Origin of the sequence: Orlajensenia flava (assembly GCF_004801905.1) — a bacterium.
Lineage (GTDB): Bacteria > Actinomycetota > Actinomycetes > Actinomycetales > Microbacteriaceae > Orlajensenia > Orlajensenia flava.
On the sequence record NZ_SSSN01000015.1, the window covers coordinates 1 to 56,235 of the forward strand.

Annotated in this window: 56 protein-coding genes and 1 tRNA gene (1 of these 57 only partly in view); 24 read left to right on the plus strand and 33 right to left on the minus strand. The window is 68.0% G+C overall.

Features of this window, described 5'->3' with window-relative positions; genetic code table 11:
* From E6C70_RS15545 to E6C70_RS15570, 6 genes are all read right to left on the minus strand, one after another.
* The coding region (locus E6C70_RS15545; protein WP_168770986.1) for a LamG-like jellyroll fold domain-containing protein at positions 1-2,656 on the minus strand (2,656 nt) is incomplete at its 3' end.
* A gap of 49 nt (positions 2,657-2,705) precedes the next feature.
* Positions 2,706-3,092 (minus strand): DUF4352 domain-containing protein, encoded by a 387-nt coding sequence (locus E6C70_RS16780; protein WP_168770987.1) that lies wholly within the window; start codon positions 3,090-3,092, stop codon positions 2,706-2,708.
* Positions 3,093-3,527: 435 nt separating this feature from the next.
* Complete coding sequence (locus E6C70_RS15555) at positions 3,528-4,409, minus strand: glycosyltransferase family 2 protein (protein ID WP_168770988.1); 882 nt, start codon at positions 4,407-4,409, stop codon at positions 3,528-3,530.
* A 74-nt stretch (positions 4,410-4,483) separates the two neighbouring features.
* Positions 4,484-5,362 carry a KPN_02809 family neutral zinc metallopeptidase gene (gene ypfJ, locus E6C70_RS15560; protein ID WP_136425427.1) on the minus strand — a complete coding sequence of 293 codons (879 nt, stop codon included), beginning with the start codon at positions 5,360-5,362 and terminating at the stop codon, positions 4,484-4,486.
* Positions 5,363-5,411: 49 nt separating this feature from the next.
* Complete coding sequence (gene pip / locus E6C70_RS15565; RefSeq protein WP_136425428.1) at positions 5,412-6,368, minus strand: prolyl aminopeptidase; 957 nt, start codon at positions 6,366-6,368, stop codon at positions 5,412-5,414.
* A gap of 39 nt (positions 6,369-6,407) precedes the next feature.
* Positions 6,408-7,103: a hypothetical protein gene (locus E6C70_RS15570; protein WP_136425429.1), complete on the minus strand. Its 696-nt coding sequence runs from the start codon at positions 7,101-7,103 to the stop codon at positions 6,408-6,410.
* A gap of 69 nt (positions 7,104-7,172) precedes the next feature.
* Here E6C70_RS15570 and E6C70_RS15575 point away from each other — a divergent pair, with 69 nt between their 5' ends.
* Both E6C70_RS15575 and E6C70_RS15580 read left to right on the plus strand, forming a co-directional pair.
* Positions 7,173-8,180 carry a malate dehydrogenase gene (locus tag E6C70_RS15575; RefSeq protein WP_136425430.1) on the plus strand — a complete coding sequence of 336 codons (1,008 nt, stop codon included), beginning with the start codon at positions 7,173-7,175 and terminating at the stop codon, positions 8,178-8,180.
* Between the two features lie 10 nt (positions 8,181-8,190).
* Positions 8,191-8,364, plus strand: coding sequence for an HPP family protein (locus E6C70_RS15580; RefSeq protein WP_136425431.1), 174 nt, complete (start codon positions 8,191-8,193; stop codon positions 8,362-8,364).
* Between the two features lie 40 nt (positions 8,365-8,404).
* Here the strand turns inward: E6C70_RS15580 and E6C70_RS15585 are convergent, their stop codons facing one another.
* The 5 genes from E6C70_RS15585 to E6C70_RS15605 form a co-directional block, all read right to left on the minus strand.
* Positions 8,405-9,067: a GTP pyrophosphokinase gene (locus E6C70_RS15585; protein ID WP_136425562.1), complete on the minus strand. Its 663-nt coding sequence runs from the start codon at positions 9,065-9,067 to the stop codon at positions 8,405-8,407.
* Between the two features lie 303 nt (positions 9,068-9,370).
* The gene (locus E6C70_RS15590; RefSeq protein ID WP_136425432.1) at positions 9,371-11,491 is read right to left on the minus strand and encodes an acyl-CoA dehydrogenase family protein; all 2,121 of its coding nucleotides are present in this window, start codon (positions 11,489-11,491) and stop codon (positions 9,371-9,373) included.
* A 224-nt stretch (positions 11,492-11,715) separates the two neighbouring features.
* Positions 11,716-12,111 carry a DUF7144 family membrane protein gene (locus E6C70_RS15595; protein WP_136425433.1) on the minus strand — a complete coding sequence of 132 codons (396 nt, stop codon included), beginning with the start codon at positions 12,109-12,111 and terminating at the stop codon, positions 11,716-11,718.
* Positions 12,112-12,238: 127 nt separating this feature from the next.
* Entirely contained in the window at positions 12,239-13,168 is a 930-nt protein-coding gene (locus E6C70_RS15600; protein ID WP_136425434.1) for a permease prefix domain 1-containing protein, read from the minus strand.
* Positions 13,161-13,538, minus strand: a complete 378-nt coding sequence (locus E6C70_RS15605; RefSeq protein WP_136425563.1) for a PadR family transcriptional regulator — start codon at positions 13,536-13,538, stop codon at positions 13,161-13,163. The genes E6C70_RS15600 and E6C70_RS15605 overlap by 8 nt, the downstream gene beginning before the upstream one ends.
* Before the next feature lie 97 nt (positions 13,539-13,635).
* Between E6C70_RS15605 and E6C70_RS15610 the strand changes: the two genes are divergently transcribed.
* The gene (locus tag E6C70_RS15610) at positions 13,636-14,505 is read left to right on the plus strand and encodes an LLM class flavin-dependent oxidoreductase (protein WP_136425435.1); all 870 of its coding nucleotides are present in this window, start codon (positions 13,636-13,638) and stop codon (positions 14,503-14,505) included.
* On the opposite strand, the gene E6C70_RS15615 is transcribed toward E6C70_RS15610, so the two are convergent.
* From E6C70_RS15615 to E6C70_RS15625, 3 genes are read right to left on the minus strand one after another with little or no spacing between them, the layout of a single operon-like run.
* The gene (locus E6C70_RS15615; protein WP_136425436.1) at positions 14,502-15,386 is read right to left on the minus strand and encodes a carbohydrate ABC transporter permease; all 885 of its coding nucleotides are present in this window, start codon (positions 15,384-15,386) and stop codon (positions 14,502-14,504) included. The genes E6C70_RS15610 and E6C70_RS15615 overlap by 4 nt on opposite strands.
* A 7-nt stretch (positions 15,387-15,393) precedes the next feature.
* Positions 15,394-16,356, minus strand: a complete 963-nt coding sequence (locus E6C70_RS15620) for a carbohydrate ABC transporter permease (RefSeq protein ID WP_235833583.1) — start codon at positions 16,354-16,356, stop codon at positions 15,394-15,396.
* Positions 16,353-17,654, minus strand: coding sequence for an ABC transporter substrate-binding protein (locus E6C70_RS15625; protein WP_136425437.1), 1,302 nt, complete (start codon positions 17,652-17,654; stop codon positions 16,353-16,355). The genes E6C70_RS15620 and E6C70_RS15625 overlap by 4 nt, the downstream gene beginning before the upstream one ends.
* Before the next feature lie 89 nt (positions 17,655-17,743).
* Here E6C70_RS15625 and E6C70_RS15630 point away from each other — a divergent pair, with 89 nt between their 5' ends.
* Positions 17,744-18,463, plus strand: coding sequence for a TetR/AcrR family transcriptional regulator (locus E6C70_RS15630; RefSeq protein WP_136425438.1), 720 nt, complete (start codon positions 17,744-17,746; stop codon positions 18,461-18,463).
* A gap of 1 nt (position 18,464) precedes the next feature.
* Here E6C70_RS15630 and E6C70_RS15635 read toward each other — a convergent pair whose 3' ends face one another.
* Genes E6C70_RS15635 through E6C70_RS15650 form a run of 4 tightly spaced genes read right to left on the minus strand, consistent with a single transcriptional unit; the run spans position 18,465 to position 21,390 of the window.
* Positions 18,465-19,250, minus strand: coding sequence for an anti-sigma factor (locus tag E6C70_RS15635; RefSeq protein ID WP_136425439.1), 786 nt, complete (start codon positions 19,248-19,250; stop codon positions 18,465-18,467).
* Positions 19,234-19,890: a sigma-70 family RNA polymerase sigma factor gene (locus E6C70_RS15640; RefSeq protein ID WP_136425440.1), complete on the minus strand. Its 657-nt coding sequence runs from the start codon at positions 19,888-19,890 to the stop codon at positions 19,234-19,236. Before E6C70_RS15640 ends, E6C70_RS15635 begins: the two co-directional genes overlap by 17 nt.
* A 10-nt stretch (positions 19,891-19,900) precedes the next feature.
* Positions 19,901-20,527 carry a class F sortase gene (locus E6C70_RS15645; protein WP_136425441.1) on the minus strand — a complete coding sequence of 209 codons (627 nt, stop codon included), beginning with the start codon at positions 20,525-20,527 and terminating at the stop codon, positions 19,901-19,903.
* Positions 20,528-20,559: 32 nt separating this feature from the next.
* Positions 20,560-21,390, minus strand: a complete 831-nt coding sequence (locus tag E6C70_RS15650) for a DUF4397 domain-containing protein (RefSeq protein ID WP_136425442.1) — start codon at positions 21,388-21,390, stop codon at positions 20,560-20,562.
* Positions 21,391-21,614: 224 nt separating this feature from the next.
* Between E6C70_RS15650 and E6C70_RS15655 the strand changes: the two genes are divergently transcribed.
* Positions 21,615-22,217: a fasciclin domain-containing protein gene (locus tag E6C70_RS15655; protein ID WP_136425443.1), complete on the plus strand. Its 603-nt coding sequence runs from the start codon at positions 21,615-21,617 to the stop codon at positions 22,215-22,217.
* 78 nt (positions 22,218-22,295) lie between these two features.
* Here the strand turns inward: E6C70_RS15655 and E6C70_RS15660 are convergent, their stop codons facing one another.
* The 4 genes from E6C70_RS15660 to aceA form a co-directional block, all read right to left on the minus strand.
* Entirely contained in the window at positions 22,296-22,715 is a 420-nt protein-coding gene (locus E6C70_RS15660; protein ID WP_136425444.1) for a hypothetical protein, read from the minus strand.
* The gene (recQ, locus tag E6C70_RS15665) at positions 22,712-24,700 is read right to left on the minus strand and encodes a DNA helicase RecQ (RefSeq protein ID WP_136425445.1); all 1,989 of its coding nucleotides are present in this window, start codon (positions 24,698-24,700) and stop codon (positions 22,712-22,714) included. The genes E6C70_RS15660 and recQ overlap by 4 nt, the downstream gene beginning before the upstream one ends.
* 283 nt (positions 24,701-24,983) lie before the next feature.
* Positions 24,984-26,660 carry a malate synthase A gene (aceB, locus tag E6C70_RS15670; protein WP_136425446.1) on the minus strand — a complete coding sequence of 559 codons (1,677 nt, stop codon included), beginning with the start codon at positions 26,658-26,660 and terminating at the stop codon, positions 24,984-24,986.
* A 127-nt stretch (positions 26,661-26,787) separates the two neighbouring features.
* Entirely contained in the window at positions 26,788-28,122 is a 1,335-nt protein-coding gene (aceA, locus tag E6C70_RS15675) for an isocitrate lyase (protein ID WP_407921046.1), read from the minus strand.
* 190 nt (positions 28,123-28,312) lie between these two features.
* Here aceA and E6C70_RS15680 point away from each other — a divergent pair, with 190 nt between their 5' ends.
* The gene (locus E6C70_RS15680) at positions 28,313-28,801 is read left to right on the plus strand and encodes an SRPBCC family protein (protein ID WP_136425448.1); all 489 of its coding nucleotides are present in this window, start codon (positions 28,313-28,315) and stop codon (positions 28,799-28,801) included.
* Between the two features lie 27 nt (positions 28,802-28,828).
* Here the strand turns inward: E6C70_RS15680 and E6C70_RS15685 are convergent, their stop codons facing one another.
* The 3 genes from E6C70_RS15685 to E6C70_RS16785 all read right to left on the minus strand — a co-directional run bounded on the left by E6C70_RS15685 (position 28,829) and on the right by E6C70_RS16785 (position 31,694).
* Positions 28,829-29,329, minus strand: a complete 501-nt coding sequence (locus E6C70_RS15685) for a hypothetical protein (RefSeq protein WP_136425449.1) — start codon at positions 29,327-29,329, stop codon at positions 28,829-28,831.
* 110 nt (positions 29,330-29,439) lie between these two features.
* Positions 29,440-31,101 carry an amidohydrolase gene (locus tag E6C70_RS15690; RefSeq protein WP_136425450.1) on the minus strand — a complete coding sequence of 554 codons (1,662 nt, stop codon included), beginning with the start codon at positions 31,099-31,101 and terminating at the stop codon, positions 29,440-29,442.
* Between the two features lie 11 nt (positions 31,102-31,112).
* Positions 31,113-31,694 (minus strand): hypothetical protein, encoded by a 582-nt coding sequence (locus E6C70_RS16785; RefSeq protein WP_168770989.1) that lies wholly within the window; start codon positions 31,692-31,694, stop codon positions 31,113-31,115.
* 167 nt (positions 31,695-31,861) lie between these two features.
* Between E6C70_RS16785 and E6C70_RS15700 the strand changes: the two genes are divergently transcribed.
* From E6C70_RS15700 to E6C70_RS15740, 9 genes are all read left to right on the plus strand, one after another.
* On the plus strand, positions 31,862-33,355 hold the full coding sequence (locus E6C70_RS15700) for a helix-turn-helix transcriptional regulator (protein ID WP_136425451.1): 1,494 nt from the start codon (positions 31,862-31,864) through the stop codon (positions 33,353-33,355).
* Between the two features lie 932 nt (positions 33,356-34,287).
* Positions 34,288-35,721, plus strand: a complete 1,434-nt coding sequence (locus tag E6C70_RS15705; protein ID WP_136425452.1) for an NAD(P)/FAD-dependent oxidoreductase — start codon at positions 34,288-34,290, stop codon at positions 35,719-35,721.
* A gap of 51 nt (positions 35,722-35,772) precedes the next feature.
* On the plus strand, positions 35,773-36,867 hold the full coding sequence (locus E6C70_RS15710) for an ABC transporter ATP-binding protein (RefSeq protein ID WP_136425453.1): 1,095 nt from the start codon (positions 35,773-35,775) through the stop codon (positions 36,865-36,867).
* Positions 36,867-38,030: a polyamine ABC transporter substrate-binding protein gene (locus tag E6C70_RS15715; protein WP_136425454.1), complete on the plus strand. Its 1,164-nt coding sequence runs from the start codon at positions 36,867-36,869 to the stop codon at positions 38,028-38,030. The genes E6C70_RS15710 and E6C70_RS15715 overlap by 1 nt, the downstream gene beginning before the upstream one ends.
* On the plus strand, positions 38,030-38,929 hold the full coding sequence (locus E6C70_RS15720; RefSeq protein WP_136425455.1) for an ABC transporter permease: 900 nt from the start codon (positions 38,030-38,032) through the stop codon (positions 38,927-38,929). Before E6C70_RS15715 ends, E6C70_RS15720 begins: the two co-directional genes overlap by 1 nt.
* Positions 38,926-39,846 (plus strand): ABC transporter permease, encoded by a 921-nt coding sequence (locus tag E6C70_RS15725; protein WP_136425456.1) that lies wholly within the window; start codon positions 38,926-38,928, stop codon positions 39,844-39,846. Before E6C70_RS15720 ends, E6C70_RS15725 begins: the two co-directional genes overlap by 4 nt.
* Positions 39,843-40,181, plus strand: a complete 339-nt coding sequence (locus E6C70_RS15730) for a cupin domain-containing protein (protein WP_136425457.1) — start codon at positions 39,843-39,845, stop codon at positions 40,179-40,181. The genes E6C70_RS15725 and E6C70_RS15730 overlap by 4 nt, the downstream gene beginning before the upstream one ends.
* Positions 40,182-40,257: 76 nt before the next feature.
* Entirely contained in the window at positions 40,258-40,653 is a 396-nt protein-coding gene (locus E6C70_RS15735) for a TetR/AcrR family transcriptional regulator (protein ID WP_136425458.1), read from the plus strand.
* On the plus strand, positions 40,650-41,003 hold the full coding sequence (locus tag E6C70_RS15740) for a PH domain-containing protein (protein ID WP_207670160.1): 354 nt from the start codon (positions 40,650-40,652) through the stop codon (positions 41,001-41,003). Before E6C70_RS15735 ends, E6C70_RS15740 begins: the two co-directional genes overlap by 4 nt.
* 62 nt (positions 41,004-41,065) lie before the next feature.
* Here the strand turns inward: E6C70_RS15740 and E6C70_RS15745 are convergent, their stop codons facing one another.
* Complete coding sequence (locus E6C70_RS15745; protein WP_235833590.1) at positions 41,066-42,559, minus strand: PucR family transcriptional regulator; 1,494 nt, start codon at positions 42,557-42,559, stop codon at positions 41,066-41,068.
* 223 nt (positions 42,560-42,782) lie between these two features.
* On the opposite strand from E6C70_RS15745, the gene E6C70_RS15750 reads away from it, so the two are divergent.
* From E6C70_RS15750 to E6C70_RS15760, 3 genes are all read left to right on the plus strand, one after another.
* Entirely contained in the window at positions 42,783-44,267 is a 1,485-nt protein-coding gene (locus E6C70_RS15750) for a CoA-acylating methylmalonate-semialdehyde dehydrogenase (RefSeq protein WP_136425461.1), read from the plus strand.
* 15 nt (positions 44,268-44,282) lie between these two features.
* On the plus strand, positions 44,283-45,692 hold the full coding sequence (locus E6C70_RS15755; RefSeq protein WP_136425462.1) for an aspartate aminotransferase family protein: 1,410 nt from the start codon (positions 44,283-44,285) through the stop codon (positions 45,690-45,692).
* Between the two features lie 265 nt (positions 45,693-45,957).
* Positions 45,958-46,281, plus strand: a complete 324-nt coding sequence (locus E6C70_RS15760) for a hypothetical protein (RefSeq protein WP_136425463.1) — start codon at positions 45,958-45,960, stop codon at positions 46,279-46,281.
* 63 nt (positions 46,282-46,344) lie between these two features.
* Here E6C70_RS15760 and E6C70_RS15765 read toward each other — a convergent pair whose 3' ends face one another.
* Positions 46,345-47,511: an acyl-CoA dehydrogenase family protein gene (locus tag E6C70_RS15765; protein WP_136425464.1), complete on the minus strand. Its 1,167-nt coding sequence runs from the start codon at positions 47,509-47,511 to the stop codon at positions 46,345-46,347.
* Positions 47,512-47,772: 261 nt separating this feature from the next.
* On the opposite strand from E6C70_RS15765, the gene E6C70_RS15770 reads away from it, so the two are divergent.
* Together E6C70_RS15770 and E6C70_RS16790 are read left to right on the plus strand one after the other, a co-directional pair.
* Positions 47,773-49,140, plus strand: a complete 1,368-nt coding sequence (locus E6C70_RS15770; RefSeq protein ID WP_136425465.1) for an NAD-dependent succinate-semialdehyde dehydrogenase — start codon at positions 47,773-47,775, stop codon at positions 49,138-49,140.
* 214 nt (positions 49,141-49,354) lie between these two features.
* Positions 49,355-49,522, plus strand: coding sequence for a hypothetical protein (locus E6C70_RS16790; protein WP_168770990.1), 168 nt, complete (start codon positions 49,355-49,357; stop codon positions 49,520-49,522).
* Positions 49,523-49,722: 200 nt separating this feature from the next.
* Here E6C70_RS16790 and E6C70_RS15775 read toward each other — a convergent pair whose 3' ends face one another.
* The 6 genes from E6C70_RS15775 to E6C70_RS15800 all read right to left on the minus strand — a co-directional run bounded on the left by E6C70_RS15775 (position 49,723) and on the right by E6C70_RS15800 (position 53,007).
* The gene (locus tag E6C70_RS15775) at positions 49,723-50,076 is read right to left on the minus strand and encodes an iron chaperone (RefSeq protein WP_136425466.1); all 354 of its coding nucleotides are present in this window, start codon (positions 50,074-50,076) and stop codon (positions 49,723-49,725) included.
* A gap of 217 nt (positions 50,077-50,293) precedes the next feature.
* Entirely contained in the window at positions 50,294-50,983 is a 690-nt protein-coding gene (gene rplA, locus E6C70_RS15780) for a 50S ribosomal protein L1 (RefSeq protein ID WP_136425467.1), read from the minus strand.
* A gap of 74 nt (positions 50,984-51,057) precedes the next feature.
* Positions 51,058-51,486 (minus strand): 50S ribosomal protein L11, encoded by a 429-nt coding sequence (gene rplK / locus E6C70_RS15785; RefSeq protein ID WP_136425468.1) that lies wholly within the window; start codon positions 51,484-51,486, stop codon positions 51,058-51,060.
* 129 nt (positions 51,487-51,615) lie between these two features.
* Entirely contained in the window at positions 51,616-52,581 is a 966-nt protein-coding gene (nusG, locus tag E6C70_RS15790) for a transcription termination/antitermination protein NusG (RefSeq protein WP_136425469.1), read from the minus strand.
* A gap of 34 nt (positions 52,582-52,615) precedes the next feature.
* Positions 52,616-52,891, minus strand: a complete 276-nt coding sequence (secE, locus tag E6C70_RS15795) for a preprotein translocase subunit SecE (protein WP_136425470.1) — start codon at positions 52,889-52,891, stop codon at positions 52,616-52,618.
* A 43-nt stretch (positions 52,892-52,934) separates the two neighbouring features.
* Positions 52,935-53,007 (minus strand) — tRNA-Trp (locus E6C70_RS15800).
* Between the two features lie 249 nt (positions 53,008-53,256).
* On the opposite strand from E6C70_RS15800, the gene E6C70_RS15805 reads away from it, so the two are divergent.
* From E6C70_RS15805 to E6C70_RS15820, 4 genes are all read left to right on the plus strand, one after another.
* On the plus strand, positions 53,257-54,456 hold the full coding sequence (locus E6C70_RS15805) for a pyridoxal phosphate-dependent aminotransferase (RefSeq protein ID WP_136425471.1): 1,200 nt from the start codon (positions 53,257-53,259) through the stop codon (positions 54,454-54,456).
* A gap of 152 nt (positions 54,457-54,608) precedes the next feature.
* Positions 54,609-54,977 (plus strand): YciI family protein, encoded by a 369-nt coding sequence (locus E6C70_RS15810; RefSeq protein WP_328590869.1) that lies wholly within the window; start codon positions 54,609-54,611, stop codon positions 54,975-54,977.
* Between the two features lies 1 nt (position 54,978).
* A complete protein-coding gene (locus E6C70_RS15815) occupies positions 54,979-55,332 on the plus strand; it encodes a YciI family protein (protein ID WP_136425472.1) in 354 nt (117 codons plus the stop codon).
* A 6-nt stretch (positions 55,333-55,338) separates the two neighbouring features.
* On the plus strand, positions 55,339-56,235 hold the 5' portion of the coding sequence (locus tag E6C70_RS15820) for an RNA polymerase sigma factor (protein WP_136425473.1). It continues 330 nt past the right edge of the window; only the first 897 of its 1,227 coding nucleotides appear in the window; it begins with the start codon at positions 55,339-55,341; its stop codon lies off the right edge, out of view.

The following is a 56,235-nucleotide window of genomic DNA, read 5'->3' on the forward strand; positions in this document are numbered from 1 at the left end:
AAGACACCGACAAACCCGAAGCCGCACTACCAATCACCGCAACCGGAACAGCATGCGGAGCGGTCACGCTGACCTGGGTCGAGGAAGTGGCAACGAGACCGCCGCTGTCCTTCACCGTCAGGGTCGTCGTGTACGAGCCCGTCGACCCGTAGACATGAGATTGGGTCCTGCCGAGAACGGCCGGCGACCCGTCTCCGAAGTTCCAACTGTAGGACGAGATCGTCTGTCCACTCGACGGCGTGGACGCGCTGGCGTCGAATGACGCTGTGAGGCCATTTGCCGTCGATGTGAACGAGGCGGTTGGCACGCCCAGTCCCAGCCCGGCCGCGTAGTGGCTGGAAACCTGACCGGCCGTGAGCGCGTAGTCGTATACGGCGAACTCATCCATCGCGCCTGTGAAATTCTCGTTGGATCCTGCGTATGGCCATCCGTTCAGGTTGTCGCCGCCAAGCCTCCAGTAGCCCGAGTATGGCTGCGCGCTCGTGACAGATGCGTCCGAACCGACGAGGCTTCCGTCCACATAGAGCTTCATTCCGTCGGACCCTTGGGCTGCAACGACCTGATGCCAAGCGCCATCGTTGTATGAGGCAGTGGACCGCACGGTCTTGACGGAGTTCGGGTAGGTGCCGAAGGTGAGCCTGCCGTCGTTGTCGAGATAGACGTGGCGATCGTAATTGCTGGAATCCCCGCTCGAGCTGGAGCCGTAGCCGATGAGCTTGCCGCCACTCGTGCTCGTGGTCTTGAACCACGCCTCGGTAGAGAAGTTGCCTGGAGCGCTAGTTGTCGAGGTCGTGGAGACGAGACCGTTCGACGTTCCGTCAAAAGTGGACGCGGCTCCGCTCTCACCCACGATCGACCCGCCGTTCACGGTACCGACCCCCGTGCCGACCACGCCGTTATTCGATCCAGCCCAGTCGGTGGCGGCCGTTGCACCCGAGCCGCCAAGGCGCCAGAACAAGCTGGGGTTGTCATTGAGCACAACCTGCGCGTAGGCCGAAGCGGAAGCCGTGCTCACCGTGACCGTCACCGGTGCGCTCGTCGCCGAGTTTCCATCACCATCGACGGCAACCACCCGATACGTTTGAGTGGAACCGGCCGGCAACGAGCCGTCGTTCATCACAACCGTCGGCGTATTCCAGTAGGTCGACTTCATGGCAACCGTCTGCACTGGGTCGGCCTTACCCGTTCGCATGAGCTTGTATGTCAGGTTCAGGTCGTCCCTATCCCAGTTAGCCGGTATGGATACCCGCACCGACCCGCTGGCAACCGATCGTGCAGTTGGCACCCACGAGTCAGAAGAGAGGCGCGGGCCCTGCTTCGCGCCGCCGGCAGGCGTGACAGCAAATCGGACCAGTCCCTGCTGGCGTTGATTATTGACTCCGATGAATTCCCCACCGACCGCGAGGTACGCTCCGTTGCCGACCATCGACCAGCCGGCCTGGCCCATCCCCGACGCCGTGCCCGTGATCCAGTCGGGATACCAGTCAATCGCTGCCGGTGCCGGAAATCCGGTCCAGTCGGCGTAGATGGAGCTGAGCCAAGGACTCGTACCGAGTGTCCCCTTCACGGCAGCTGTCACCGCGCTCGCGTTGCGCATGTGCGAAGGCTGGTCTTGGGTCATCCCGCCGATGGTTTCGCACGCGTGCTCGTGGCTGGTTGTGTACACGTTGGTTCCATCGGAATAGACGGCGTAATGATCCCCGTGGCAATCGGCTATCCACCTGATGGCGCCGCTTCCCGGTTCAGCCGAGAAGGTACCCTCCAGATTTCCGATGCTCGCGTTGGAGAACACCCACCCGGTTCCGTACACAGCGTTCTGGTCGGTAGTCAGCCCCCAGATCCCGGCGCGACCGGCGCCGTCACCCGTTCCCCAACCGTTCTTGACAGTATTAGGCGCATCCCAGGGCAAAAGTGCGCCGGAGGTCAGGTCAAGAGCACCCAAGCCACGTTGCGTGACATCGTTCACCGTGGAAAATCGACCACCGACGATCAGCTTGTCTTTTGCCGGCGTCAGAGTGAAAGCATCGACTTGAAGATCTGTGGTGGGTGCCCAGCCGAGCAGAGCACCCGAAGTGTTGAACGCAGCGAGGTTCTTGCGAGGGACACCGTTGGCCGCGCCGATCAATCCACCCACGTACACAGCAGTATCCGTGGCCGCGATTGCGTTGACGTAGGAGCCACCCGCCGACGCAGTGAATCCCGGAATCAAAGCCCCGGTCGTCGTATCCAATGCCGCGAAATTGAATCTCGTCTGCCCGTTGACCGAGTTGAACGTGCCGCCGACGTAAAGTCGCGTTCCGTCCGGCGATGCCTTCATCGACTTCACCGTCCCGCTGATGGTCGGAGCCCACGACGAAATCAGCTGTCCCGTGCGGATGTCGTACGCGAGGATGTTGGCCCTAGGCGTGAGATTCGTGCCGGGGGCCGCACCGGCGGGCCGTGTGTTCGTGAAAGAACCGCCCGCGAAAACTGTATTGCCGACGATGTCCTGAGCCCAGACGATGCCGGAGTCGAGCTGCACCGTCGGCAAGCCGTCCGCGGTGACGGTCGAGCTGTTGCGTTGTTCGATAGGTGCGGGTCCGGGCTCCGCGGCATTCGCGGGAGCGGAGAAGGCGAGCGCGGATGTACCGAGCGCGAGGACGAATACGGTGGTCATCGCCAGACGACGAGTTGCCATGGAAAGACGGGTTCTCATTATGACCTCGCTAGATGGTGCCGCTGAAAAGTGCCGTGGGCTGGCCAGCGGCATACGTTACGGAGAGTTTGAAGGGCCCAGCATCCGACCTGGGGACGAGGAACACGAGCACAGCGGCTGCGGATTTGCCTGGTGCAACAGAGCCTGTGAATGGCTTGAACGGCGAAGACGTGGTGGGCTGACCTAAGACGCCAGCCTGATCAGTCAGCGTGACAATCGGTGAGCCGACATCGATCGATCCTTGAGATTTGTTGGTCAATTCAACCGTGAGTGCGACGGCCGGCCCGCTCGTCTCGCCAGGCGTCTCTGCCTTCACTTCGAGCCTTTTTGAGTCGGCGATCGTCGCCTGAACCCCGTTACCCAAATCAGCGACCTGACCCCACGTGGCCTCGACCACAGGTCCTGCATCGGCTGACTGTATGACGTCGGCAGTCGTACCACCGCCGGCGACCGGAACCGAAGTGGAGCGGCCTGCGGATGGCGAGGGCGTGACGACGGGGCGGGTATCCCTGGTCGCCTCGGGTCGCTCGAACGATGAGCAGCCGCTCAATACGAGGCTCGTGAAAACGAGAGCCGTTACCGTGAGGCTGATCGGCCTGAACCGGCGGGACGGTCGTTGACCGCCTGCTGGGTTTGACTCGAAGGGCACTGCGGTCTCCGATACGACCGCCCAATAGAGTACATAAAAGTAGGGTCAAACCTGCCGTCAGTCGGAGCGCTGTCGGGCGATCATCGGGTTGATCCAGTGCAGACTAAAGCAGGATCAAGTCTGCGACGTTCTCGTTCGACCGCACAATGCCCCAGTTGAGGGGGAGCGTGAGCATCCGACGCGTCACCGACCTCGCGCAGATCGAACATAGGAGAACCCGTCCTTGATTCCGCGGAGATAGGCGCGCACCAGTCTCCAAGGTCGCAGAAATTGGCGTCTTCCACCACCGCGCACGATCTCATAAGACACGCGAGCGGTTTGCCACTTCCAGGACGTCAGACGCCGGTCGTCCAAATGCTTGGCGGCGTAGACGAGCCGATTGCGGATGTTGAAGTAGTAGTAGAGGCTGGATCTCCCGTGAACGTCGGGGCGCGATGGATGGGTTCCTCCCTCGTCGTGCACAGCCGACGCTCTTTCGAGCACCGAGAGCTTTCCGCCGATGTCGAGCACCCTATGAGAGAGGTCCACATCTTCCCAATAGAGGAAGTAGTCGGAGTCGAATCCGCCGACTCTCTCCCAGAGGTGAGCCGAAATCGCAAAGCATGCCCCGCTCAGCCACGGACGCCGTGATCCAGACGGAGGTCTGGATCGGCGCTTACTTGCCATGCGTCCGGAGTCGAGGAACAGATCGATTCCATCGAACCAGACTGCACCATCACTCCTCCGAATGACAGGCGAGACCATGAGTTCGTGGTCGGCTACCACCTCGTCTACGAGTGCGTCGATGTCCGAGGACCTGAGGTGCGCATCGGGGTTGACTACGACAATACTCTGCGCCCCCTCGCGAACAGCTCTCGCGGCTCCGGCGTTGACTCCCGCTCCGAACCCGACATTGGTGGGCATTAGCTCAACGAACCATCCGAACAGATTCGCAAGGTCGACCACCCGGCCTTGCTCATCGGTCGAACTGAAGTTGTCCACGATGATTACGAGGCGATCGGAGGTGCCCTTGGTATGAGAGTGATTGCGCAGCAGCAGCCCGCTGGATCCGTAGTTGACGATCACCACAGCATGTTTCGGCCGCGAAGTTCCTTCGACACTCATCGCCAGCGATCCATCTCATGCGCCTCGTCGGTCGTTTACAGCGCCGACCCGCTCGCGCTGAAGGTGTCGCACGCGGTCGGGCCTCCGTTGAAGCCGGCCTCGAACCACTTCTGGCGGGAGGCGGACGAACCGTGGGTCCAGGACTCCGGGTTGACGCCCTGGCCGGCGGACTGCTGGATGCGGTCGTCGCCGACGGCTGCGGCGGCGCTCAGCGCATCCGTGATCTGCTCCTTCGTCACCGGCTGGAGAAGGGGAACGCCCGAGGCGTCCTTCGCGGTCGAGGCGTTGGCCACCCAGGCTCCCGCGAAGCAGTCGGCCTGCAGCTCGGTGCGCACGCTGGCGGACGTCGGGCCGGTGTCGCCATCCTGCGACTTCGAGAGGGTGCCGGCCAGGTTCTGGATGTGGTGACCCCACTCGTGCGCCACGACGTACATCTGGGCGAGCGGGCCGCCGGACGAGCCGAAGCGGTCGCGCAGTTCGTCGTAGAAGGCGGTGTCGAGGTAGATGCGCTCGTCGGGCGGGCAGTAGAACGGGCCGACCGCGCTGGTCGCGTTGCCGCATCCGGTCTGCGTGGAGTCGGTGAACAACGAGAACGCCGGCGAGTGGTAGCTCACGCCGAGCGCCGCGCTTCCGTCGCCGGCCCAGTAGGCGTCGAGGGATTCGGCAGCGCCCTCCATGCGGCATTCGACATTGGTGTTGGCATCCTTGCCGGTCTCGCAGCCCTGGATCTGCTCGTCGCTGGACGAACTGCTTCCGCCCCCACCGACGAGTCCAGAGAGGTCGACGCCGAGGAACTGGCCGATCAGCACGACGGCGATCACGCCGAGGCCGCCGACGCCGGCACCGATGCCCACGTTGCGGCCGCGCTTGGAGACCTTTCCGCCCTCGAGCTTGGCGTTGTCGTTGAAACTCATGCGCTCAAGCTACCTTGTGCGGACACGGTCCAACGCCACGCGGCATCCGTCACTGCGCGAAACGGTCCGTGGCCTCGATGAGCGCGTCGAGGATGCCCGGCTCGTCGAAGGCGTGGCCGGCATCCGGAATCATCCGGAACTCGGCCTGCGGCCAGGCCCGGTGCAGTGCCCAGGCCGTCATCGGCGGCGTGCAGACGTCGTAGCGGCCCTGGACGATGACCCCCGGGATGTCGGCGAGTCGATCGGCGTCCCGGATGAGCTGGCCCTCCTCCCACCACCCGCCGTTGCGGAAGTAGTGGTTCTCGATGCGCGCGAACGCCACGGCGTAACGCGGCTCGGTGAAGTGCGCGATGGTGTCGGGCTGCTGGAGCAGGGTGATGGTCGAGGACTCCCACCGCGACCACGCGATGGCTGCGGGCTCGTGGATGGCCGGATCGGGGTCGGCAAGCAGGCGGCCGTACGCCTCGATGAGATTGCCGCGCTCGTCGACGGGCACGGGGGCGACGAATTCCTCCCACAGGTCGGGGAAGAGGGCGGATGCGCCGCCTTCGTAGAACCAGTCGAGCTCGTCGCGGCGGAGGGTGAAGATGCCGCGGACGATGAGCTCGGTGACGCGCTCCGGGTGCTTCTCGGCGTAGGCCAGGGCGAGCGCGCTCCCCCAGGAGCCGCCGAGCACCTGCCATCGCTCGATGCCGAGGTGCTCGCGGAGTCGCTCGATGTCGGCGACGAGATGCCACGTGGTGTTGACGGAGAGGTCGGCGTCCGGCTCACTGACGTGCGGTGTCGAACGCCCGCAGCCGCGCTGATCGAACACGACGATGCGGTAGCGCTCGGGGTCGAACAGGCGGCGATGTTTGGGCCCCGTCGCACCCCCTGGTCCGCCGTGCAGGAAGACGACGGGTTTGCCATCCGGATTGCCGGACACCTCCCAGTAGACCTCCTGGCCGTCGCCGACGTCGAGCATGCCGGTGTCGTACGGCTGGATCTCGGGGTAGAACTCGCGCATGCGGCCACCCTAGCGACCGCCGACGATACGGCCGGGCCCTCAGATGAGGTTGATCGTGACCTCGTCGATCCAGAGCACACTGGCGATGAGGACGGCGAGACCGCCGGTCGCGGCCAGGAGTCCCGGATGCGCGAGGCCGACGATGATGCCGTGGCTGCGTGGTGACGTCTCCAGGAAGTCGTCGGGCAGCCGGGTGGAGACCGGGCTGCTGCGCCAGCCCCGCAGCCTCGACAGGTACCAGGCATAACGGAGGATGAGCATCAGCCAGAGGAACAGCACGACGATGGGGACCGATCCCACGATGTATCCCACGCCGACGTCGAGGGTGTCGCCGGTGTTGTCCTTACCGGCGATCTGCAGCTGCGTGGCGATGGTGGCACTCAGCACGACGGATGCCGTCCACGCCACGAAGGCGAACGCGTAGCCGGCGAACCGTGAGAGGAAGTGGCCGAGCACCGACTCGCTGCGGTTCAAGCGCTCGTGCGGGGTCTGGCTCAGTACGATCACCGTCGCGCTGAAGGTGGGGAAGACGGCGAGCACGACGAAGGCCACCCAGAGCGCGGCGTGCAGGTCGAAGTGGTCGGCCGCCACCAGCATCAGCACCCAGAAGGCCGCCCAGATCCATCCCGCAGTCAGGGCGTGCTGCACCAGCCAGTCGGGGTGCCGCGTCTCGTAGCGCTCGGCCAACCGGCGCACGGGAGTGCGCGTCATCCGTCTCTCGATCGGTTCGCTCATTCGCCCTCCTCCCTCGATCTTGGCCCGACCGCCGCCCGCGTGTCGATGGCCCGGCGTAGGCTCGCCCCCATGGCGAACACCGTTGCGACCGTCACGATCACCGGGGCCGGCGGCCAGATCGGCTACAATCTCCTGTTCCGCATCGCCGCTGGCGAGATGCTCGGACCCGACACGGCCGTGCGGCTGAAACTCCTCGAGATTCCGCAGGGTATGCGCGGAGCCGAGGGTGCAGCACTGGAACTGCAGGACTCCGCCTTCCCGCTGCTCCAGGCCGTCGACGTGACGGACGACCCGCGGCGAGCCTTCGACGGCGTCAACGTCGCACTCCTGGTCGGCTCTCGGCCGCGCGGGCCGGGCATGGAACGGGGCGACCTCCTCGCCGCCAATGGCGGCATCTTCGGGCCGCAGGGCGAGGCGATCAACGCGGGCGCGGCATCCGACGTCCGGGTGGTCGTAGTCGGCAACCCGGCCAACACCAACGCGCTCATCGCGAGCGCCCACGCGCCGGATGTCCCTGCCTCACGCTTCACCGCACTCACCCGGCTCGACCACAATCGGGCGCTCGGCCAGCTCGCCGCCGCGCTCACCGTTCCCGTGACGCAGCTGCGCGACGTGACCATCTGGGGCAATCACTCAGCCACCCAGTTCCCCGACGTCGCCCACGCGACTGCGGCCGGACGCGACGTCGCCGAGCGGCTGAGCGAGGAGATGGGGGCGGATGCGGCCCAGCGCTGGCTCGCGGAGGAGTTCATCCCCCGGGTCGCGCGGCGCGGGGCGGAGATCATCGAGGTGCGCGGGTCGTCATCCGTCGCCTCGGCAGCGACAGCCGCCATCGACCACGTGCGCGACTGGGTGCACGGTACGACAGATGGCTGGACCTCGGCCGCCATCGTCTCCGACGGCTCCTACGGTGTGCCCGATGGCCTGGTGTCGTCGTTCCCGGTGACGTCGGAGGGTGGCGAATGGGCGATCGTTTCCGGGCTCTCCATCGACGCCTTCGCGCAGGAGCGCATCGACCGTTCCGTGGCCGAGCTCGTCGAGGAGCGGGAGGCGGTCAGCGCCTTGGGGCTCATCTAGGCTCGTTTGCATGGCCCAGCAACCCTCGCCTCCGACGCGCCGCTCCCAACTGATCCTCGGCATCGTCATGGGACTGGTCATCGGCCTCGTCATCAGCCTGTTCACGGGCTTCTGGCTGTGGCTCGCCGCCGGCGCCGCCGTGGGCCTCGCGACCGGCGCCATCATCAAGCCGCCAGCGCGCTGAGGCCGATCGACTCGCCCATGCGGGTACGAGTAGCGAGCTGTTAAATGGCGCGGACGGATGCCGTGGGCACGCCGTAGGAACGCACCTCGCGGTGCAGTCGCTCCATCGTGGCGTCGAGTTCGGCTGCCGTCTCGGCGGCTCCCGTGAGGCCGTCGATGAGGTGTTGGGGCACCTGGGTGTCGAACTTGTAGTAGGTCTTGTGCTCCAGGCTCGCCCAGAAGTCCATCGCTATCGTGCGGAACTGCACCTCGACCCGCACCGGCTCCGCCCCACCGGACAGGAACACCGGCACGTCGAGGATCACGTGCAGGCTGCGGTATCCGTTGCTCTTGGGTGCTGCGATGTAGTCCTTGACCTCGACCACCGTCACGTCCTGCTGCGTCGTGAGCAGGTCGACGATGCGGTAGACATCGCTGACGAAGCTGCACGTCACGCGCACGCCGGCGATGTCGCTCAGCGTTCCGCGGATCGCCTCGAAGGACGGCTCGACGCCCTTGCGCGCCATCTTCTCGAGCACGCCGTCCATGGTCTTGAGCCGGCAGGCGATGTTCTCGATGGGGTTGTAGCCGTCGGTCGAGCTGAACTCCTCGCGGAGGATGGACAGCTTGGTGACGATCTCGTCCATGCCGAACTTGTAGCGCATGAGGAACCGCGCGAACTCGTCGCGGAGGGAAGCGACCTCGGCGATGGTGTCGGTGTCCATCAACCGGAACAGCTCGGCCGCCTTGGGCGTGAGCAGAGGGCGGACGGCGGAGGGATAAGGGTCGTCGTCGAGAGCGGTCACGTGCTCGACGCTATCGAGCGAGCCTTGGCGGATCGTGTGAAGGGTGTGTGGATCGTGGGCGTACACGGGCGTACACGGGCCTCGATACGCCTGCTCCTCCGTCGCGGGCTACTCGACCGGCGTTGTGCACGAGCCTTGTATACGCCTGATTCTCCGTCGCGGGCTAATCGACCATCGGGTCTCGATACGCCTGCTCCTCCGTCGCGGGCTACTCGACCAGCGTCAGCGGGACTTCTTGATGAGCGTCTTCTCGTCGATCGGTGCGGTACCCGATGCGCGTTGCTCGGCGAAGTAGGCGCGGGCCTCGTCCTGCCGCATCTGCTCCGCGCCGCTGGCGATCGACGCACGGATGTGCTCGGGCTTGTAGCCGAACGCGTCGACGAGGTCGAGGGCGTGCGGACGCAGCCGCGCGATCAGGCGGTCGATGTAGGCCGTGACGGCCTGAGCACGCTTGGGCGAGAGACGGCCGTTGATGAGGTACCAGGCCAGGTGCTTCTCGATGAGGCCGAGACCGAACAGGTCCCGGAGCCACGTGAGCACCTGGTGCGTTCCGGCATCCGTCGTCTTGTCGAGAGCCTTGGTGAACGACTCCCACTGCAACAGCTCGCCGTGGGCGCGGGCCGCCTCGATGAGCTCGTTCTGCTGCGAGTTGAACAGGGCCGCTGCGTCCTTCTTCGACAGCTTGCGGCTGTCGCGGAGGCGCGCACCGACCTCGGCGATCATCGTCTCGACCCGGTCGGTCAGCAGTTCACGCTGCGTGTTCGGGTTGCGCAACTCCGAGACCGAGCGGCGGGTCGAGCCGAAATCGGAGATGGTCTGCCCGAGCCCCCGGAGTCCGGTGCCGTGGTAGGCGCGGTCTGCCGCCTGCGCGACGACGTAGCGGGCGAGCGCGCCGGCATCCGCCTTCGCGAACTGCTTGGAGTAGTCGGTGAGCAGTCGCTTGGATACCAGCTGCAGCAGCACGTTGTTGTCGCCCTCGAACGTCGCGTAGACGTCAAGGTCCTGGTGCAGGCCGACGAAGCGGTTCTCGGCGAGGAAACCGGCACCGCCGCACGCCTCGCGGGCCTCTTGGATGGTGTCGAGAGCGTTCCACGTCGACAGCGGCTTGAGGGCGGCCGCGAGGGTCTCGAGGTCCTGCCGGTCGTCATCGGTGTCGGCCTTCCCGCTGAACACGGCGTCGAACTTCACGAGGAAGTCGTCGTGAGCGAAGGTCTGGGCGTAGACGGTGGCGATGCGCGGGATGAGGCGGCGCTGGTGGCGCTGGTAGTCGAGCAGCACCTCCTCGTCGGTGTCGCTCGCGGCGGTGAACTGGCGGCGCTGGGTGGCGTACGTGACGGCGATCTTGAGGGCGACCGCGGCGGCCTGGGTGGCGGCTCCGTCGAGCGAGACGCGGCCCTGCACGAGGGTGCCGAGCATGGTGAAGAATCGGCGACCCGGGCTCGCGATGGGGCTCGTGTATGTGCCGTCCTCGGCCACGTCGCCGTAGCGGTTGAGGAGGTTGGCGCGGGGCACGCGCACGTCGGTGAAGTGCAGTCGCCCGTTGTCGATGCCGTTGAGACCGCCCTTCAGACCGTCGTCCTCCCCGCCGATGCCCTTGAGGAATCCGCCCTTGGCATTGCGGATGGGCACGTAGAACGCGTGCACGCCGTGGTTGATCCCCTGCGTGACGAGCTGGGCGAAGACGACGGCCGCGGTGCCGTGCTTGGCGGCGTTACCGAGGTAGTCCTTCCACGCCCCGCGGAACGGGGTGCTGATGACGAACTGCTGCTTCTTCTCGTCGTAGGTCGCGGTCGTTGCGATGGACGCGACATCCGACCCGTGCCCGGTCTCGGTCATCGCGAACGCGCCCGGAACCTTGAGGCTCATCGTGTCGGGCAGGAACGTCTCGTGGTGGTAGTCGGTGCCGAGGTGCAGGATGGCGGCGGCGAACAGGCCCCACTGCACGCCCGACTTGATCTGCAGGCTGGGGTCGGCCGTGACCATCTCCTCGAACGCGGCGATGTTGCCGCCGTGGTCCTCGAGGCCGCCGAGCCTCTTAGGGAAGGCACGGAGCACCTGCCCGTTGTCGACGAGCAGCTTGAGCTGGCCGAAGACGCGCTCGCGCTGCTCATCCATCGACTGGCCCTCGATGCGCTGCATCTCGGGGCGCGCGGTCAGCTCGCGGGAGGCCAGGCGCACGTCGGCCCAGGTTCCCAACAGTTGGCGACCGAGCTTCTCGAGGTCGACCCGGGGCGCCCCCGGCTGGCCGGGAACGGTGATGGGGCCGGTGTCGGCCTTCGCGACCGATTCGGCGGCCTTCGTGACGGATGCGGGTGCCTTCGGGCGTGCGGCGGTGTCGACCATGGATTATCCCCTCGGTGGATCAGATCTTCTTCAACCGTACGAGCGCTCGCGTCGGCATCGAAGTGATGCGTGCAGCGCCTACAAAAGGGCGCCGGATGCGGCCGAGTCGCGTTGTGGCATCCGACAATCCGCGCCCGCGCCCGTGAGAGAGGTGGCACAACGCGGGTCGGGCATCCGTCATCTGTCCGTACCTCGGCGTCGGCCGTCGCCGGGCCGCAGTGACGTCAGTGCCGGAAGAACGTCGCAGCGCGGCCGGTCCAGAGCAGGAGGATCACCACGAGGGCGACGGCTCCGGTGACGATCGCGCTCAGTGCCTGCGGGGGCGAGGCGATCAGCAGGAACACGGCTCCTGCGAGCGTGATGACTTCGACCACGGTGACGACGAGCCTTGCACCACGACTGCCGCGCAGGAGTCCGCGTGCGACGAGGATGATGATGACGCCGATGAGGATGTAGAGGATGGCCGTCGTGACGAGTCCACCTCGACCGCCGAAGGAATCCGCCGCGCCGGCAACGTTCTGGCCGACCAGCAGCAGGATGCCGGCGAGGATGTCGAGCGCCCCCTGGATCCAGACGAGCACGGCGATGAAGGTGACGCCTCCCGGACGGGTTCCTGCCACGGTCTGCTCCCTCGTCGGTGGTGCGGCACCGCAGCCCGATCGAGCCGCGGTGCCGCGAGCCTAGCGGCTCACGCGCTGCGCTGGTAGGTGCTGCGCGCGGGCCCGACCCGCGCTTCGTTCCCGGCGGTCATCGCTGCTCCGCCGACGCGCCGAACAGCATCCGGGCGAGCACGAGCATCATCACGACGAAGCCGCCGAGCACGGGAATCCACGACCAGATCCATCCGACCGTCAACCCGACGACGACGACGCCCGCGATCGCGACGATCCAGATGACCGCGGTGTAGATGCCGAAGCGGGCGGCGGCGGCCGGATCCCTCTCGAAGCGATCGCCGATGTCGGCGTGCTCGCGCTGGGCGGCACGCAACCAGGCCTTGTGCCGGTTCGTCTGGGTGGCGGCGAGGAAGGCGAACAGCACGACGCCGCCGGCCAGGCCGATCGCAACGATCGCAAGGCTCCACACCGGCAGGGCTCCGACCGCCACGAGCGCTGTGCATCCCGCCCCGAGAAGGGTGAGCAGGGAGGCCCAGAAGTAGCCGCCGGCTCGCTCGCGGGGCATCGGGTGATTCGTCGTGGTCTCCTGCACGAGGGAGTCGCCGACGATCCAGGCGAGGGCGGTCGCAGCGATTCCGATCAGGGCGATGCACGGTCCGACCGGGATGGGCAGCAGACCGGTCAGCGCCAGGACGGCGAGGGTGATGGCCACCGACGCGATGATCGAGGCGAGCACCGCTCGCACGACATAGGCCGGCCGGGGCCGCACCCGAGCGCGTTGATACGCGGCGCTGTGCGAGGCCGCGCTCGGACCTGCAGCCGACTCCGGCGGCGAGTCGCCGACGAGTTCGCGGATGTCTCCGAGCTCGTCGATCGCCGATTGCGCGGCGTCCGTCGGGCTCGCGCCCGCCGCCTCGAGGTCGGCCACTCGGGCGACCAGATTCGCGCGCACCTCTTCTTTCAGGTCCTGCGTCTCGGGCGTCATGTCGACGCCGGTGAAGGCCTCGTCGAGAAGCCGATGGATGTCTCCGCCGCGAGGGCGGGGCGTGCTGGTGTCAGCCATTGCGGGGCTCCTTGACGTCGAGCAGCGAGTCGATGATGCGCCGCGTGGCAACCCACGCGGTCACGTTTCCGCTGAACACCGCGCGGCCGGCGTCGGTGATGCGGTAGTACTTGCGGCGACCGCCCTGCGTCTCGTCTCCCCAGTAGGACTCGACGAGCCCGTCGCGCTCCAGGCGGCGATAGGTGGCGTACAGGGTCGCCTCCTTGATCTCGTGACCGCCGCCGGTCGCATCGCGGATCGCTTTGTAGATCTCGAAGCCGTAGCGCTCCCCCGCACGCAGCACACCGAGCACGATGGTGTCGGTGTGGCCGCGCAGCAGGTCGGCCGCGAAGGCGTCGTCCTGCTTGGGTGGCCCGGTGGGTATGTTCATCACGACAATTACTATATCACATCAAGTACTTGCTGTGATGGCCTTCTGGTTATCGCCGCCGCGACCGATGTCGGCCGGTCGCGCTAGCGTTCGTGCCATGAAGCACGGGTTCATCTACACGGGCTCCGATCCCGCCGTGGCCGTCGATCTGGCGGCGCTCGCCGAGGAGAACGGATGGGACGGATTCTTCGTCTGGGAGGGCATCTGGGCGACGGACCCGTGGTCGACCCTCGCGGCCGCAGCGGTGCGGACGGACCGCATCCGGCTCGGGACGATGCTGACGCCGGTACCGCGCCGACGGCCACGGGAGCTCGCCGGGCAGACCATGACCGTCGACCGTCTCTCGGGCGGCCGGGTGATCCTCTCCGCTGGCCTCGGCGTGCCCGACTCGGAGCCGCGGTTCTGGATCTTCGAGGATGATCCCGGCAGGCGCGTGCGCGCCGAGCTGCTCGATGAGAGCCTCGACCTGCTGCAGCTGCTGTGGCGCGGCGAGCCGTTCGAATACTCCGGCGAGCACTATCACGCAGATCGCAGCGACCAGATGCTGCCACCGGCGATCATCCAGGAGCCCCGCATCCCGATCTGGGTGGTCGGCGCCTGGCCCCGCCCGCTGTCGATGCGCCGGGTGGCGCGGTTTGACGGGTGGATTCCCAATTACGCGCCGATCGGCTCCGGGGTATCCGGTCCCGAGGAGCAGCAGCGCACGTACACGCCCGAGATCGCGGCACAGGCCATCGCGTGGCTCATGGCGGAGCGTCAGCGCCTCGGCGTCGCCGATCGTCGGTTCGACATCGTGCAGGAGGGAACGACCACGGGTGACGGCTCGGCTGCCGATGCCGCCGTGGTCAGGACATGGGCGGATGCCGGCGCGACCTGGTGGCTCGAGTCGAACTGGCAGGTGGCGGACGACGAGGTCGAGCAGTACGCGCGTCGCCGCGTCAGCGCCGGTCCGCCCCGTGCGGACTAGCGGATGCCGCTGCGCGCGAACCCCTGAACGAAGTAGCGCTGGAAGACGAGGAAGAGAATCACCATCGGCGTCACGTTGAGGAGCGCGAACGCCATGGTCGCGCCGTAGTCGGAGCCGAACTGGCCCTGCAGGTAGAGCAGCCCGATCGGAAGGGTGAACAGCGAGTTGTCCTTCAGGGCGATCAGCGGCCACGCGAAGTCGTTCCAGCTCTGCAGGAGGCTCATGAAGAACAGCACGGCGATGAGCGGCTTCGACAGCGGCAGCACGATGCGCGTGAAGACGCGTAGATGGCCCGCCCCGTCCATCCGGGCCGCCTCGATGAGGTCGCGCGGGATGGCGAGCATGAACTGGCGCGCCAGGAACACCCCGAACGCGGATGCCGCCGTCGGGAGGATGACGGCCCAGTAGCTCCCGTAGATGCCGAGCGTGGTGACGAGCTGGAACAGGGCCACCATGATGACCTGCACCGGGATCATCAGGGTGGACAGCGCCACCAGGAACAGCACGTTCGAGCCCCGGAAGCGCAGGTGAGCGAAGGCGTACCCGGCGAGGAGGCTGACGGTCACCGTGATGAGGGCGACCACGACGGAGATGGCGATCGAGTTGCCGAACCAGGTGATCACGGGGAAGGACGAGAGCACGCGCTGGAAGTTCTCCATCGTCCAGCTGCGCGGCCACAGCCGCAGGTCGCCCCCGAGCAGCTCGGCACGAGAAGAGAACGCGACCACGACCATCCAGTACAGCGGGAACAGGAGGATTCCGCAGATCACGCCGGCGGCGACGATTCGCGCGGCGAGGGCGCCCCGTCCGCGCCGTCGGCGCGAACTGCGGGGAGCGGGTGTCGGGAGAGCACGGGGGGCGGTTGCCAGCGTCTGCGTCATCGCCGCCTCACTCGACCTGGTCGCGGGTTCGGCTGATGCGCCACTGGATCGCCGTGAACGCCAGGGTCAGCAGGAGGAGTACGACGCCGATCGCCGCGGCGTAGCCCTGGTCACGCGTGACGAAGCCCGTGTCGTAGGCGTAGGTCACGAGAACGGATGTCGCGTTCTGCGGGCCTCCCCCCGTCATCACGAAGATGATGTCGAACACCTGGAACGAGTAGATGACGTTCATGATGAGCAGGAAGAACGACGACGGGCCGACCATCGGGACGGTGATGTAGCGGAAACGCTGCCATCCGTTCGCCCCGTCCAGACGCGCCGCCTCGTGGAGTCCCGGGTTCACGCCCTGCAGGCCGGCGAGGTAGATGAGCATGTTGAAGCCGACCCGCCACCACAGGGTGACGATGACGACGGATGCGAACGCCGCACCCTGGCCCGACTGCCACGGGATGGACGGGAGGCCGGCGAACTTGAGCATCTTGTCGAGGATGCCGCTGTTCTGGTCGAAGATGAGCACTCCGATGAGCGCCGTCGCAACCCCCGAGATGGCCATCGGCACGATGACGATCGAGCGGAACACGCCTCGTGCCGGCAGCACCGAGTTGAGCAGCGCCGCGATGCCGAGGCCCATCGCCATCGACACCGGGGTGACGATCAGCGTGAACAGCGCGGTGTTGAGGGTCGAGCGCCAGAACAGCCCGTCCGAGAACAACCGCACGTAGTTGTCCCAGCCGATGAACCGGCCGGAGCCGAACCCATTGGTCGCCTGAAGGCTGATGCTGACGGCGCCGACGAGTGGGACGAGCACGAAGAGCCCGAGCAGCAGCATGTTCGGCGAGAGGAACGCCAGACCCGCGAGGGTCTCGCCGAGGTTGCGACGCCGTCGCGAGCGCCGCGGCCCGGACTCGCGAGGGCGCGCCGGTTCGCCACCCGCCGGCGCGGCCGATCGTTCCTCGACGCGCAGGGTCACGATGCGGTCGCCGCCGCGATCCCGTCGGAGAGCCCCTTGATGGTCGCATCCGTGCTCTGGCCACCGATGAACGCCTGCTCCAGCTGGTCCTTCAGCACGGTGATGATCTTCGACATCGAGGGGGATGCCACCTGGCCGGAGTCGGCAGCCTGCACGGTGGAGGCCTGGCCGATGAAGACGGGCGAGAGCTCAGGACGCTGCGCGAAGGTGATGCCGGACTCGACGAGGTCGGCGCGGGTCGGCAGCAGCGATGCCGCCTCGCAGAAGTCGCGCATCGACTTCTCCTGGGTCATGAAGTCGAGGAATGCCGTCGCGAGCTCGGGCTGCTTCGTTCCCGCGGTGGCCACGAGCGCGTTGCCGCCGAAGTCGCTTCCGCCGCGTACGTTGCGCGGCGCGAAGGTCGCCCCCCACTCGAAGTCGAGGGTGGATGCCGCATCCGGGAGCAGGAAGGCGCCACCCCACGTCATCGCCGCCGTCTGCGAGTACCAGATGTCGCTGGCGTAGGTGGTCGACTTGACGGAGTCGTTCTGCGGCACCCACTTCTTGTCGAAGAAGCTCTTGGTGAAGTCGACCGCCGCGCGCCCGGCCTTCGAGTCGATGGCTGGCGACGTGAGGTCCTTCGCGAGGAACCGGCCATCCGCCTGGAACAGCCAGCTGAGCCAGCGTGTCACGCCGTTGCCCTGCCAGTTGTAGGCGAACGGGAACTTGTCGTCGGGGAGCGATGCCCGCAGCTTCTCGGAGACGCCCTCGAACTCCTTCCACGTCCACGCCTTCTCGAGCGTGGTGGGGATGGCGGTGACACCGGCCGACGCCAGCAGCGCCTTGTTGTAGAGGATGACCGAGGTGTCGGTGTGGTGGGGGACACCGAACGGCTTGTCGGCGTTCTGCACGGCACGCCAGGCCTGCGGGGTGAATCGATCGCTGAATCCGCTCGGGAGGGTCGCGGTGAGGTCGAGCAGCTGGCTCCGGCCCGCGTAACTTCCGAAGGTGTAATAGGGAACGCGGAAGATGTCTGGAGCGTTGCCGGCCTGCAGCTGCGCATCGATGTTGGTGAACATCTGCTCGTACGGCACGGCGTTCAGTGTGACCGTCGACCCGGGGTTCGCCTTCTCGAACCGTGCGATCGCGGTCTTGAAGCCGGCCAATTCGCTGTCGGTGCCCCACGTCGTGAAGGTGAGCGTGCCTTTCCGGGGTGTCGGCTTCGTGCCCGCCGTGCTGAACCCCGCACATCCGGCCAACAGGAGCGGGATGCTCACCGCGCCGGCCGCGACGAAGAAGTTCCTTCTGCTGATGTCCATGGATGACCTTCCGACGTTGGCGGCGTTAACGCTGGAAAGTTAGCACCATTAACAGGGCGACGAAAGGGGCTGGTGTTACGGTTCACACCATGGAAGAGGGCGGCCAGTCGACAGCGGTCGACACGCGCGCCCGCATCCTGGATGCGGCCATCGCCCTGCTCGACCATGGCGGCCGCGATGCCGTGACGACGCGCGCCGTCGGTGTGGCGGCCGGCGTCCAGGCTCCCACGATCTACCGACTGTTCGGCGACAAGAACGCCCTTCTCGATGCAGCCGTGATGGCCGGGTTCATGCGGTTCCGTGACCAGCAGGATCGCACTCCGGGCGACGATCCGGTCGACGACCTCCGCCGCGGGTGGAACTTCCACGTGCGCTTCGGGCTCACGCATCCGCATCTCTACGCCCTCATGTACGGCGATCCGCGGGTCGGACGCCTCTCGCCAGCCGCGTCGGCGGCGGCGGACGTCGCTGCCGGGCACCTCCGACGCATCGCCGAGGGCGGCCGTCTCCGAGTGACCGAGAAGCAGGCGCTGGACCTCGTCCACGCGACCGGGTCCGGCATCACCCTCACCCTGATCGCGCAACCGGCGGAGCGACGCGACCTCGGTCTCTCGGACCTGGCGCGAGAGGCGATCATCGCGGCGGTGACAACGGACGGGCCCGCCGTCGCCGGCGCCGGTCCGGCCGCGGCCGCCGTGCACCTCCGCGCCGCCCTCGATCACTCGAGCGCTCTGAGCCCGAACGAGCGCGGGCTTCTCGGCGACTGGCTGGAGCGCATCGCCTCGACGACGGACGCAGCGGCCGAATGACCTACGCCGCCCGCAGCCTGCCGCGCACGATCGAGTCTCCCGAGTGCGCCGGATTGCCGTCGTCGGGCTCATCCGAGACGTCGACGAGGGTGTAGCGCTGGAGATCGACGCCGCTCGGAATCGCGAACTGGCCCGAGTCGCCGGAGAGCAGGCCGAGGCTGACGAGGCCCGACGTGTCGGGATCCATCAGCCACACCTCGCGGAGCCCTCCGCTCGGCGCCTGCAGGTCGACGACCACGCTGCGAGAGCCCGACGGCGTCTCCTCGACGCGTGCCGATCCGGACGCATTCCAGGTCGGGAACGGATCGAGCTTCGCCTCGGCGACCAACCGGGGCGCCGGAGTCGACGAGACCAGCGCCGTGCCGATCACGCCCCCGACGAGGCCGATCACGAGCGCGGCGGCGGCGACCGCCCAGATCACCGCACGGCTGGGGCGCCGTGGACGGCGCCGGTGAGGGGCTGCGTGTGCGTGCCCGCCCCGGGCGGAGGCGTCGACGGGCGCGAGCTCGACCGCGAGCGGCGCGACATCCGCCGGTCCATCGGAGACGGGCACCTCGGCGACGGTCGCGGACAGCCCCAGCTCGGCGTGGATGCGCTGCCAGACCTCGGGACGGGGCTGGACGATCTCGACATCGCGCGAACTGCGACCGACATCGACCAGACGCGTGAGCGAGTCCAGTTCGGCAGCACAGCGATCGCACGTCGCCAGGTGCTGCTCCTGTTCACTGCTCGCCCGTTCCTCACCCAGGGCCAGCAGGGCCAGGGTCTCGTCATCGAGATGAGTCATCGTCCACCTCCAATCGGGTCCTCAGCCGGCCGAGACTTCGCCGGATATGACTCTTGACCGTACCGAGCGGAAGCCCGGTGCTGTCGGCGATCTCGGAGTGGGTCATGTCTCCGTAGAACGCCAGCGCCATGACCCGTCTCGGCACCGGCTCGAGTCGACCCAGTTCGGCCGCGATCATGAGTCGTTCGGCGACGTCGACCTCATCGGATGGGGGTTCCGTCGAATTCGCGTCCGTCAGGGACTGCTCCAGCCGACGGATGCGCGAGCGCGCCTCGAGCGCATCCGCGATCCGGCGCCGCGTGATGCCGATCAGCCAGGCGACCAGCGGGGCGCGTTCCGGGTCGAAGTTCGCGCGCCCCTGCCACGCCGAGATGAAGACCGATTGCGTCACGTCCTCGGCGTCGGCGCGCACCCCGAGAGCGCGCAGAGCCAGGCTGTGGACGATCCCCGACCAGCGCGCGTAGGCGTCGGCGATCGCCGTCTCGTCGCCCGCGCGGAATGCCCGCGCGACGTCTGCGTCATCTCGATCTGTCACGTCGGTGTGCGGTCTCTCCGCTTCGGGCCGGGCGATGGCGACATCGGTGCTGCGCGGAAGCGCACCGGGCGCGGCCCGGGAGGGTGCCGGACTCTCGGCCAGCATATCCGCCCCCTCATCCTTCGGGCAGCGCCGTCACGACGACGTTGTCGAGGTAGGTGCGGCGGGTGTAATCGAACTCTCCTCCGCAGGTGACGATGGTCAGGCGAGGCTGGCCCGTCCGGTCGAAGACCTGACCCCACGGCACGTCGGGCTTGGTCACCATGCCCTCGTTCTGCACGACGTACCGGTTGTCCTTGCCGTCGGCTGTCGTGACGATGATCTCGGTACCCGCCGTCGCCTGCGGCAGCTTGGCCAGCGGCCCGATGTCGTAGTACAGCGAGTCGACGTGAGCCGCGATCACCGTCGCGCCGGCGGCGCTGGCCGGCCACGAGCCGTACTGGTACCACCCGGCGTTGGCCGGATCGGGCGGTAGCTCCATCGACCCAGTGCTGGTCAGGCCGACGGGGGCGACCGTCATGTCCACGCCCAGCGACTCGATGCGGAATCGCACGGGTGCGACGGCGATCGGCACCTGCTGGTCGAGCCCGGTGCCGCGGATCGGGACCTGCACCGCCGCGGTCGGTTGGGGTTTGGGGGTCGCGACGGCCGTGAACAGGGTCGCGCCCTTCACGACGCTGGCGGTGGTCGAGCAACCGACCATCCCGCCGCACACGGCGAGTGCCGCGACGAGGATTCCCACCCTCCTCGTCGCGGCACGCACGGTGACGCCCGTCAGCGTCGCGCCTGAGCGCGGCGACGCACCGCGAAGACGGTGAGGGCGGCAGCAGACAGCAGGGCTATGACGGAGGCACCCACCCAGAGCCCTGCTGAGTCGAACGGCTTGTTGGTGGCGACCAGACCCGCTGAGCCGGCGGGGATGCTGCCGGGATCGGAGTTCAGTCCGGGGATCGTCTGGATGGCGAGCGCCAGGGTCTTGTCGGTCAGGCTGCCCCAGGCGTAGACGATGGTGTTGACGCCGTCGGCGACGTTGACGTCCGCCGGACCGATCACGGGGTCGGTGGTGCCCGTCGCGGCGACCGAGGCGGACACGACGCCGGCGGGAAGGTTGAGCACCTTCTCGTTCGGGTTGGTCAGGCCGGTGATGACCGGAGAGCCGCCCGCGAGCACGTCGACGGCCGGAGCGGCGGCGACGTGACGGACCGTCAGCCGGCCCTGACCGGCGGGTAGGACGGAGATGTCATTGGTGAACAGGTTCGCCGTCGGCTTACCGTCCGCGCCGAGATTGGCGACGGCCGTGTAGTCCTTGCCGGCCTCGAGGGTGAGGTCGATCGGTCCGATGATGGGGGCCGAGGCGTCGGTCGCGTCGCTCTTGGTGATGGCGACGGTGTACTTGCCCGCCGCGAGGTCGAGGGGACCCGCCATCGAACCGGGGGTGAAGTCGTCGATAGTGAGCTTGTCGTTCACGTACACGTCGACGGTCACACCCGGAACGGCGTGGAAGACGGAGAGCTGAGCGTCTCCGTCGGCAGCGTGGGCGGGAAGGGCTCCCGCCAAGGCGATGAGGGCTCCAGCGGCGATGCCGGCGACCAGTGTTTTGCGCATGCGGACCTCCATGTCCTGCCCGAAGGCGAATTGGTCTTACACACCCTCTTCCGGCCGAAGGCGGCCTTCGGATGCACCCGATGCGGAAATCTGTCGAATCCCTTTTCGCGGCCGGAATGAGGCCCGCATCCGCACTGGTGCCGCGTCCCGGTGGGGCATAGACTCCCGTCCGGGAGGCACCCGTTTGGGGCACATCTGTGCCGATAACCGAAGGAGTGCATTCCATGAAGAAGAAGATCCTCGCCGTCACCGCAGCGGCTGCCGCTCTGGTGCTCCTGGGCACCGCAGCACCGGCCAACGCGAACGGATGGACGCCGCCCGCGCCGGCCGGAACGATCGTCGACGTCGCCGTCGCGGCATCCGGAGGCGGAACGCCGGATGACAACCCGTACGACTACGACATCCTCATCCAGGCGCTGACTGCGACGGGGCTGGCTCCCGTGCTGGCCGACACCTCCCGCAAGTTCACTGTGTTCGCGCCCAACGACCGCGCGTTCGAGCGTCTGGTCACCGACCTGACCGGCACCGCGCCGACGAGCGAGGCCGCTGCGCTGACGACCATCACGACGGCGCTCACCGTCGACCAGATCAAGAACGTGCTGCTGTACCACGTGGTGCCCGACCGCAAGCTGGGGCCCCTGCAGGTGCTGTTCGCCGGATCCATCACCATGGCGAACGGCGGAGTCATCAAGCCGCGACTGATCACCCTGCGTGACGAGAACACCAGCCTGCAGGATCCGAAGCTCGTGCTCTCGGCGATCAACATCCAGGCGACGAACGGCGTCATCCACACCATCGACCGGGTGCTGGTGCCGGCCACACTCTGACGCACCCGCTCGGGAGCAGCGGCGTTTCGCGGGGGTCGATTCACCCGCGAACGCCGCTCGCGTCTCGCGCGGCACTGGTCAGGGGCCGGCGGGCGGGTCTTCGGCGAGTCCGCGGAAGTAGCGCACCACGTCGGGTCGGAACAGCAGGAGCACCACCAAAAGGGCGATCAGCAGCCCGGGCAGGACGTTGCCGACTGACGACGGGGCGAGCACGATCAGCAGGATCGAGGCGACGACGGAGAGCGACTCGATCACGATCGTGACGACGCGTGCCACCGGGTTGCCGCGCAGCAGGCCGACGCCCACCACGATGATCGCGACGCCGACGATGATGGCGCCGATGCCGAGCGTCACCTCGAACGCGGATGGTGCCGCGCTGATCATCCCGGCCGCGAGGACGAGACCGCCGACGAGGAGGTCCAAGGCGGCCGCCACGAACGCGAGCACCGCGATGACGACGACGGAGGCCGGTCGATGCACGCCGAGTGCGCCCGTCACGCGGACGCCTCGGCAGCCACCACGGCCAGAAGGGCCTCCCCGTAGGCATCCAGTTTCTTGGCCCCGATTCCGGAGATGCCGTCGAGGTCTCCTACGGATGCCGGTCGCGCCGCGGCGACGGCGCGCAGGGTGGCGTCACCGAACACGATGTAGGCGGGGACGCCCTGCTGTTTCGCCTCGGCCGCGCGCCAGACCCGCAATCGTTCGAACAGGCCGTGGTCTCCGGGCGCGAGGTCGCCGGCGACGGCCGCGCGCCGGGACGATCGCGAGGGCGCACGGTCTGGTTCGGTTCGGAGCATCACCGCCCGCTCGCCCGCGAGTACCCGAGCGGAGGCATCCGTCAACGCCAGCGTCCCGTACTCGCCGGCGGCCGCCAGCACGCCCTGGGCGAGGAGTTGGCGCACAATGCCACGCCACTGCTGGTCGGAGAGATCGGCGCCGATTCCCCACGTCGACAGGCGCTCATGGCCCCACTGCTCGGTGCGCGCCGTCGTCTTGCCGCGCAGGATGTCGATGGTCTGGCCGGCCCCGAACGACTGTCCGCGCTCGCGCTTGAGCCGGACGACGGTCGACAGGAGCTTCTGAGCCGGCACGGTGCCGTCCCAGGATTCCGGCGGAGTGAGGCAGGTGTCGCAGTTGCCGCACGCGCTGCTCTGCTGGCCGAAGTAGCCCAGTAGGTCCACGCGCCTGCAGCCGACCGTCTCGCAGAGCGCGAGCATGGCGTCGAGGTGCGCGGTCTGACGCCGACGATGCGCCAGGTCGCCGGGCGATCGCTCGATGAGCCCGCGCTGCTGCACGACATCCTGCAGTCCATAGGCCAGCCACGCCGTGGAGGGCTCGCCGTCGCGGCCCGCCCGACCGGTCTCCTGGTAGTAGCCCTCCACCGACTTGGGCAGGTCGACGTGAGCGACGAAGCGCACGTCGGGCTTGTCGATGCCCATCCCGAACGCGATCGTTGCCACGATGACCACGCCGTCCTCGCGCAGGAAGCGCGATTGCGTGCGGGCGCGCTGAGCAGCATCGAGGCCGGCGTGGTACGGCTCCGCATCGACGCCGTTCTGACGCAGGAACTCGGCCGTCTTCTCCGTCGTCGCGCGCGAGAGCGCGTAGACGATGCCGGCGTCGCCCGCGTGCTCTGCGCGGATGAAGTCGAGCAGCTGACGACGGGGGTCGTTCTTCGCGACGATGCGGTACTGGACGTTGGGCCGGTCGAAGCTCGACACGAAGTGCCGGGCGTCGGCGAGGTGCAGGCGCTCGGTGATCTCCCGATGCGTCACCTCGGTCGCGGTAGCTGTGAGGGCGATACGCGGCACATCGGGCCAGCGCTCGGCCAGTTCGCCGAGAGCGAGGTAGTCGGGCCGGAAGTCGTGACCCCACTGGCTCACGCAATGGGCCTCGTCGATCGCGAACAACGCGATGGTGCCTCGCTCGAGGAACCGTTTGGCCTGCTCGGAACTCAGGCGCTCGGGGGCGATGTAGAGCAGGTCCAGTTCGCCGGCGACATAAGCGCGTTCGACGGATGCTCGCTCCGCGGGGCTCTGGGTCGAGTTGAGGTAGGCGGCGCGCACACCGACGGCCTCGAGGGCGTCGACCTGGTCGTGCATCAGGGCGATCAGCGGAGAGACGACCACGCCGGTGCCCTCGCGCAGCAGCGCGGGGATCTGGTAGCACAGGCTCTTGCCCCCGCCGGTCGGCATGAGCACGAGGGCGTCTCCGCCATCCGACACCTGCCGGATGATGGCGGCCTGCTCGCCACGGAAGCGGTCGTAGCCGAACACGGTGTGCAGGGCTTCTGCGGCATCGGAGAATCGTGCGGGCGCCGCACGCGGCGTCACCGCCGCCACCGAAGGGGTCGAAGGGACGGAGATGCCCGAACCGGCCGCCGACTCGAGCTCCGCGTCGCTCGGCGGAATCCACTCGTCCTCGGGCGGCGCCCAGTCGTCCTGGGGCGGCTCGCCCCACTCGGCTTCGGCGTTCCAACTCACCCGGTGATTCTACGGGCGGTCGCCGACGTCGGAGGCGGTTGTGCACAGCCGCGACACTCGGAGCCGCTGCTTGAGTAGCGCGCGACGAAGGAGCCCGAGGGTCTCGATACGCGGAGCCGCTACGCGTCTGCGCTACTCGACCGGCAGTTGGCCCTGCTGGTTGAGTAGCGCGCGACGAAGGAGCACGCGTATCGAAACCCGTGCCTCGCCCGTGCGAGGGTCTCGATACGCGAAGCCGCTGGCGCGTCTGCGCTACTCGACCAGCAGAACCGCTGCGCGTCTCTCAGAGGAAGCGGGCGTAGGCCGGGATGGTGAGGAAGGTCGGGAACTCCGGCTCGAGGCTCACCTGACGGAAGACCGTCACGGCATCCGCGAATCGATCTCCGTCGAAGCGATCCAGGTCGGCGTAGACATCCTCCACGAGCGACTCCACCCACTCCCGGTCGATGCGGCGACCCTCAGCCGTGACGGTGTTGTCATTCACCCACTGCCACACCTGCGACCGGGAGATCTCAGCCGTCGCAGCATCCTCCATGAGGTTGTCGATGGCCGCCGCCCCGACGCCACGCAGCCACGATTCGATGTAACGGATGCCGATGCGCACATTGTCGCGGACGCCGCCCTCGGTGACCTGGCCGCCGATGGAGGGGATGTCGAGCAGTTGCGCCGCCGTGACCGTCACGTCCTCGCGCAGCCGCGCCAGCTGGTGGGGCTGCTCGCCGAGCACCGCGTCGAACTCCGCGCGGGCCGTCGGGATGAGGTCGGGATGCGCCACCCAGGTGCCGTCGAAGCCGTCGCCAGCCTCCCGCCGCTTGTCTGCGGTCACCTTCTCGAGCGCCTGAGCAGTCACCTCCGGATCGCGACGGTTGGGGATGAACGCGCTCATGCCGCCGATGGCATATGCCCCGCGTTGGTGGCAGGTGGAGACGAGCAGCTCCGTGTACGCGCGCATGAACGGCACCGTCATCGTGATAGAGGCCCGGTCGGGGAATACCCAACGACGTCCACGCGAGCGGAACGTTTTGACGATCGAGAAGATGTAGTCCCACCGGCCGGCGTTCAGTCCTGCACAATGATCGCGCAGTTCGTAGAGGATCTCCTCCATCTCGAACGCCGCCTGGATGGTCTCGATCAGCACGGTCGCGCGGACGGTCCCCTGCGGAATGGAGAGGGCGTTCTGCGCGTACTGGAAGATGTCGTTCCACAGGCGCGCCTCGCGATGGCTCTCCAGCTTGGGAAGGTAGAAGTACGGCCCCAGGCCCAGCTCGATGAGGCGGTGCGCGTTGTGGAAGAAGTACAGCCCGAAGTCGACCAGCGCCCCGGATGCGCTCATCGAGCGGCCGGCACGGTCGTGGAAACGGATGTGCTTCTCGGTCAGGTGCCAGCCGCGCGGACGCATGACGATGGTGGGCGTCTCGGCCGGCCCACCGTGCGCGAGCCCCATCCGGCCCTCGACGGAGTACTCACGACCGTCCGGGTTGGTGAACGAGAGCTGACCCCTCAGAGCATCGAAGAGCGTGATCTGCCCCTCGATGACGTTGGCCCAGGTGGGGCTCGTGGCATCCTCCTGGTCGGCCAACCACACCTTCGCGCCGCTGTTCAACGCGTTGATGGCCATCTTGCGGTCGGTGGGTCCGGTGATCTCGACCCGACGGTCCTCCAGACCAGGGCCGGCGCCGGCAACCCGCCAGCTGCGGTCGCGGCGGACGGCATCCGTCTCGGGAAGGAACTTCGGGTCGCGTCCGTTGGCCGAGTGCACGCGGGTCTGCATCCGCGCGGCCAGCAGGTCGTGACGGATGCCGGCGAACCGGTCGTGCAGTGCGGCGAGGAACGCCAGGGCCTCGGGGGTGAGGATCTCGTCGTAGCGCTCTCCGAGGGGGGCGGTGACCTCGATCCACGGCTTGGTCGTGCTGAAGCTGCCGGTGGTCGTCGGTTCGGTGTCGATGGTCGTGATGTTCATGGTCGTCTCTCTCGTATCGGCTGCCGTTTGAAGGCAAGAGCCCCTCCGCGTGAAGGCATCTGTCGCAAGCGCCCCGGAGATCCAGGAGTGACGCGACGGCAATGCCTTCACACGGCGGGGAGGGGGTCTAGAACTGGTGTTCCTCGGTCGATCCGACGAGGGCGAGGGTGGCGCTGGCGGGGTTGAGCGCCGTGGCGATGCGGTCGAAGTAGCCGGTGCCGACCTCCTGCTGGTGGCGGGTGGCGGTGTAGCCGTTCTTCTCGGAGGCGAACTCCGCCTCCTGCAGCTCGACGTATGCGCTCATGTGGCGATCGTTGTAGCCGCGGGCGAGCTCGAACATGGAGTGATTGAGGGCATGGAAGCCGGCGAGGGTGATGAACTGGAAGGCGTAGCCCATCGATGCGAGCTCCCGCTGGAACTTCGCGATCGTCTCGTCGTCGAGGTGCCGCTTCCAGTTGAACGACGGCGAGCAGTTGTAGCTGAGCTTCTTGCCCGGGAACTTCCCGTGCACCGCCTCGGCGAACCGACGCGCGAGGTCGAGGTCGGGCTCGGCCGACTCCACCCACAGCAGGTCGGCGTACTCGGCGTAGGCCAGTCCGCGGGCGATGACCGGCTCGATGCCGTTCTGCACCTCGTAGAAGCCCTCGGCCGTGCGCTCGCCGGTGAGGAAGCGCTGGTCGCGCTCGTCGTGGTCGCTCGTCAGCAGGGTGGCCGCGAGCGAGTCGGTGCGGGCGATGATGATGGTCGGCACGTCGGAGACGTCGGCTGCAAGACGCGCAGCGTTGAGCGTGCGGATGTGCTGTCCCGTCGGGACGAGCACCTTGCCGCCCATGTGCCCGCACTTCTTCTCGCTCGCGAGCTGGTCCTCCCAGTGCACGCCGGCGGCTCCGGCCTCGATCATGCCCTGCATGAGTTCGTAGGCGTTGAGCGGACCGCCGAAGCCGGCCTCGGCATCGGCGACGATCGGCGCCATCCAGTCCCCGTGCGGTGCTCCGGCAGCATCGATCTGACCGGCGCGCAGCAGGGCGTTGTTGATGCGGCGCACGACGGCCGGAACCGAGTTGGCCGGGTACAGCGACTGGTCGGGGTAGGTCTGCCCCGAGAGGTTGGCGTCGGCGGCGACCTGCCATCCGCTCAGGTAGATGGCTTCGAGACCGGCGCGCACCTGCTGGACGGCCTGGTTTCCGGTGAGGGCACCGAGCGCCGCCACCCACTGCGGGTCCTCGTCCGGCGCGAACGCGGTGCCCTCGGTGCGCTGGATGAGCTGCCACAGCTTCTCCGATCCGCGTCGCGCGAGGGTGCGCTCCTCGCGGACCGGCCCGCGCAGCTCGACCACGTCGGCGGCGCTGTAGTCGCGACGGACGCCATCCCAGCGCGGGTCGGCGCTCCACTCGAGTTCGAGTTCCACTGCGGTCTGGGTCTGGTCGCCGCTGCGGTGCGGGGCGGGGCTGGTGGTGCTCATCATGTCCTCCATCGGAACGGGTCGGTGTCTTCAACGATGGATGCCGTCGCGGCGGCCGGTCCGGGAATAGCGAGGAGAAATAGCCGTCTTCTTCCGCGCAGCGCAAGAATCACCTCCGCACGGCAGGGGAGTCGTTCTCGGTGCTCGCCCCGATACCCCCGTACGGGGGTGGCGCCTACCGTCGAGGATCATGCCCAGAGTCATCGTCGTTCGCGCAACGCGCGTCGTCCCCGCTCCCCCGCCGATCGTCTGGTCGCTCATCGCCGACCAGCGCCTCGACGCGCTGTGGCGAGAGGGCGTCCTGGCCATGAGTCAGGACACCGAGTCGACCGTGCGCCCTGGCACGCGCACGGTCGAGGAGTTCACGATGCTCGGTCAGCGCATGCTGAACGAGGCCGTGATCGGCGAGGTCGACGAGGGTGTCCGCTTCACCTGGCGAACCACGTTCGGAACGGATGCCGACGGCGAGCGCCGCCTCGATGCCGTGCCGGATGGCCGCACCCTCGTCAGCATCACCACCACGTCGCGGCCGGGCACCGCGATCGAGCGCGCGCTCTCGCCGCTCATCGGCCCCGCGTTGCGTCGTTCGCTCGAGCGGAGCCTCGAGCGCTTCGAGTACCTCGTCGAGACGCGGACGGAGTTCCGGTCGAGCAGCGACGGGACGGCGTCAGCGCGCTGAGGCTCGCGGAGACGACGCGGGCGTCGCTCAGGCGCAGGTCGTCTGGAGGGAGACCATGGCGTCGGACAGCGTCTTCAGGTGGTCGCCGAGTTCGCTCGCCTTGGACGGGTCCTTCGACACGGCCTGGATGAAATCGAAGTAGTCGTGGACCGACGCGGCAGCGGCCTTCGCCGGGCCGGCGACCTCGGTATTCGTCACCTGAGCGGCTCCCGCGTCCATGTCGCCCTGCAACTGCTGGAACGTGGCCGCGGCCTTGGCAGGGTCGGCCTTGAGCTCCGCCTGCTTGGCCGGATCGTTGAGCGCTGCGAACCCCGACTGGGCGTTCTTCATGATGTCGCAGGCCTCGACCTTCGTCTGGTCGCCGGAGGCGGCCGCGGTGGTCGTCGGCGTCGCCGTTGCGGAGGCTGTGGCGCTCGTCGAGTGCGTGCTCGCCGCGTCGGAGGAACTCGGCGATGCGGAGCATCCGGCCAGGACCAGCGTCAGTGCTGCTCCAGCGACAGCGCCCACCATGACAGACCTGATTCTCACGACATCCCCCTCGTACGTCCCGCCCGCGAGTGCGACCTGCCGGACGGAACGACCTTAGCGGAACGCGATGACGCCGAAGGTGCGGACATCGGAAGGGATGGCGGCGGCGTTCAGGATTCCGCGCGTTCGAAGACGCACTCGCCGTCGATCCAGGTGCTGAGGACGCGCGTGTCGGCGATGCGGTCGGTCGGCCCGGCGAACGGGTCGCGGTCGAGGACGACCAGATCGGCCGCGAGTCCGACGGCGAGCGACCCCGTCATGTGCTCACGGTGGTTCACGTAGGCGCTGCCCGCGGTGTACGCGCTCAGAGCCGTCGCCAGGTCGAGTTTCTGGGCGGCGCTGCCGAGGGGCTCGGCGTCCGAGCCCGGGCCGACGCGATTGACGGCGACGTGCGCCGCAGCGAGCGGGTCGGCCGAGGAGACCGGCCAGTCGCTGCCCGCGACCAGTCGCACGCCGGCGCGCTGGAGGTCTCCGAAGGAATAGTGCCGCTCGACCAGGCGCGGCTCGAGGAACGGGATGGTCAGCTCGTCGAGCTGGGCCTCGTGGCACGCCCACAGGGCCTGCAGGTTCGCTGCGGCTCCGAGCTCGGCGAACCGTTCGACATCTGTCTCCGCCACGACCTGGAGGTGGGCGAGGTGGTGGCGTCCGTCGGTGACGCCGTTCGCGTCGCGCGCGGCCTGCAGAGCATCGAGGGCCTCGCGCACGGCCCGGTCGCCGAGCGCGTGGAAGTGCACCTGCATGCCGGCCGCATCGATGCGCGTGACGGCATCAGCGAGCACGGCCGGGTCGATGAACGACAGCCCGCTGTTGTCGGTGGGATGCCCGTGTCCGTCCAGGTAGGGCGCGGTCATCGCCGCCGTGAAGTTCTCGGCCACCCCGTCGACCATGATCTTCACCGTGTCGGCCCGCAGCCGCTCGGGGGCTCCGATGACGGCGATCGCGTCGCGGCGACGGAGCATGTCGTCGAGCTGCTCGACGCCGCGGTCGCGTTCCCACCACAGAGCGGCCACTACGCGTGCCCGCAGGTCGCCGTTCTCGAGAGCCCGCCGGTAGACATCCAGGGAGTCGGCGAGTCCGGACTGGGCGCCGACCCAGGCGTCCTGCCAACTCGTCACCCCCAGGGCGAACAGCTCCTCCTGCGCGCGCAGCAACCCCCGATAGGCGAGTTCGTCGTCCAGTGGCGGAGCGAGGCACTCGACGAGATTCGTCGCGCCCTCGTGGAGCGTTCCGCTGGGGGATCCGTCCGCGGCGCGCTCGATGCGTCCGTCGACGGGGTCCGGGGTGTGGGCGCTCAGCCCGGCGAGCTCGATGGCGCGGGAGTTGACCCACGCTCCGTGATGGTCGCGATTGCTGAGGAGCACGGGCCGATCGCTCACCACGGCGTCGAGGGCGGCTGCGGTCGGGGTGCCTCCGTCGAAGAACTCCATCGACCATCCGGCGCCCTGGATCCATTCGGCCTCGGGATGCGCGGCCGCGTACTCGCCGATGATGCCCAGGCAGTCCGCGGCATCCGTCGCAGGGGTGAGGTCGCATTGCAGCAGCTCGACACCGGCGAACAGCGGATGCGCGTGAGCATCTTGGAATCCGGGAAGGATGAGGCGGCCGGACGCCTCCACGACGCGCGTTCCGGCGCCGACCAGTTCGCCGATCTCTTCGGCCGTGCCGATCGCGAGGATGAGCCCGTCGCTCACTGCCACGTCGGCGCGGCGCGGGGCCTCCTCGCCTGCGGTGAAGACGGATGCTCCGACGAAGACGAGGTCGGCGATGGGCATGTGGCTCCTTCTCAGCCGCCGCAGACGTTTTGGAGCGCGTCCATCTGGTTGCCGAAGTCGACCACCTGATCGCTGAGGGCGGTGGGATCGATCGAGCTGGGGTCCGTCGCATAGGACTTGATGGACCCGAAGTAGGTCACGGCCGACTTCGCGACCGCATCCGCTGCCGGCTTCACCTCGGAGTTGGACACCTGCCCGGCCGCCGTGCCGAACTGCTGCGAAAGCGTGTCGAGCGCCGACACCGCCGCAGCCGGGTCGTCGCCGAGTGCGTCCGAGCCGGAGTCGTTCAGATCGGATGCCCGGGTTACGACGTCGTTCATGATGCCGCAGGCGTCGGCCTTACTCTGACCACCGCCGCCGCCCGTGCCCGGCTGCGCGCCTGGCTGGGCACCCGGCGTCGCGCCGGGGGTCGCGCCCGCGGTGGCGCCGGGCGTCGGCGTCGGAGCGGTCGTCTTCTTCGGCGTCGCCGTCGAGGTCGGCCGCGACGTGGACAGGTGGCTCGTGGAGCTGCCGGGGGTGCCGGTGCAGCCGGTGAGCAGCAGGGCGGCGAGCGCAGCGACCGCGATAGCGGTCTGCCTGAACGGTGCCTTCATCGGTCTCCCCCGAACGTACGCCCGCGGATGGCGCGGGCGTACAGCAGAGGCTAACCGACGGCCGACCAGGACTCCACCCCTTCGAGTGACATCATCCCCGGGGTGCCGTGAGAATAATCCCGGTTCTTCTGTTTGACCCTGCCCGGTCGTCGTGTCAGTCTCGGTTCATGATCACCGCCGATCGACCCGCTCCGGCATCCGCCACCCCCGACCTCGACAGCGAGGGCGGGGCGCTGGACGCGCTGACGCTCGGACGTCGCATCCGGGAGCAGCGCATCCGACAGGGGCTGACCCTCGAGCAGCTCGCGTCGGCCGTCGACCGAGCTCCGTCGCAGGTCTCGATGATCGAGAACGGCAAGCGCGAGCCGCGCCTGTCGATGCTGCGTTCCATCGCCCTCGCGCTCGGGACGACCGTCGACGACCTGCTGCGCACGGATGCGCCGAACGAGCGGGCCGGGCTCGAGATAGCGGTGGAGCGCGCACAGCGCGGCCCGGTGTTCGAGGCCCTCGGACTGCCGACGATCCGCGTCAGTAAGGGGCAGAGCGACGACACGTTGCGGGCGATCCTGGGGCTGCACTCCGAGATCGAACGGCTGCACCGCGAGCGTGCGGCCACTCCCGAGGAGGCCCGTCGGGCGAATTCGCAGCTGCGTGCCGAGATGCGCGGGCGCGACAACTACTTCGCCGAACTCGAGCAGGCCGCATCCGCCCTGCTGCAGGCCGTCGGCCACGCCGGCGGCCCCGTCTCCCAGCAGACCGTGAGCGACATGGCGAGCCACCTCGGCTACTCGCTGCACTACGTGCACGACCTGCCGCACTCGACCCGTTCGGTGACCGACAAGCGCAACGGACGCATCTACCTCCCCGTACATCAGTCCGCATCGCGCGACTCTCGCTCACCCATCCTGCAGGCGTTCGCGAGCCACGTGCTCGGTCACGACGAGCCCGGAAACTACGCCGACTTTCTGCGTCAGCGCGTGGAGACCAACTACCTGACCGCGGCGATCCTGCTGCCCGAGAAGGATGCCGTCAAGCTGCTGACCGAGGCCAAGAACCTGCGGCGCATCTCGATGGAGGACCTGCGCGATGCGTTCGCGGTGTCGTACGAGACCGCGGCCCACCGCTTCACCAACCTCGCCACGGCACGCTTGGCCATCCCGGTGCATTTCATGAAGGTGCACGAGTCGGGCACCATCATCAAGGCATACGAGAACGACGCCGTGCGGTTTCCCAGCGACCCCGGTGGAGCCATCGAGGGGACGACGGTGTGCCGCAACTGGACGGCCCGCACGGTGTTCGACGTCGAGGACCGCTTCAGCCCGTGGTACCAGTACACCGACACGACGAGCGGAACGTTCTGGTGCACGTCGCGCATCGAGAAGGCCAAGGAGGGCGACTACTCCGTGAGCGTGGGAGTGCCGTTCGCCCACGTCAAGTGGTTCCGCGGGCGCGAGACCGCGCACCGTGCGGTCTCGCGCTGCCCCGACGAGTCCTGCTGCCGGCGAGCGCCGGGAGGTCTCGAAGAGAAGTGGGCTGACCAGTCGTGGCCGGCTGCGCGCACGCCGACGAGCCTGCTGGCGGCACTGCCCACCGGATCCTTCCCGGGCGTCGACCCGACCGAGGTGTACCAGTTCCTGGAGTCGCACGCGCCGCGGGCGTGATCGCCGCCGGTCGAGTAGCGCAGACGCGAAGCGGCTCCGCGTATCGAGACCTTCGCAGGTGCGACCGGCGGGTTTCGATACGCGTGCTCCTTCGTCGCTCGCTACTCGACCAGCGGGCGCTGCCGGTCGAGTAGCGCAGACTCGCCAGCGGCTTCGCGTATCGAGACCCTCGCACGTGCGGGTGACGGGTTTCGATACGTGCTCCTTCGTCGCTCGCTACTCAACCAGCGGTACTGCCGGTCGAGTAGCGCAGACGCGAAGCGGCTCCGCGTATCGAGGCCCTCGCACGTGCGAGTGACCGGTTTCGATACGCGTGCTCCTTCGTCGCGCGCTACTCAACCAGCGCTTCTGCTGGTCGAGTAGCGCAGACGCGAAGCGGCTCCGCGTATCGAGACCTTCGCAGGTGCGACCGGCGGGTTTCGATACGCGTGCTCCTTCGTCGCTCGCTACTCGACCAGCGGGCGCTGCCGGTCGAGTAGCGCAGACTCGCCAGCGGCTTCGCGTATCGAGACCCTCGCACGTGCGGGTGACGGGTTTCGATACGTGCTCCTTCGTCGCTCGCTACTCAACCAGCGGTACTGCCGGTCGAGTAGCGCAGACGCGAAGCGGCTCCGCGTATCGAGGCCCTCGCACGTGCGAGTGACCGGTTTCGATACGCGTGCTCCTTCGTCGCGCGCTACTCAACCAGCGCTTCTGCTGGTCGAGTAGCGCAGACGCGAAGCGGCTCCGCGTATCGAGACCTTCGCAGGTGCGACCGGCGGGTTTCGATACGCGTGCTCCTTCGTCGCTCGCTACTCGACCAGCGCGGACTCAGCGCGCCGGCCGGACGATCTGACCGGAAACGGTGCTTTGCCGCACGGATTCGACACATCCCCGACACATGCGATTGGCACAATGGCTACACTCGCCCCGACCGAGAGAGCGTGATAGCCGTGCACACCACCGTCTTCGAGCGAGTCCGCCCGCGCACATCGGTGGTCGACAACGCGCTGGCCGGCACCAGACGATCCGTCTTCTGGATCGAGGATGCCGCTGCCGCACGCGTGCAGCATCCGACCCTCTCCGGCGACCTCGTCGCCGACCTCGTCGTCGTCGGCGGCGGCTACTCGGGCCTGTGGACCGCCCTGCTCGCCAAGCGCGAGAACCCGGACGCGCGCGTCGTGCTGCTCGAGGCGAAGACCATCGGCTGGGCCGCATCCGGTCGCAACGGCGGATTCTGCGAGGCCAGCCTCACCCACGGCGAGGAGAACGGCCGCAGCAGGTTCGCCGACGAGTACGACCAGCTCGAGCGCCTCGGCCTGGCGAACCTCGACGCGATCGAGTCGATCATCGCCGAACTCGGCATCGACGCCGAGTTCGAGCGCAACGGGGCCATCGACCTCGCCACCGAGCCCCATCAGGTCGACTGGCTGCGCGAGTCGGCCGGCGGCGAGCACGCACTCTTCCTCGATGAGACCGCCGTGCGGGCCCAGGTGAACTCTCCCACCTACCTCGCCGGGGTGTGGAACACCCGCACCTCCGCGCTCGTGCATCCGGCGAAGCTGGCCGTCGGCCTCGCGAAGGCCGCAGCGGATGCCGGTGTCGAGATCTTCGAGAACACGCCGGTCCGGGGTCTCGACAGCGCCGGCCTGTCGGTCGAACAGGGAACGGATGTGCGCACCGATCACGGCACCATCCGAGCCCGTCGCACGGCCCTCGCGACCAACGTGTTCCCGACCCTGCTCAAGCGCAACACCCTGCAGACCGTGCCGGTCTACGACTACGTGCTCATGACCGAGCCGCTCAGGGACGACCAGCTCGCGTCGATCGGCTGGGGAGGCCGACAGGGCCTCGGCGACGCGTCCAACCAGTTCCACTACTACCGCCTCAGCCGCGACAACCGCATCCTGTTCGGCGGCTACGACGCCATCTACCACTACGGCGGCCGCATCCGGGAGCAGTACGAGGACCGCCCAGCGACCTTCCGTCGCCTGGCCGAGCACTTCTTCACGACGTTCCCGCAGCTGGAGGGCGTGCGATTCAGCCACCGCTGGGCAGGCGCCATCGACACCTGCAGCCGATTCTGCGCTTTCTTCGGCGCGGCGCGCGGGGGTCGCATCGCCTACGCGACCGGCTACACCGGACTCGGCGTGGCCAGCACCCACTTCGGCGCCCAAGTGATGCTCGACCTGCTCGCCAGCCGCGAGACCGAGCGCACCAGTCTCGAGATGGTACGCTCGCGCCCCCTGCCGTTCCCACCGGAACCACTCGCCTCTCTGGGCATCAACGCGACCCGTTGGTCCCTCAACCGCGCCGACCACAACGAGGGCAAGCGCAACCTGCTTCTGAAGGGTCTCGACGCCGTCGGACTCGGCTTCGACTCCTGACCCAGGACACCTCTGCGGAGCAACGTCGCTCCCCCACCGAAAGGAACCCAGGTGAGCAACACGTCCCCCACCCGTCCCGAAGCGGACGGGTCCGTCTCTCTGGTCGGCATCACCAAGACCTTCGGCAACGCCACAGCGGTCGACCACATCGACCTCGAGGTGCGGTCGGGAGAGTTCATCTCGCTGCTCGGGCCGTCGGGATGCGGGAAGACCACCCTGCTGCGCATGATCGCCGGTTTCGAGCAACCCGATGAGGGCGACATCCTGGTCGGCGGGGCATCCGTCGTCGACCTGCCTCCGCACCGGCGTCCGGTCAACACGGTGTTCCAGTCCTATGCGCTCTTCCCGCACATGACCGTTGCCGAGAACGTCGCGTACGGCCTGCGCCAACGGAGGGTTCCGAAGGACGAGATCGCGCGGCGCGTGCAGGACTCGCTCGCACTCGCGCAGATGGTGGACTTCGCCGACCGCAAGCCGACCACGCTCTCCGGCGGCCAGCAGCAGCGCGTGGCGCTCGCCCGCGCCCTCGTCAATCGCCCCAAGGTGCTGTTGCTCGACGAGCCGATGAGCGCGCTGGACCGCAAGCTCCGCGAGGAGATGCAGATCGAGCTCAAGCTGCTGCAGAGGGAGCTCGGCATCACGTTCATCTTCGTCACCCACGACCAGGCCGAGGCGCTCTCGATGAGCGATCGCGTCGTCGTGATGGAGAAGGGCGCCGTGCAGCAGCTCGGCACCACCGAGGAGGTCTACCGCGACCCCGCCAACGCGTTCGTGGCCGGCTTCATCGGCAAGCAGAACTTCATCGACGCGACGGTGTCGTCCCCGGATGCGCTCACCACCGCCGACGGCAGCATCCCGCTGCACCGACTTCCGCAGGGCGTCACCTCCGGCTCGAGCGTGCGTGCCGCCGTTCGCGCCGAGGTCGTGCAGGTCAGTGCGCAGCGACCGAACGGGCCGGCGCTGCAGGGAACGCTGGCCGGCATCTCGTTCCTCGGTGACTCCATCCAGTACGTCGTGCTCACCGCATCCGGCCTCGAGCTCATCGCGCGGGTCTCGCCCGACCGCGCCGAGCACCTCTCGACCGGTGACACCGTCTGGTGCAGCTGGGACGCGAGCGAGTTGCGCGTCTTCGAGGCGGCGGCCTGATGGTCGAGCGACCCGACATCCGCGCTCTCGTTCCGCGCGCCAGCGCTGCCCGGCTGTCGCGGCGGGCGTTCCTCTCCGGGCTCGTCGTCATCGGCGGAACGAGCGTGCTCGCGGCCTGCGCCAAGAGCACGGGCTTCGCGCCATCCGCCCTGCCCGATGGCCGGGTCGAAGGCAAACTCAACGTCTACAGCTGGGGCGACTACGACGACCCGTCCAACATCCGTTCGTTCCAGAAGAGCGGCACGAGCGTGCAGTTCGACAGCTTCGGCTCGAACGAGGAGCTCATCGCCAAGCTCGGGGCCACGCGGGGCACGAGCGGCTACGACATCATCGTGCCGACCGGCAGCTACATCCCGATGATGGCCAAGAACGGCCTGCTCGAGCCGCTCGATCACCGGTACCTCAAGAACATGGGCAACATCGACCCGCTCTATCTCGACCAGAGCTGGGACCCCGGCAACAAGTACACGGTGTGCAAGGACTGGGGCACCACGGGCTTCGTCTACGACACGCGCGCGATCAAGCGAGACCTGCTCACCTGGGGCGACTTCCTCGACGCCGCCACCACTGAGGCGTCGAAGAACGTCGCGCTGCTCGAGGACCCGTGGGAGGTGGCCTGCACGTTCTTCGCCGCCAACGGCATCGACCCCAACACGACGAAGAAGGCCGACCTCGAGGCGGCCAACGAGTACCTCGTCAACACCCTCGCGCCGCACGTCAAGGCGTTCAACTCGGTCGCCGTCACGAGCGGAATTCCCGAAGAGACCTTCACCCTCATGCAGGCGTTCAACGGCGACGTTCGTCAGGGCCTGTTGGCGACCGACAAACCGGATGCGTGGAAGTTCGTCTACCCCACCCCCACCGCGAACCTGTGGATGGACAACTGGGCGATAGCCCGCGGCGCGCAGAACATGGACGCCGCCTACCAGTTCATCGACTACATCCTCAAGCCCGAGGTCTCGTTCCGCGAGGTCGACTACATCGGCTACAGCACGGGCATCAAGGACCTGGCCGCGATGGCGAAGAAGCACGACTTCAGCTACCCCGAGCTGGTCTTCCCCGACGCGGAGGTGATCCAGCGGCTCACGCCGGCCGAGGTCAACTCCTCGGCCGGAGAGCTCGTGGCGATCCTCAACCGCATGATGGCGAAGGCAGGTTCCTGATGGCCCGGCGAAAGGTCAACGGCTACGCGGCGATCGGATTTCCGACCTGGGCGTACGTGGTGTTCTTCTTCATCGTCCCGCTGGCCCTCGTGCTGTGGTACTCGTTCGGGTACAAGCCCGACCTGTTCACGGCGCACGCCAACGACATCCTGAGCTTCGATCGCTACGCCGAGGCACTGGACGCCACGTTCGTCGGCACGTTCTGGAACACGCTGCGCATCGGGGTCATCGGCACCCTGCTCTGCCTCATCATCGCGCTGCCGTTCGCCTACTGGCTGGCCGTGAAGATGAACCCGAAGTGGCGGCCGCTCGCGCTCGCCCTCGTGCTGGTGCCGTTCTGGACGAACTTCCTGGTGCGCACGCTCGGTTGGCAGATCGTGCTCTCGCCGCGCGGATTCCTCTCGGACGCGCTGCAGAACCTCGGCATCATCCACGGCCGGCTCGACATCCTCTACACCCAGAGCGCCGTGCAGCTCGGCGTGGTCTACAACTACCTGCCCCTGATGATCCTCCCGCTGTACGTGGCCATTGACAGGGCCGGGCGGCCGTTGCGCGAGGCGAGTGCCGACCTCGGCGCCAACCGCTGGAAGACGCTGTTCACCGTGACCCTTCCGCTCGCCGTTCCGGGCATCGCGTCGGGGTGCCTGCTGGTGTTCATCCCGCTCATGGGCGACTACATCACCGCATCCGTCCTCGGCGGAGCCCAAGGCAACATGATCGGCCAGCTCGTGGCGAGCCAGTTCAACACGGCTCAGAACTGGGCGCTGGGGTCGGCCATGGCGGTGCTGCTGATGGTGTTCACCGCGGCGGCCGTGATCGTCTTCGGGGCGGCCGGGCTCATCATCCGTTCTCTCGTGCGCCGATCACGTCGCGTCCAACTGCAAGGGGGTGCGGCATGACCGCCGCCGTCGAGGGGATCGCTTCGGCGATCGTGCTGGAGGAGGCGGACATCCCGCAGCCGCGCCGTCGTCGACGTCGGGATGGCACGGGCGTCGCGCTGACCGTGTGGGGCGTGCTCGTGTTCGCCTTCCTGTTCCTGCCGATCATCGTGATGTTCGTCTACTCCTTCAACACCGGCCGCCTGCTGGCGTCGTGGAAGGGCTTCGGCTTCACCGCCTACACATCCGCCGCGCAGAATCCGATCATCGTGAGCTCCGTCATCACGTCGCTGAGCGCAGCCCTCGGTGCGGCGATCGTCTCCACGATCCTGGGCACCCTGGGTGGCATCGCGCTGGCACGCTCGCGCGCCACCTCGACGAGCGTCATCATCGCGACCGCCATCCTGACCATCACCCTGTTCACGCCGGAGATCGTGGATGCCGTGTCGATGCTGCCGTGGTTCGTGAGCCTCGGAACGGACTGGGGCCTGGGCGTGTTCAACAACGGCCTGGTGCGACTGGTGGTCGCGCACGCCGTGCTCTCGGTCGCGGTCGTCACCTTCATCGTGCGGGCACGGATGCAGGGGCTGGACGCCTCTCTGGAGGAGGCCGCCGCCGACCTGTACGCCACCCCCTGGAGGCGGTTCACGCAGATCACGCTGCCGGTCGCGAGCCCGGCGATCTGGGCGGGCGCGCTCATGTCGTTCACGCTGAGTCTCGACAACACCATCGTCTCGAGCTTCGTGCAGGTGCCGGGCTCGACGCCGTGGCCGGTGTACATCTTCGCGTCGCTGCGCGTGGGGCTGCGGCCCGAGATCGCCGCGGTGTCGACGGTGATGTTCCTGCTCACGCTCGTGGCGCTGGCCGTCGTGGCGTTCGTGCTGCGGCGCGGCGACCAGAGCGCCGATGACATCGCCAAGACCCTGGCGGCCGGATGATCGAGCACGTCCGTGCGGCCGCTCTCGACCTCGACCCCGAGCCGGTCGCGGTCGGCCAGATCGTCGACGGCACTCCGACGACGGCTGTCTCGGAGCTGGGCACCTACGGGAGCCTCGACGTGGGCGTCTGGGAGATGACCGCCGGCGCGATGAGCGACACCGAGGCCGACGAGCTGTTCGTCGTGATCGCCGGGTCGGCGGAGGTGGAGTACGTGGACAGCGGTGTGCGGGCTACCTACGGCGTCGGCGATGTCGTGCAGCTGCACGCCGGTCAGCGCACGATCTGGCGTGTGGCCGACCGCATCCGCAAGGTCTATCTCGCGCCGGCGCCCTGACCGCCGCCCTCCCCGCTCTGGCGATAGTTGAACGATCGTTCTTGACTGAACGTTCATCTATTCGTAGAGTGGATATATGGGACGCAACCGCACATTCGACGAGGACGAGGTCGTCGAGCGGTGCGCGGAGGTCTTCCGGCGCACCGGATACGAGGGCAGCTCGATCGACGACCTCGTCGCAGCGACCGGATTGCACCGCGGAAGCCTCTACTCGGCGTTCGGGAGCAAGCGTGGCCTGTTCGTCCTCGCCCTCCGCCGGTCAGCCGCATCCGGCGCACTGACCGACGCGACGACCGACCTCGTCCTCGTCGCCCTCATGGAACTCGCATGGCGTGACCCCGAGATCCGTTCGATCGCGTTCGGCATCCTCGACGACTCGCCGGGCGACACCGCCACGACGCTCGGCCGCCGCCTCGTCGATCGCGCGGTCGAGACCCCCGACCACTCCGACACTCGAAAGGAAACATCATGAACACCGTGACCATCACCGACTCCGCCCTGATCGTGGAGCCCCAAGGACTCGACAAGCTGTGGTCGTTCACCCGGAAGCTCGAGATCCCCCTCGACCACGTGCGCGGCGCGACGCTCGACTCCGGCGCCGACAGCGAGCCGAAGGGCCTGCGCGCGCCCGGTCTGAACGTGCCCGGAAAGTGGTCGGGCACCTTCACGAAGGACGGCGACCGCTCATTCTGGAACGTCAGCGCTCCCGGCGAGACCGTCGTGGTCGAGCTGAGCGACGAGCACTACGCCCGCCTGTTCCTCACTGTCGACCAGCCGCGCAGCGTCGTCGACGCGGTCAACCTCGCCCTGCAGCAGCACTGAGCACCGGGGCGCCTCGGCGGCGCTGGGCACGGGGGCCCTCGGCTGCGCTGGCACCGACGTCATCAGCCGCGACGTGCGAGCAGCGCCGCGTGCAGGGCGCTGACCGTCTCGCCGTCATCGAGGTCGACGTCGAGCAGGTCCTCGATCAGCGCGATTCGCTGGTAGAACACCGATCGCGACAGGTGACCGGCGGATGCCGCCTTCGTGCGGTTGCCCGGAAAGCTCACGTAGGCGCGGAGCACCTCGAGCAGGTCGCCGCCGTGATCGAGGTCGTACTCGATGAGCGGTCGCAGCATCCGTTCGCTGTGCGCCTGCAACCGCGGATCATCCGCGAACGCCGTGACCAGCCGGAGGAGCGGACGACGCTGGACGCGCAGCACGCGGACGCCCGAGCCGCGCTCGGACGTCGTCGATCGCAGCAGTTCCCCCGCCTCCTGGATCGACCCCAGCAGTCCCGCGACGTCCTGCGCGACCGCTCCGAGCGCCACGACCGCCTCGGGGACGCCCGCCGCGAGGCCGCGTGCCGCCCGGTCGACGACGGCATCCGTCAGCAGGGTCGACGCCGGGAGGGAGATCGCCGCTATCGTGACGCCGGCCGAAGAGGCCGCGACGATGGCCGGCCCGCCGAGCTCGGAAGCGAAGGCACGCAGCCGGGCGGGGAGATCGGTAGTCGCCGACGCCACCGCGACGCCGATCAGGCCGCGACCGGCGATGGGCAGGCCGGCCGCCTCGAATCGCGCGGTGACGGCAGCCGATGAGGCGAACCGCGCACCGAGCAGGTCGCCGAGCAGCTGCTCCTGTCCGCGGCGCGTCCACTCGTCGGCGTCCCCGTCGGCGAGGCGCCCGATCGCGAGCGCAACGGCCGCCTGCTGCATCACCTGCTCCCGTCCGGCGGTGTGCGGTTCGCCGGGGAGTGCGATGAGGTAGCCCCAGCGCAGTCCGCGCGCCTCGACGGGCACCACCAACCAGTCTGCCTGCGGCGAGCGCGATGTGCTCTCCCACCCGACCAGCACCTCGTCACCCGCGTCGAGTGTCTCGACCGCGACCACGCGATGCGAGAGGTCCTCGAGCACGACGGGCGCGCGGAGCACCTTGGCGAGCTGCGACACGATGTAGTCGGGCGTGCTGCCCCGAAGGCTCAGGCCGATGAACAGGTCGTGCAGCCGGTCGCGCACCCGGAGCGCCTCGGTCTGCTCGTGGATGATGCGGCCGTGCACCGCCTCCGTGACCGCGACGAACTTGACGACACGGTGCAGCACGATCAGCGGGATGCCGCGGAACCGGCACGCCGCCACGAGGGTGGGTGGCGCCGTGACGAATCGCGCGCCGAGCTCGAGCACGAGACCGGCGATGGGGACGGATGCCAGGCGCCCCACGAAGGCGGCGAGCGTGTCGGGGTCGTCCGCCCATCCGGCGCCCGTCGAGAGCAGCAGCTCGCCGCCGTCGAGCAGGTCGGGTGCGCCCATGCTGTCGCTCACGTGCACCCAGCGGACGGGCCGGTCCAGGCTCTCGACGGCCGTGAGCACCTCCGGCCGCCCCTGCACCATGACGGGCATTCGCAGCACGTCGCGGACCGTCGGAAGGACACCGGGCCGGTGGGCGACATCTTCCGGACGATCTGTATCGGTCGAGGGGGAACCGCGACGTTCCGACATCCGTTTCACCGGCCTTGCTTTGCAACCATGGGGGAAGAGTTCACACGCCCGTGTCGATCAGATCGTTCGACGAGCGCTTCGAGGATACCTCGCGCGCTGCGTGATGGCCGAGTCAGGAGAGAGCATGGCGCTCGTACAGCACGTCATCAACGGTCGGAGCGTGGGGGACGACCAGCGCACGGGCCCCGTGTACAACCCGGCCACCGGCGAGCGCACGCACGAGGTGAGCTTCGCCTCCGTCGCCGACGTCGAGGCGGCCATCGCGGCGGCGAAGGCGGCCCTGCCCGGGTGGCGTGCCACGAGCCTCATCAAGCGTGCCGACGTGTTCTTCCGGCTGCGCCACCTGCTGCGGGAGCGCACGCCCGAGCTCGCCGCCATCGTCACGAGCGAGCACGGCAAGGTGCTCTCCGACGCGGCCGGCGAGATCTCGCGCGGCCTCGAGAACGTCGAGTTCGCATCGGGGCTGACCCACCTGCTCAAGGGCGAGCGCAGCGAGCAGGTCTCGACCGGCGTCGATGTGCACTCCGTCAAGCAGCCCGTCGGCGTCGTCGGAGCCATCACTCCGTTCAACTTCCCCGTCATGGTTCCGCTCTGGATGGTCGCGAGTGCCATCGCGTGCGGCAACACCGTCGTACTGAAGCCGAGCGAGAAGGACCCGTCGACATCCGTCTTCCTCGCCCGGCTGTTCCAGGAGGCTGGCCTGCCCGACGGCGTGCTCAACGTCGTGCACGGCGACAAGGTGGCCGTCGACGCCATCCTCGACAGCCCCGACGTGGCGGCGGTCTCCTTCGTCGGGTCGACCCCGATCGCCCGGTCGATCTACCAGCGCGCGAGCGCGGCGGGCAAGCGCGTTCAGGCTCTCGGAGGAGCGAAGAACCACATGGTGGTGATGCCAGACGCCGACGTCCCGTCCGCCGCGGACGCCGCCGTCTCAGCGGCCTACGGCTCGGCGGGTGAGCGCTGCATGGCCGTCTCGGTGCTCGTCGCCGTCGGAGACATCGCCGACGACCTCGTCGAGGCCATCCGTTCCCGCATGGAGAAGCTCGTCATCGGCGACGGAACGGATGCGGCCAGCGAGATGGGGCCGCTGATCACCCGCGAGCACCGCGACAAGGTCGCCTCGTACGTCACGGGCGCGACGGACGAGGGCGCGACGGTCGTCGTCGACGGCACCCTGAAGGAGTTCGACGGCGACGGATTCTTCGTGGGCGTGAGCCTGCTCGACCACGTCACCCCGGCGATGAAGGCCTATCAGGACGAGATCTTCGGCCCCGTCCTCTCCGTCGTCCGCGTCGAGACGTACGACGAGGCGGTCGCCCTCGTCAACGGCAATCGCTACGGCAACGGCGTGGCCATCTTCACGCGCGACGGCGGCACCGCCCGCCAGTTCGAGTTCGACATCGAGGTGGGAATGGTCGGCGTCAACGTGCCCATCCCCGTTCCCGTCGGCGTGTACTCGTTCGGCGGCTGGAAGGACTCCCTGTTCGGCGACTCGCACATCTACGGCCCCGAGTCGGTGCACTTCTACACGCGCAGCAAGGTCGTCACCACCCGGTGGCCCGACCCGAGCGAGTCGCAGGTCAACCTCGGCTTCCCGAGCAACCACTAGAGACCGGAGGACGCCATGACCGACACACTCACCCCCACCACCGTCGCCTTCGCCGATCGTCACGGCGTCGAGTACGCGCTCCCGGATGCCGCGGCCGACGCCCAGGTGCGGGCGGACGACCGCGCCCACGTCTTCCACTCCTGGAGCGCGCAGAAGCAGATCGATCCGTTGCCCGTCGCCGGCGGGGACGGCGCGACCTTCTGGGACTACAGCGGCAAGCGCTACCTCGACTTCTCGTCGCAACTGGTCAATCTCAACCTGGGACACCAGCATCCGGATCTCGTCGCCGCCATCCAGAACCAGGCCGGGCGCCTCGCGACCATCCAGCCGGCGATGGCGAGCGACGTGCGGGGCGAGCTCGCGCGACGCATCGCGGGCGTCGCACCCGGCGACCTCGAGCGCGTGTTCTTCACCAACGGCGGGGCGGATGCCAACGAGTTCGCCGTGCGCATGGCCCGTCGGGTGACCGGCCGTCGCACGGTGCTGGCCGCCTACCGCAGCTACCACGGTGGATCGGGCACGCCCATCGCCCTCACCGGCGACCCGCGCCGCTGGGCGAACGAACCGGGCGACCCGTCCGTGAAGCACTTCTTCGGGCCCTACCTCTACCGTTCCGCGTTCTCTGCGACAACGGAGACCGAGGAGACCCGGCGCGCCCTCGAGCACCTCGAGAACGTCATCGTCCTCGAGGGTGCGTCGACCATCGCGGCGATCGTGCTCGAGACCATCGTGGGGACCAACGGAGTGCTGGTGCCGCCGCCCGGCTACCTGCCCGGAGTGCGAGCCCTGTGCGACAAGTACGGCATCGTCTACATCGCCGATGAGGTGATGGTCGGCTTCGGCCGCACGGGTCACTGGTTCGCGGTCGACGGGTTCGACGTCACGCCCGACCTCATCACGTTCGCGAAGGGCGTCAACTCGGGTTACGTGCCGCTCGGCGGCGTGATCATCTCGGAGCGGATCGCCTCGTTCTTCGACGACGTCGTCTTCCCGGGCGGGCTGACCTACTCGGGGCATCCGCTGGCCTGCGCGGCCGGCATCGCGACGTTCGAGGTGTTCGAGCGCGACGGCATCCTCGAGCGCGTGCGCGACCTGGGCTCGCGCGTCGTCGAGCCGACCGTGCGCGGCTGGCTCGAGCGGCATCCCTCGCTCGGAGAGGTGCGCGGCTCCGGGCTGTTCTGGGCGCTCGAGTTGGTTCGCGACCGCGACACCCGCGAGCCGCTGGTGCCGTTCAACGCGACGGGAGCGGATGCCGCGCCCATGGGCGAGGTCGCTGCCGCGTGCAAGGTGGCCGGGCTGTGGCCGTTCATGCACTTCAACCGCATGCACATCGCGCCCCCGCTCGTGATCTCGGAGGAGGACCTCGTGCGCGGCTTGGCGATCATCGACGACGCGCTGACGGTGGCCGACCGCTACGCCCGCTGAGCCCCTTCGCACACGTCTCGCGCCGGTCAGGCTCTGCGCGCCTGGGGCCCGCGGCACTTCTCAGGAGTGGAGCGCGTGTCGTGCGCCGCGACCGCCGCGCGCGGGCCCGCGACGCGCCTCCGTTCCTGCGTTGTGCGACCGGATGGATAGCGCGAAAGCCGGTTTCCACGCAAGTGTCACCGCGGGGTCACGGCATCCGCTAACGTGATGCAGCGCCGCCACAGCGGCGCACTCCCTCACCCTCACACATTAAGGACATCCCTCCGTGGTTGCAATCTCCTGGCTCCTCCTCATCGGCGCCGTCGGCGGCGTTCTCGCCGTCATCGACGGCATCATGCGCGTTCGCGGTCGCGGCACCTCCATCCTCGGCGTCGTCGAGATCATCGCCGCAGCCCTGTTCGTGCTGGCGCTGTTCCTGACGGGCATCCCGTTCGGTGCCGTGACGCTCGCCATCGTGACGCTGATCGTGCTCCTGATCGCCGCCATCACGGGTCGCGCGCGCTACACGATCGCCATCGTCGCGGGCATCCTGCTGGTGATCTGGCTGGTGCTGGCGCTGGGCTGGCTCCACATCCCCGGCATCAACTAGCACGACGCACGAAGCGCCCCTCACCAGCCGGTGCAGGGGCGCTTCGTCATCCCGGGCCACGGGTCAGGAGAACGCGGCGATGCCCGTCAGTTCCCGTCCGAGCACGAGCTGGTGGATCTCATCCGTTCCCTCATAGGTGCGCACAGCCTCGAGGTTGGCGGCGTGCCGCATGACCGGGAATGCGTCGGTGATGCCGTCGCCGCCGAGCAGGGCCCGCGCACGGTGGGCGATCTCGAGCGCCTCGCGCACGCTGTTGAGCTTGCCGACGCTGATCTGGGCCGGCGTGATGGCTCCGCGCTCCTTGAGCCGGCCGAGGTGAAGCGCGAGCAGCATGCCCTTCTCGTACTCGACGAACATGTCGGCCAGTGCGCCCTGCACGAGCTGGCGGGCGCCGATCGGAGCACCGAAGACCTCACGCGTGCGCGACCGCCCGATGGCCGCCTCGAGGCATGAGCGCGCAGCACCCATCGCGCCCCAGACGATGCCGTAGCGCGCCTCATTGAGACATTGGAAGGGGGCGGACAGCCCACGGGCCTCGGGGAGCATCGCGGATGCCGGCACCCGAACGCTCTCGAGGGTGACATCGCACTGGATGGACGCGCGCATCGCGAACTTGCCGTCGATGGGCGTCGCCGTGAACCCGTCGGCCGAGGTGGGCACCAGGAAGCCTCGGACCACCCCGTCCTCGTCCTTCGCCCACACGACGGCGACATCCGCGATGCTCGCCAGTCCGATCCATCGCTTCGCTCCGTCGAGCACCCAGTCGTCGCCGTCGCGCCGCGCCGTCGTGCTCATCGCCGCAGGATCGCTGCCGCCCGCCGGCTCCGTGAGCGCGAAGCATCCGATCGCCTCTCCGCGCGCCATCCGCGGCAGCCACTCGTGCTTCTGCTGCTCGGAGCCGTGCTTGGCGATGGCCGACATCGCCAGCGAACCCTGGACCGAGACGAACGTGCGCCAGCCGCTGTCGGCCGCCTCGAGTTCGTGGCAGACCAGACCGTATGCGACCGCGCCGGCCCCGGCGCATCCGTAGCCCTCGATGTGCATGCCGAGGAAGCCCGCCTCCGCCAGCGCGGGCACCAGCTCCCGGCGGAAGTGCTTGTTCTCGAAGTCCGCGTCGATGATGGGCAGGATGCGCTCGGTCGCGAAGGCACGCGCCCTCGCCTGCCACGCGCGCTCCTCATCGGTGAGAAGGGCATCGAGGTCGAAGACGGTGTCGACGATGAGACTCATGGGTGCCATTCTGGTCGGGATGCGACGGCGGCGAGCGCGACCCGTCTTGGCTCCGGTCCTCGCTGCGATGCGTCTTTCCACGGATTTCGTGGTCGTTGGCGCGTTCAGGTTCGGATTGCGTCGTGAAATGGCACTCGCCCCGTGGATACCATCGGATTCGAGATGACATCCGCCCGACACTCGCCTAGGCTGGCAGGTGACATGCCGGATGGCGGGCGCTCGTTCAGCGCTGCCGCTCGGAGCACCGGAGAAAGGACTCCCATGACCGACTACGCCGTCATCAACCCCGCAACGGGCGAGACTCTCAAGAGTTACCCCACGATCAGCGATGCCGACCTCGACGCGGCGATCGGCCGTGCGGATGGCGCCTACCGCAGCTGGGGGCGCACCTCGAGCGTCGAGGAACGCGCGGCGCTCATCCGTCGCGTCGGCGACCTGCACACGGAGCGTCGAGACGAACTCGCCGCCATCATCGTGCGCGAGATGGGCAAGCCCCTCGAGCAGGCCTACGGCGAGGTCGACTTCGCCGCGGACATCTACCGCTACTACGCCGACACCTCCCCCGACGTGCTGGCCGACCAGCCGGTCGAGTTGCTCGCCGGAGACGGGAGCGCCGTCATCCGCCGTGGCCCGCTCGGCGTGCTCCTCGGCATCATGCCGTGGAACTTCCCGTACTACCAGGTGGCCCGCTTCGCCGGCCCCAACGTGATCATCGGCAACTCCATCCTGCTCAAGCACGCCCCGCAGTGCCCGGAGTCCGCCGAGGCGATCGAGCGGATCTTCGCCGACGCCGGCTTCCCCGACGGCGTCTACGTCAACATCTACGCCACGAACGAGCAGATCGAGCACGCCATCGGCGACCGTCGCGTGCAGGGCGTCTCGCTCACCGGCTCCGAGCGCGCCGGTGCCGCCGTCGCCGAGATCGCCGGACGCAACCTCAAGAAGGTCGTGCTGGAGCTCGGCGGGTCCGACCCCTTCATCCTGCTCTCGGCCGACGACCTCGACAAGGTGGTCGAGGATGCCGTCGCCGCGCGCCTGGACAACAGCGGCCAGTCCTGCAACGCCGCCAAGCGGTTCATCGTGCTCGACGAGCTCTACACGCCATTCCTCGACAAGTTCACCGCCGCCCTCGGCGCGGTGCAGCCGAGCGACCCGAGCTCCGAGGACAGCAAGCTCGGCCCGCTCTCCTCCTCCGCAGCGGCCGACCGCCTGCAGGACCAACTCGACCGCGCCGTCGCCGGCGGAGCCGAGCTGCACTCCACCGGCGAGCGTCAGGGCAACTACTTCGCCCCGGCCGTGCTCACCGGAATCACGCCCGAGAACGACGCCTACCACGAGGAGTTCTTCGGACCCGTCGCATCCGTCTACAAGGTGGGCTCGGAGGACGAGGCGATCGCCCTCGCCAACGACATCCCGTTCGGCCTCGGCTCGTACGTCTACACGACGGATGCCGAGCAGGCCCAGCGGGTCGCCGACCAGATCGAGGCGGGCATGGTGTTCGTCAACGTCGTGCTCGCGGACGGGGTCGAGCTCCCGTTCGGCGGCGTGAAGCGCTCGGGCACCGGCCGCGAGATGGGCCGTCTGGGCGCCGACGAGTTCGTCAACAAGAAGCTCATCCGCGTCGGCTGACTCCTTCCCGCCGCGTTTGCAGGACGAGACGCCGGCCACCCGCTGCACAGTGGGTCGCTCGGCTCTCGTCCTGTAAACGAGGTGGTGACTCCGCTCAGCCGGCACGCGTGCCCCGTCCGCAACCCCTCGTGGGAGGGAGACGACGGCGCTAACGTGAGCGGCACTCGGCGAACCTCGCTCGAGCATCCGCGAGCACTACGAAGGAGTGCAGCCCATGAGCGATTCCACCAACGACGACGTGCCGTTCGTCGATTCGGACACCGACAGCCCGCTCGACACCGACATGGACGACAACCTCACCGACTCCGCCGACGCAGACCAGCAGGCGGCCGAGAACGGCGAGGTCGGCGAGGACCTTCCGCCGTCGCCCGACGCGGTTTAGTCCGGGCGGGCTGACGCGAAGCCGACGCGGTGTAGTCCGGCCGGCTGACGCGAAGGCCGAGGCGCGATCAGACGCGGGCGGCCTGTCGCGTGCGGTCAGACGCGCGCGGGCTCATGCGAGCAGCCTCACGCGAGCGGTCAGACGTGCGCTGACGTGAACGGTCAGACCCGAGCGGTCAGACGATGCAGGCTGACCCGTGATCAGTCGAGCGCGGCGTCGATCTCGGCGCGGCGGAGCAGGATGACGCGGTCCACGATGTTCGCGGGCAATGCCTTCTCGACGCTGAAGCGGATGGTGCCCTTCGACAGCGAGTAGCCCTCGAGGTCGTCCGCGACCGCCGAGACGACAGCGGGGCTGAACGGGAACATGGACAGGTGGTTCCTGGTCGCCACCAATCCCACGAGGGAACGCCCGCGATGGCGGAGCGCGGCCATGCCGTAGCTCATGCCTTGGTCGGCGTCGGGCACGAGCTCCTGCGCCCGCTGGCGGATGCCCGTGAGGACAGCACGTTCCGCCTCGTCGAGAGTCGCCAGGTAGTCGTCGAGTTCGCCCATGACAACATCCTGCTCCCCCAGCTCCCCTCCCGACTACCGTATGAAGGCACACTCGTCGTTGATAAGGCGCCGGATGAGGGCCTGGATCCGCGTTGCCTTCATACGATCGACGAGATGCCTTCTTACGGTCGTCCACTCTGCGACCGGCGGCAGGAGACCCCGAGAACGCCGAAGGGGCCCGCCGCGAACGACGAGCCCCTCCTGATGATGCTTGCGCTCAGAGAACGTTGACATCCAGCGGAATGCCGGGGCCGAACGTGGTCGACACGGCACCCTTCTGGATGTAGCGGCCCTTGGCGCTGGACGGCTTCAAGCGCTGGACCTCTTCGATCGCCGCGGCGAAGTTCTCGTCGAGTTGCTCCTGCGAGAACGAGGACTTGCCGACGACGAAGTGCACGTTGGCGTGCTTGTCGACGCGGAACTCGATCTTTCCGCCCTTGATGTCGGAGACTGCCTTGGCCACGTCGGGCGTGACGGTTCCGGTCTTCGGGTTGGGCATGAGGCCGCGCGGGCCGAGCACCTTTCCGAGACGACCGACCTGGCCCATGAGCTCGGGCGTCGAGACGGCCGAGTCGAACGAGGTGTAGCCGCCGGCGACCTTCTCGATCAGGTCGGAGCCTCCGACCTCGTCGGCGCCTGCGGCGATCGCAGCCTCGGCAGCCGCACCGGTCGCGAACACGATGACGCGAGCGGTCTTGCCGGTGCCGTGCGGGAGGATGACGGTGCCGCGCACCATCTGGTCTGCCTTGCGCGGGTCGACGCCGAGCTTCAGCGCAACCTCGACGGTCGAGTCGAACTTGGCCGAGCCGGTCTGCTTGGCGAGGGCGACGGCATCCGTCGCGGTGTAGAACTTGCCGTCTTCGATCTTGTCGGCCGCGGCGCGGTAGGCCCTGGACTTCTGTGCCATGTTGTTTCTCCTTGAGAGAGTGTGGTCATCTGCGCCTGGCGGGCGCTGCCACGAAATGTCTGGTGAGAGGTGGTCTACTCGACCGTGATGCCCATCGAGCGGGCGGTGCCTGCGATGATCTTCGACGCAGCGTCGAGGTCGTTGGCGTTGAGGTCGACCATCTTGGCCTCGGCGATCTCGCGCACCTGTGCGGAGGTGAGCTTGCCGACCTTGGTGGTGTGCGGTACGCCGGAACCCTTGGCGACGCCGGCGGCCTTCTTGATGAGCTCGGCGGCAGGCGGGGTCTTCAGGACGAACGTGAACGAGCGGTCCTCGTAGACGGTGATCTCGACGGGGATGACGTTGCCGCGCTGGGCTTCGGTCGCCGCGTTGTAGGCCTTGCAGAACTCCATGATGTTCACGCCGTGCTGACCCAGGGCCGGGCCGATGGGCGGTGCGGGGTTGGCTGCGCCGGCCTTGATCTGAAGCTTGATCAGACCAGTGACCTTCTTCTTCGGTGCCATTGTTATCTCTCTTTCCTTGTCGAGCACTCCGGATGCCGGAGCGCTCTCCCGCGCGCCCGATCTGGGCGGCGGTGATCTGTCAGCGCGAAGGCGACCTTCGATGGTATCGAGGACGCCCTGCGAAATGTCTTAGAGCTTGGTGACCTGATCGAAGCTGAGCTCGACCGGGGTCTCGCGCTCGAACAGGGAGACGAGCACGGTGAGCTTGCCGCTCTCGGGCTTGATCTCGCTGATCGAACCGGGCAGGCCCGCGAACGAGCCTTCCTTGATGGTGATGGTCTCGCCGATCTCGAAGTCGACCTCGGCCGGGATGACACGCTGGGCGCCCGACGAGCCGCGCGAGCCGGAACCCTTGGCAGCCGGGGCCTCGGTGACCTGCACGAGGCTCTTCAGCATGCCGAAGGCCTCCTCGAACCGCAGCGGGGTCGGGTTGTGCGAGTTGCCGACGAAGCCGGTCACACCGGGGGTGTGCCGAACGACCGACCAGCTGTCCTCGTTGAGGTCCATGCGCACGAGCACGTAGCCCGGGATGCGCACACGGGTGACCATCTTGCGCTGGCCGTTCTTGATCTCGACGACGTCCTCCATCGGAACCTCGACCTGGAAGACGTAGTCCTCCATGGCCATCGAGGTGCGACGGTTCTCGATGTTCGACTTCACGCGACGTTCGAAGCCCGCGTAGGAGTGGATGACGTACCACTTGCCGGGCGCGAAGCGGAGGTCCTGGCGGAATGCCTCGTAAGGGTCCTGTGCGACCTCTTCCTCGGCTTCGGCTGCATCCTCGGCAGCGAACTCCGCCGTGGCGTCCTCGGTCGCTTCGAGAGCGGCCTCTGCCTCATCCGCCGTGTCCACCTCGAGGGCGTCGTCCACGACGGCGTCGGCCTCGGGGTCGTTGGCGTCGGCGATGGCGTCGAGCACGGCATCGAGGTCGATGTCGTTGCCCTCGTCGTCGACGACGTGGATGGCGCCGCTCTCGGCGTTCTCCACGGCTTCCTCGTCGTGTGCGAGGGTGTTGCCCTCTTGGGCCTCGTCATCCTCGGACGACTGCTCTGCAGCGGTCGCCCAGTCGACGTCGTCGTGCTCGGTCTTAGACACGTGCTTTCAATCCTCTATCTGTTGTGCGGTCCGGTCAGCCCTGGGGCGTTCCGAACACGAAGGCCACGACGAGTGCGAACACCCAGTCGAGGCCGGAAACGAGCGCCATCATGATGGCCACGAAGACCAGCACGACTCCGGTGTAGCTGAGCAGCTCCTTGCGGGTCGGGGTGACGACCTTCTTGAGCTCGGCGAGGACCTGGCGGATGAACAGCGACATACGCGCGAACGGACCGCGCTTGGTGTCGCGGTCTTTCTTCGCGTTGGCGACGATGTCCTCGCTGGGCTCCTCGATTACTTTCCGGGCCACCTCGTATACCTTTCGTGGGGCCGGCGTTCGAAGCGCCGACGTGCAGGGCGGACAGGACTTGAACCTGCAACCTGCGGTTTTGGAGACCGCTGCTCTACCAATTGAGCCACCGCCCTATGGCATCCACCGGATGCCGGGATCCCCTGCCCCTGCCGGCCCGCTGCACCGAAAATAGGCGCAGAGAAGCATGGCTGGATTAGGCAACCTCGATAAGTCTACGGGACGCCCTCGCGATAGTGAAACCGATGCGACGGAGCTCACCCCGAGCGGGGCGGCGCGCGCAGCGGGGGCGGACAGTGCCGCTGTATCCGCGGCGACGACAGTCGGCCCGGGCGGCTCGGATCCGTCCCGGATATGCTCGAGACATGACCGAGAAGGCCCGCATCTCCGCCCGAATCTCCGCCATCGCCGAGTCCGCCACGCTCAAGGTCGACTCCAAGGCGAAGGCGCTGCAGGCTGCCGGGCGGCCCGTCATCAGCTACGCGGCCGGCGAGCCGGACTTCGCCACTCCCGCGCACATCGTCGAGGCGGCCCTCGCAGCCGTCCACGACCCGAAGAACTACCGCTACACGCCTGCCGTCGGGCTGCCCGACCTGCGCGAGGCGATCGCCGCGAAGACGCTGCGCGACTCGGGACTCGAGGTGTCGCCGAGCCAGGTGATCGTCACGAACGGCGGCAAGCAGGCCGTCTACCAGTCCTTCCAGACCCTACTCGACCCGGGCGACGAGGTACTCGTCCCCACCCCGTACTGGACGACCTACCCCGAGGCGATCAAGCTCGCCGGCGGCGTGCAGGTCGACGTCTTCGCTGGCAGCGACCAGGGCTACCTCGTCACCGTCGAGCAGCTCGAGGCCGCGCGCACCGAGAAGACGAAGGTGCTGCTGTTCGTCTCTCCCTCCAACCCGACCGGAGCCGTCTACTCTCCCGAGCAGACTCGCGAGATCGGCGAGTGGGCGCTCGAGCACGGCCTCTGGGTGATCAGCGACGAGATCTACCAGAACCTCACCTACGACGGCGTGCGCGCCGTGTCGATCGTCGACGCGGTCCCTGAACTGGCAGACCGGACCATCCTGGTCAATGGGGTCGCCAAGACCTATGCGATGACCGGATGGCGGCTCGGATGGATGGTCGGCCCGGCCGACGCCATCAAGGGCGCCGCCAACCTGCAGTCGCATCTGACGTCCAACGTCTCCAACATCTCGCAGCGCGCGGCGATCGAGGCACTCAACGGCCCGCAGGACACGGTCGAGGAGATGCGGCAGGCGTTCGATCGCCGGCGCCGGCTCATCGTCCGCGAGCTGAACAAGATCCCGGGCGTCGTCACGCCCACCCCAGAGGGCGCCTTCTACGTCTACCCCGACGTGACCGGGCTGCTCGGCCGCGAATGGGGCGGGGTGACGCCGACGACATCACTCGAGCTCGCCGACCTCATCCTCGAGCAGGCCGAGGTCGCTGTGGTTCCCGGTGAGGCGTTCGGCCCGAGCGGCTACCTGCGGCTCAGCTATGCGCTGGGCGACGAGCCGCTGCTCGAGGGTGTTCAGCGCCTCCAGCGCCTGTTCGCCTGAGCGCTCCCTCCGACACCGTCGCCGAGAACGCAGTTCTTGCGGGTCCGGCTCCCTCGAGACCCGCAACGCCTGCGTTCTCGCGCACGCTCGGCGAAAAAAGTTTCTGCCGGGTGTCGAAATGAGCGTTCCGCCGTTCGTCGCACTGTCATAGCGTGACGACAACGAAGGAGAACGCGATGCAGTACATGATGTTCGTGGCGACCGATCCCGAACCCGACACCGACGTCGAAGACAACGTCGAGGAGTGGGTGCGGGAGAACGACGCCAGCGGAGTGCGGGTGCGCGGCGAGCGGCTGCGCCCGGCGTCGGAGGCGAAGACGCTCCGCCTGCGGGGAGGTGAGCTGATGGTCACCGACGGGCCGTTCACCGAGGCGAAGGAGTGGATCGCCGGGTACGACATCCTCGAGTGCGAAAGCCTCGAGCATGCGATCGACGTCGCGTCCCGGCATCCGATGGCTCGGTACGGTCGAATCGAGGTGCGTGCCTTCTGGCCGTTCGACGGCTCTGACGAAGGGGAGTGAGATGCAGTACCTGCTGCTGTTCGCGACCGCGGAGGATGGCGACCCGTACGTTGCCGAGGAGGACGACATCGTCCAGTGGGTCCAGCACACGCGCTCGATCGGAGCCGACCTCGGCGGCGAACGACTGCGACCACCGGAGGACGCCACCACGGTCACTCGCCGAGGGGGACGGACCATCGTGACCGACGGACCGTTCACCGAGTCGAAGGAGTGGATCGCCGGATACGGCATCCTCGAGGCAGCCGACCTCGACGCCGCGATCGAGTTGGCATCACGGCATCCGATGGCCCGCTACGGCCAGGTGGAGATCCGGCCAGTGTGGTCATTGAACCTCGACCTCGGCGACGCGTCGTGAGCTTCGATGGCTGATGCGGTCGGGGAGGCGGTGGCGCGAGTCCACTCGAGCGAATGGTCCCGCATCGTCGCCTCCCTCATCCGCACCACGCACGACTGGTCACTGGCCGAGGACGCGGCCCAGGACGCCTTCGAGAAAGCCCTCGCGACCTGGCCATCATCGGGCGTGCCCGACAACCCCGGTGCGTGGCTCACCACCGTCGCACGCCGGGCCGCCCTCGATCGCATCAGGCGCGGCAATACCGAGCTGACCAAGATGGAGGAGGTCGCCGTGATGGAACGCCTGAACGAGACCCCGTCCGACGATATCGACGACCGGCTGCGGCTCATCTTCACCTGTGCCCACCCGGCGTTGCCGCTCGAGGCGCGCGTGGCACTGACGCTCCGAACCGTCGCCGGGCTCACCACGCCGGAGATCGCGCGGGCGTTCCTCGTGAGCGAGCCGACCATGGCGCAACGGCTGGTGCGAGCGCAACGCAAGATCACGCACGCCGGCATCCCCTATCGCGTGCCGCCGCCCGAGCAGCTCGCCGAGCGACTGAGCGGCGTGCTTGCCGTGATCTACCTCGTCTTCAACGCCGGCTACACGCTCACCGACGACACCGAGCACGATTCGGCGCTCGCGGGTGAGGCCATCCGCCTCGGACGGCTGATCTGCGACCTCATGCCGAGGGAAGGCGCCGCATACGGGCTGCTCGCGCTCATGCTCCTGCAGCACAGTCGGCACGCGGCGCGCAGGGGGCTGGACGGCGAGATCGTCTCCCTCGACGACCAGGACCGCACCCTGTGGGACGCCACGCTGATCCGTCAGGGCATCGCCGCTCTCGATGTCGCCGCCAAGCACGGCACCTACGACCACTACCAACTGCTCGCCCTCATCGCCTCCGTGCACGCCGTGGCGCCG

Bases quoted from the DNA above. Each gene is read 5' to 3' on its own strand.
- E6C70_RS15765 (WP_136425464.1), bottom strand. From the start codon at position 47,511: ATGAGTCTCATCGTCGACACCGTCTTCGACCTCGATGCCCTTCTCACC.
- E6C70_RS15805 (WP_136425471.1), top strand. From the start codon at position 53,257: ATGACCGAGAAGGCCCGCATCTCCGCCCGAATCTCCGCCATCGCCGAG.
- ypfJ (WP_136425427.1), bottom strand. From the start codon at position 5,362: ATGAGTTTCAACGACAACGCCAAGCTCGAGGGCGGAAAGGTCTCCAAG.
- rplK (WP_136425468.1), bottom strand. From the start codon at position 51,486: ATGGCACCGAAGAAGAAGGTCACTGGTCTGATCAAGCTTCAGATCAAG.
- E6C70_RS15745 (WP_235833590.1), bottom strand. From the start codon at position 42,559: ATGCCCGTCATGGTGCAGGGGCGGCCGGAGGTGCTCACGGCCGTCGAG.
- E6C70_RS15650 (WP_136425442.1), bottom strand. From the start codon at position 21,390: ATGCGCAAAACACTGGTCGCCGGCATCGCCGCTGGAGCCCTCATCGCC.
- E6C70_RS15580 (WP_136425431.1), top strand. From the start codon at position 8,191: ATGGCCCAGCAACCCTCGCCTCCGACGCGCCGCTCCCAACTGATCCTC.
- E6C70_RS15735 (WP_136425458.1), top strand. From the start codon at position 40,258: ATGGGACGCAACCGCACATTCGACGAGGACGAGGTCGTCGAGCGGTGC.
- E6C70_RS15640 (WP_136425440.1), bottom strand. From the start codon at position 19,890: ATGCTGGCCGAGAGTCCGGCACCCTCCCGGGCCGCGCCCGGTGCGCTT.
- E6C70_RS15730 (WP_136425457.1), top strand. From the start codon at position 39,843: ATGATCGAGCACGTCCGTGCGGCCGCTCTCGACCTCGACCCCGAGCCG.
- E6C70_RS15590 (WP_136425432.1), bottom strand. From the start codon at position 11,491: ATGGTCGACACCGCCGCACGCCCGAAGGCACCCGCATCCGTCACGAAG.
- E6C70_RS15755 (WP_136425462.1), top strand. From the start codon at position 44,283: ATGACCGACACACTCACCCCCACCACCGTCGCCTTCGCCGATCGTCAC.
- E6C70_RS15570 (WP_136425429.1), bottom strand. From the start codon at position 7,103: ATGAGCGAACCGATCGAGAGACGGATGACGCGCACTCCCGTGCGCCGG.
- E6C70_RS15600 (WP_136425434.1), bottom strand. From the start codon at position 13,168: ATGGCTGACACCAGCACGCCCCGCCCTCGCGGCGGAGACATCCATCGG.
- E6C70_RS15585 (WP_136425562.1), bottom strand. From the start codon at position 9,067: ATGGACACCGACACCATCGCCGAGGTCGCTTCCCTCCGCGACGAGTTC.
- E6C70_RS15615 (WP_136425436.1), bottom strand. From the start codon at position 15,386: ATGACGCAGACGCTGGCAACCGCCCCCCGTGCTCTCCCGACACCCGCT.
- E6C70_RS15610 (WP_136425435.1), top strand. From the start codon at position 13,636: ATGAAGCACGGGTTCATCTACACGGGCTCCGATCCCGCCGTGGCCGTC.
- E6C70_RS15630 (WP_136425438.1), top strand. From the start codon at position 17,744: ATGGAAGAGGGCGGCCAGTCGACAGCGGTCGACACGCGCGCCCGCATC.
- E6C70_RS16785 (WP_168770989.1), bottom strand. From the start codon at position 31,694: ATGAAGGCACCGTTCAGGCAGACCGCTATCGCGGTCGCTGCGCTCGCC.
- E6C70_RS15700 (WP_136425451.1), top strand. From the start codon at position 31,862: ATGATCACCGCCGATCGACCCGCTCCGGCATCCGCCACCCCCGACCTC.
- E6C70_RS16790 (WP_168770990.1), top strand. From the start codon at position 49,355: ATGAGCGATTCCACCAACGACGACGTGCCGTTCGTCGATTCGGACACC.
- E6C70_RS15720 (WP_136425455.1), top strand. From the start codon at position 38,030: ATGGCCCGGCGAAAGGTCAACGGCTACGCGGCGATCGGATTTCCGACC.
- E6C70_RS15770 (WP_136425465.1), top strand. From the start codon at position 47,773: ATGACCGACTACGCCGTCATCAACCCCGCAACGGGCGAGACTCTCAAG.
- E6C70_RS15655 (WP_136425443.1), top strand. From the start codon at position 21,615: ATGAAGAAGAAGATCCTCGCCGTCACCGCAGCGGCTGCCGCTCTGGTG.
- E6C70_RS15740 (WP_207670160.1), top strand. From the start codon at position 40,650: ATGAACACCGTGACCATCACCGACTCCGCCCTGATCGTGGAGCCCCAA.
- E6C70_RS15690 (WP_136425450.1), bottom strand. From the start codon at position 31,101: ATGCCCATCGCCGACCTCGTCTTCGTCGGAGCATCCGTCTTCACCGCA.
- E6C70_RS15625 (WP_136425437.1), bottom strand. From the start codon at position 17,654: ATGGACATCAGCAGAAGGAACTTCTTCGTCGCGGCCGGCGCGGTGAGC.
- E6C70_RS15680 (WP_136425448.1), top strand. From the start codon at position 28,313: ATGCCCAGAGTCATCGTCGTTCGCGCAACGCGCGTCGTCCCCGCTCCC.
- E6C70_RS15775 (WP_136425466.1), bottom strand. From the start codon at position 50,076: ATGGGCGAACTCGACGACTACCTGGCGACTCTCGACGAGGCGGAACGT.
- E6C70_RS15815 (WP_136425472.1), top strand. From the start codon at position 54,979: ATGCAGTACCTGCTGCTGTTCGCGACCGCGGAGGATGGCGACCCGTAC.
- E6C70_RS15605 (WP_136425563.1), bottom strand. From the start codon at position 13,538: ATGAACATACCCACCGGGCCACCCAAGCAGGACGACGCCTTCGCGGCC.
- rplA (WP_136425467.1), bottom strand. From the start codon at position 50,983: ATGGCACAGAAGTCCAGGGCCTACCGCGCCGCGGCCGACAAGATCGAA.
- E6C70_RS15725 (WP_136425456.1), top strand. From the start codon at position 38,926: ATGACCGCCGCCGTCGAGGGGATCGCTTCGGCGATCGTGCTGGAGGAG.
- E6C70_RS15575 (WP_136425430.1), top strand. From the start codon at position 7,173: ATGGCGAACACCGTTGCGACCGTCACGATCACCGGGGCCGGCGGCCAG.
- E6C70_RS15635 (WP_136425439.1), bottom strand. From the start codon at position 19,250: ATGACTCATCTCGATGACGAGACCCTGGCCCTGCTGGCCCTGGGTGAG.
- aceA (WP_407921046.1), bottom strand. From the start codon at position 28,122: ATGAGCACCACCAGCCCCGCCCCGCACCGCAGCGGCGACCAGACCCAG.
- E6C70_RS15750 (WP_136425461.1), top strand. From the start codon at position 42,783: ATGGCGCTCGTACAGCACGTCATCAACGGTCGGAGCGTGGGGGACGAC.
- pip (WP_136425428.1), bottom strand. From the start codon at position 6,368: ATGCGCGAGTTCTACCCCGAGATCCAGCCGTACGACACCGGCATGCTC.
- E6C70_RS15715 (WP_136425454.1), top strand. From the start codon at position 36,867: ATGGTCGAGCGACCCGACATCCGCGCTCTCGTTCCGCGCGCCAGCGCT.
- aceB (WP_136425446.1), bottom strand. From the start codon at position 26,660: ATGAACATCACGACCATCGACACCGAACCGACGACCACCGGCAGCTTC.